General features: G+C 70.0%; 49 protein-coding genes and 1 pseudogene. 22 read left to right on the top strand and 28 right to left on the bottom strand.

Annotated features, from left to right (window positions below):
- The 5 genes and pseudogenes from HF577_RS18090 to HF577_RS18110 all read right to left on the bottom strand — a co-directional run.
- Positions 1-657 (bottom strand): annotated as a pseudogene (locus HF577_RS18090) (FtsK/SpoIIIE domain-containing protein); the annotation flags it as partial.
- Positions 658-824: 167 nt separating this feature from the next.
- Complete coding sequence (locus HF577_RS18095) at positions 825-1,010, bottom strand: hypothetical protein (RefSeq protein WP_169397062.1); 186 nt, start codon at positions 1,008-1,010, stop codon at positions 825-827.
- A 1-nt stretch (position 1,011) separates the two neighbouring features.
- Positions 1,012-1,329: a hypothetical protein gene (locus HF577_RS18100; protein ID WP_169397063.1), complete on the bottom strand. Its 318-nt coding sequence runs from the start codon at positions 1,327-1,329 to the stop codon at positions 1,012-1,014.
- A 10-nt stretch (positions 1,330-1,339) separates the two neighbouring features.
- A complete protein-coding gene (locus HF577_RS18105) occupies positions 1,340-1,522 on the bottom strand; it encodes a hypothetical protein (RefSeq protein WP_169397105.1) in 183 nt (60 codons plus the stop codon).
- Between the two features lie 284 nt (positions 1,523-1,806).
- Positions 1,807-2,199, bottom strand: coding sequence for a hypothetical protein (locus HF577_RS18110; RefSeq protein ID WP_169397064.1), 393 nt, complete (start codon positions 2,197-2,199; stop codon positions 1,807-1,809).
- Between the two features lie 171 nt (positions 2,200-2,370).
- On the opposite strand from HF577_RS18110, the gene HF577_RS18115 reads away from it, so the two are divergent.
- The gene (locus HF577_RS18115) at positions 2,371-2,979 is read left to right on the top strand and encodes a helix-turn-helix transcriptional regulator (RefSeq protein WP_169397106.1); all 609 of its coding nucleotides are present in this window, start codon (positions 2,371-2,373) and stop codon (positions 2,977-2,979) included.
- Positions 2,976-3,326, top strand: a complete 351-nt coding sequence (gene cutA / locus HF577_RS18120; protein WP_169397065.1) for a divalent-cation tolerance protein CutA — start codon at positions 2,976-2,978, stop codon at positions 3,324-3,326. Before HF577_RS18115 ends, cutA begins: the two co-directional genes overlap by 4 nt.
- A 138-nt stretch (positions 3,327-3,464) precedes the next feature.
- Here cutA and HF577_RS18125 read toward each other — a convergent pair whose 3' ends face one another.
- The gene (locus tag HF577_RS18125) at positions 3,465-4,295 is read right to left on the bottom strand and encodes a hypothetical protein (protein WP_169397066.1); all 831 of its coding nucleotides are present in this window, start codon (positions 4,293-4,295) and stop codon (positions 3,465-3,467) included.
- 583 nt (positions 4,296-4,878) lie between these two features.
- Here HF577_RS18125 and HF577_RS18130 point away from each other — a divergent pair.
- Positions 4,879-5,649, top strand: coding sequence for a DUF3800 domain-containing protein (locus HF577_RS18130; RefSeq protein ID WP_169397067.1), 771 nt, complete (start codon positions 4,879-4,881; stop codon positions 5,647-5,649).
- A 919-nt stretch (positions 5,650-6,568) separates the two neighbouring features.
- Here the strand turns inward: HF577_RS18130 and clpX are convergent.
- Positions 6,569-7,801, bottom strand: coding sequence for an ATP-dependent Clp protease ATP-binding subunit ClpX (gene clpX, locus HF577_RS18135; RefSeq protein ID WP_169397068.1), 1,233 nt, complete (start codon positions 7,799-7,801; stop codon positions 6,569-6,571).
- Positions 7,802-8,556: 755 nt separating this feature from the next.
- Here clpX and HF577_RS18145 point away from each other — a divergent pair.
- Together HF577_RS18145 and HF577_RS18150 are read left to right on the top strand one after the other, a co-directional pair.
- Positions 8,557-9,186, top strand: coding sequence for a class I SAM-dependent methyltransferase (locus HF577_RS18145; RefSeq protein WP_312859212.1), 630 nt, complete (start codon positions 8,557-8,559; stop codon positions 9,184-9,186).
- Positions 9,187-9,920: 734 nt separating this feature from the next.
- Positions 9,921-10,508 carry a biotin transporter BioY gene (locus HF577_RS18150; protein ID WP_169397069.1) on the top strand — a complete coding sequence of 196 codons (588 nt, stop codon included), beginning with the start codon at positions 9,921-9,923 and terminating at the stop codon, positions 10,506-10,508.
- 160 nt (positions 10,509-10,668) lie between these two features.
- Here HF577_RS18150 and HF577_RS18155 read toward each other — a convergent pair whose 3' ends face one another.
- Together HF577_RS18155 and HF577_RS18160 are read right to left on the bottom strand one after the other, a co-directional pair.
- A complete protein-coding gene (locus HF577_RS18155; RefSeq protein WP_169397070.1) occupies positions 10,669-11,427 on the bottom strand; it encodes an SDR family NAD(P)-dependent oxidoreductase in 759 nt (252 codons plus the stop codon).
- Positions 11,424-11,849 carry a nitroreductase/quinone reductase family protein gene (locus tag HF577_RS18160; protein WP_169397071.1) on the bottom strand — a complete coding sequence of 142 codons (426 nt, stop codon included), beginning with the start codon at positions 11,847-11,849 and terminating at the stop codon, positions 11,424-11,426. Before HF577_RS18160 ends, HF577_RS18155 begins: the two co-directional genes overlap by 4 nt.
- 84 nt (positions 11,850-11,933) lie before the next feature.
- On the opposite strand from HF577_RS18160, the gene HF577_RS18165 reads away from it, so the two are divergent.
- Positions 11,934-12,509 (top strand): TetR family transcriptional regulator, encoded by a 576-nt coding sequence (locus tag HF577_RS18165; protein WP_169397072.1) that lies wholly within the window; start codon positions 11,934-11,936, stop codon positions 12,507-12,509.
- A 95-nt stretch (positions 12,510-12,604) separates the two neighbouring features.
- Here the strand turns inward: HF577_RS18165 and HF577_RS18170 are convergent, their stop codons facing one another.
- The gene (locus tag HF577_RS18170; protein ID WP_312859213.1) at positions 12,605-13,489 is read right to left on the bottom strand and encodes an aldo/keto reductase; all 885 of its coding nucleotides are present in this window, start codon (positions 13,487-13,489) and stop codon (positions 12,605-12,607) included.
- A gap of 530 nt (positions 13,490-14,019) precedes the next feature.
- On the opposite strand from HF577_RS18170, the gene HF577_RS18175 reads away from it, so the two are divergent.
- Positions 14,020-14,859 (top strand): CPBP family intramembrane glutamic endopeptidase, encoded by an 840-nt coding sequence (locus tag HF577_RS18175; RefSeq protein ID WP_169397073.1) that lies wholly within the window; start codon positions 14,020-14,022, stop codon positions 14,857-14,859.
- Positions 14,856-15,206 (top strand): winged helix-turn-helix transcriptional regulator, encoded by a 351-nt coding sequence (locus tag HF577_RS18180; protein WP_169397074.1) that lies wholly within the window; start codon positions 14,856-14,858, stop codon positions 15,204-15,206. The genes HF577_RS18175 and HF577_RS18180 overlap by 4 nt, the downstream gene beginning before the upstream one ends.
- Before the next feature lie 15 nt (positions 15,207-15,221).
- Here HF577_RS18180 and HF577_RS18185 read toward each other — a convergent pair whose 3' ends face one another.
- The gene (locus tag HF577_RS18185) at positions 15,222-15,980 is read right to left on the bottom strand and encodes an SDR family oxidoreductase (RefSeq protein ID WP_169397075.1); all 759 of its coding nucleotides are present in this window, start codon (positions 15,978-15,980) and stop codon (positions 15,222-15,224) included.
- Positions 15,981-16,126: 146 nt separating this feature from the next.
- Positions 16,127-18,385, bottom strand: coding sequence for a UvrD-helicase domain-containing protein (locus HF577_RS18190; protein WP_312859214.1), 2,259 nt, complete (start codon positions 18,383-18,385; stop codon positions 16,127-16,129).
- A gap of 352 nt (positions 18,386-18,737) precedes the next feature.
- Here HF577_RS18190 and HF577_RS18195 point away from each other — a divergent pair, with 352 nt between their 5' ends.
- On the top strand, positions 18,738-19,967 hold the full coding sequence (locus HF577_RS18195) for a glycosyltransferase (RefSeq protein WP_169397077.1): 1,230 nt from the start codon (positions 18,738-18,740) through the stop codon (positions 19,965-19,967).
- Between the two features lie 24 nt (positions 19,968-19,991).
- Here HF577_RS18195 and HF577_RS39760 read toward each other — a convergent pair whose 3' ends face one another.
- From HF577_RS39760 to HF577_RS18215, 4 genes are read right to left on the bottom strand one after another with little or no spacing between them, the layout of a single operon-like run.
- Positions 19,992-20,966, bottom strand: coding sequence for a DMT family transporter (locus tag HF577_RS39760; protein WP_169397078.1), 975 nt, complete (start codon positions 20,964-20,966; stop codon positions 19,992-19,994).
- 60 nt (positions 20,967-21,026) lie between these two features.
- Positions 21,027-21,233 carry a hypothetical protein gene (locus HF577_RS18205; RefSeq protein ID WP_169397079.1) on the bottom strand — a complete coding sequence of 69 codons (207 nt, stop codon included), beginning with the start codon at positions 21,231-21,233 and terminating at the stop codon, positions 21,027-21,029.
- On the bottom strand, positions 21,230-21,436 hold the full coding sequence (locus tag HF577_RS18210) for a helix-turn-helix domain-containing protein (protein WP_169397080.1): 207 nt from the start codon (positions 21,434-21,436) through the stop codon (positions 21,230-21,232). Before HF577_RS18210 ends, HF577_RS18205 begins: the two co-directional genes overlap by 4 nt.
- Positions 21,436-21,915, bottom strand: a complete 480-nt coding sequence (locus HF577_RS18215; protein ID WP_169397081.1) for a DUF2975 domain-containing protein — start codon at positions 21,913-21,915, stop codon at positions 21,436-21,438. The genes HF577_RS18210 and HF577_RS18215 overlap by 1 nt, the downstream gene beginning before the upstream one ends.
- A 145-nt stretch (positions 21,916-22,060) precedes the next feature.
- On the opposite strand from HF577_RS18215, the gene HF577_RS18220 reads away from it, so the two are divergent.
- Positions 22,061-22,438 (top strand): VOC family protein, encoded by a 378-nt coding sequence (locus HF577_RS18220; RefSeq protein WP_169397082.1) that lies wholly within the window; start codon positions 22,061-22,063, stop codon positions 22,436-22,438.
- A 30-nt stretch (positions 22,439-22,468) separates the two neighbouring features.
- On the opposite strand, the gene HF577_RS18225 is transcribed toward HF577_RS18220, so the two are convergent.
- Positions 22,469-22,897, bottom strand: coding sequence for a Fur family transcriptional regulator (locus tag HF577_RS18225; RefSeq protein ID WP_169397083.1), 429 nt, complete (start codon positions 22,895-22,897; stop codon positions 22,469-22,471).
- A 57-nt stretch (positions 22,898-22,954) separates the two neighbouring features.
- Positions 22,955-23,593 (bottom strand): TetR/AcrR family transcriptional regulator, encoded by a 639-nt coding sequence (locus HF577_RS18230; RefSeq protein ID WP_169397084.1) that lies wholly within the window; start codon positions 23,591-23,593, stop codon positions 22,955-22,957.
- Between the two features lie 100 nt (positions 23,594-23,693).
- Between HF577_RS18230 and HF577_RS18235 the strand changes: the two genes are divergently transcribed.
- Positions 23,694-25,283: an FAD-dependent monooxygenase gene (locus tag HF577_RS18235; protein WP_169397085.1), complete on the top strand. Its 1,590-nt coding sequence runs from the start codon at positions 23,694-23,696 to the stop codon at positions 25,281-25,283.
- On the opposite strand, the gene HF577_RS18240 is transcribed toward HF577_RS18235, so the two are convergent.
- Positions 25,204-26,451, bottom strand: a complete 1,248-nt coding sequence (locus tag HF577_RS18240; protein WP_169397086.1) for an MFS transporter — start codon at positions 26,449-26,451, stop codon at positions 25,204-25,206. The genes HF577_RS18235 and HF577_RS18240 overlap by 80 nt on opposite strands.
- A gap of 122 nt (positions 26,452-26,573) precedes the next feature.
- Between HF577_RS18240 and HF577_RS18245 the strand changes: the two genes are divergently transcribed.
- A complete protein-coding gene (locus HF577_RS18245; protein ID WP_169397087.1) occupies positions 26,574-27,536 on the top strand; it encodes a LysR family transcriptional regulator in 963 nt (320 codons plus the stop codon).
- 60 nt (positions 27,537-27,596) lie between these two features.
- Here HF577_RS18245 and HF577_RS18250 read toward each other — a convergent pair whose 3' ends face one another.
- The gene (locus HF577_RS18250; protein WP_169397088.1) at positions 27,597-28,778 is read right to left on the bottom strand and encodes an alpha/beta hydrolase; all 1,182 of its coding nucleotides are present in this window, start codon (positions 28,776-28,778) and stop codon (positions 27,597-27,599) included.
- Complete coding sequence (locus tag HF577_RS18255; protein WP_169397089.1) at positions 28,775-29,146, bottom strand: hypothetical protein; 372 nt, start codon at positions 29,144-29,146, stop codon at positions 28,775-28,777. The genes HF577_RS18250 and HF577_RS18255 overlap by 4 nt, the downstream gene beginning before the upstream one ends.
- Positions 29,147-29,216: 70 nt before the next feature.
- Between HF577_RS18255 and HF577_RS18260 the strand changes: the two genes are divergently transcribed.
- On the top strand, positions 29,217-29,741 hold the full coding sequence (locus HF577_RS18260; RefSeq protein WP_169397090.1) for a helix-turn-helix domain-containing protein: 525 nt from the start codon (positions 29,217-29,219) through the stop codon (positions 29,739-29,741).
- Positions 29,742-29,831: 90 nt separating this feature from the next.
- Positions 29,832-30,227: a VOC family protein gene (locus HF577_RS18265; protein ID WP_169397091.1), complete on the top strand. Its 396-nt coding sequence runs from the start codon at positions 29,832-29,834 to the stop codon at positions 30,225-30,227.
- Positions 30,228-30,256: 29 nt separating this feature from the next.
- Here the strand turns inward: HF577_RS18265 and HF577_RS18270 are convergent, their stop codons facing one another.
- Complete coding sequence (locus tag HF577_RS18270; protein ID WP_169397092.1) at positions 30,257-31,039, bottom strand: E3 ubiquitin ligase family protein; 783 nt, start codon at positions 31,037-31,039, stop codon at positions 30,257-30,259.
- 326 nt (positions 31,040-31,365) lie between these two features.
- Here HF577_RS18270 and HF577_RS18275 point away from each other — a divergent pair, with 326 nt between their 5' ends.
- From HF577_RS18275 to HF577_RS18290, 4 genes are all read left to right on the top strand, one after another.
- A complete protein-coding gene (locus tag HF577_RS18275; protein ID WP_169397093.1) occupies positions 31,366-32,070 on the top strand; it encodes a GntR family transcriptional regulator in 705 nt (234 codons plus the stop codon).
- A 40-nt stretch (positions 32,071-32,110) separates the two neighbouring features.
- Positions 32,111-33,118 carry a 1-aminocyclopropane-1-carboxylate deaminase gene (locus HF577_RS18280; protein ID WP_169397094.1) on the top strand — a complete coding sequence of 336 codons (1,008 nt, stop codon included), beginning with the start codon at positions 32,111-32,113 and terminating at the stop codon, positions 33,116-33,118.
- A 143-nt stretch (positions 33,119-33,261) separates the two neighbouring features.
- Positions 33,262-34,218 carry an anti-sigma factor RsbA family regulatory protein gene (locus HF577_RS18285; protein WP_312859215.1) on the top strand — a complete coding sequence of 319 codons (957 nt, stop codon included), beginning with the start codon at positions 33,262-33,264 and terminating at the stop codon, positions 34,216-34,218.
- Between the two features lie 87 nt (positions 34,219-34,305).
- Entirely contained in the window at positions 34,306-34,536 is a 231-nt protein-coding gene (locus HF577_RS18290) for an RNA-binding S4 domain-containing protein (protein WP_312859216.1), read from the top strand.
- Between the two features lie 59 nt (positions 34,537-34,595).
- Here HF577_RS18290 and HF577_RS39765 read toward each other — a convergent pair whose 3' ends face one another.
- The 3 genes from HF577_RS39765 to HF577_RS18305 all read right to left on the bottom strand — a co-directional run bounded on the left by HF577_RS39765 (position 34,596) and on the right by HF577_RS18305 (position 37,437).
- The gene (locus HF577_RS39765) at positions 34,596-35,231 is read right to left on the bottom strand and encodes a transglycosylase SLT domain-containing protein (RefSeq protein ID WP_211174460.1); all 636 of its coding nucleotides are present in this window, start codon (positions 35,229-35,231) and stop codon (positions 34,596-34,598) included.
- 383 nt (positions 35,232-35,614) lie between these two features.
- Complete coding sequence (locus HF577_RS18300) at positions 35,615-36,709, bottom strand: S-adenosylmethionine:tRNA ribosyltransferase-isomerase (protein WP_169397096.1); 1,095 nt, start codon at positions 36,707-36,709, stop codon at positions 35,615-35,617.
- Entirely contained in the window at positions 36,706-37,437 is a 732-nt protein-coding gene (locus HF577_RS18305; RefSeq protein WP_169397097.1) for an SDR family NAD(P)-dependent oxidoreductase, read from the bottom strand. The genes HF577_RS18300 and HF577_RS18305 overlap by 4 nt, the downstream gene beginning before the upstream one ends.
- 48 nt (positions 37,438-37,485) lie before the next feature.
- Between HF577_RS18305 and soxR the strand changes: the two genes are divergently transcribed.
- On the top strand, positions 37,486-37,956 hold the full coding sequence (soxR, locus tag HF577_RS18310) for a redox-sensitive transcriptional activator SoxR (RefSeq protein ID WP_169397098.1): 471 nt from the start codon (positions 37,486-37,488) through the stop codon (positions 37,954-37,956).
- Between the two features lie 23 nt (positions 37,957-37,979).
- Here the strand turns inward: soxR and HF577_RS18315 are convergent, their stop codons facing one another.
- The gene (locus HF577_RS18315) at positions 37,980-39,104 is read right to left on the bottom strand and encodes a polysaccharide pyruvyl transferase family protein (protein ID WP_169397099.1); all 1,125 of its coding nucleotides are present in this window, start codon (positions 39,102-39,104) and stop codon (positions 37,980-37,982) included.
- Positions 39,105-39,296: 192 nt separating this feature from the next.
- Here HF577_RS18315 and HF577_RS18320 point away from each other — a divergent pair, with 192 nt between their 5' ends.
- A complete protein-coding gene (locus HF577_RS18320; RefSeq protein ID WP_169397100.1) occupies positions 39,297-39,629 on the top strand; it encodes an NIPSNAP family protein in 333 nt (110 codons plus the stop codon).
- Positions 39,630-39,693: 64 nt separating this feature from the next.
- Complete coding sequence (locus tag HF577_RS18325; RefSeq protein WP_169397101.1) at positions 39,694-40,449, top strand: tyrosine-protein phosphatase; 756 nt, start codon at positions 39,694-39,696, stop codon at positions 40,447-40,449.
- Between the two features lie 114 nt (positions 40,450-40,563).
- Here the strand turns inward: HF577_RS18325 and HF577_RS18330 are convergent, their stop codons facing one another.
- Complete coding sequence (locus HF577_RS18330) at positions 40,564-40,956, bottom strand: hypothetical protein (RefSeq protein WP_169397102.1); 393 nt, start codon at positions 40,954-40,956, stop codon at positions 40,564-40,566.
- 129 nt (positions 40,957-41,085) lie between these two features.
- Positions 41,086-41,328, bottom strand: a complete 243-nt coding sequence (locus HF577_RS18335) for a ribbon-helix-helix domain-containing protein (RefSeq protein WP_169397103.1) — start codon at positions 41,326-41,328, stop codon at positions 41,086-41,088.
- Between the two features lie 145 nt (positions 41,329-41,473).
- Here HF577_RS18335 and HF577_RS18340 point away from each other — a divergent pair, with 145 nt between their 5' ends.
- Positions 41,474-41,620: a hypothetical protein gene (locus tag HF577_RS18340; RefSeq protein WP_169397104.1), complete on the top strand. Its 147-nt coding sequence runs from the start codon at positions 41,474-41,476 to the stop codon at positions 41,618-41,620.
- Positions 41,621-41,715: the final 95 nt, after the last annotated feature.

Raw genomic sequence — 41,715 nt, forward strand, 5'->3', positions numbered from 1 at the left:
GCCGACCACCAGCACCTGCTTGCCCTGGATCCGGATCAGGAACGGCTGCCCGTACTCGGTGTCGCCCACGTCCAGCGCGCGCAGGTCCACATCCGCGGACGTGCTTGGGATGGCAGGGGCATCGAGCGCGCGGGCGAAGGGCATCTGCCGCTCGACGATCACCGTCACCACCCCGGGCCGGGTGCGGGACACCGCGACCTGATGCGCGCCGAGCGCGTCGGCCAGCGCTGGGAGGCGTTCGGTGAACGCGGCCGGGTCCTGCCCGCGCACCACCCGCACCGTGAGCGTGTCGATCGACGGGGTCGCTGAGCGGACCCGCAGCACACGGGGGTAGAGCAGTTCGCCGGTGCGGCGGTTGTCGCGGGTGAGCTCGCAGTCCTCCACCACCCCACGCCACCGCCGACCCCGGTACACCGTCCACCGCCGCCACACCGAGCGAACCCGAGGTGCGGCCCACCGGTCGAACGAAGCCGGATGCGCCCGCCACCACACCACCACCGCACCCACGAGGCCGCCGAGGCCGGACAGGACCGCGGTGGCACCCCACACCACGACCGCCCACAGCCCGAACACCGGGACCAGCGCCCACGCGGGGTGGCGCAGCAGCCACACCACGACCCGGATTTCCTGGCCGGTCGGGCGGGTCGACCCGCGCACCGCCGTCCCTCGCGGCCCACCGAAACTCAGTGCATTTCGTGTCTTCACCGATACCATCCCCGAATCGGTCGGTTGTTGAGCAGTTTTGGGCGCAGAAGGGCCAGGGACGCACTCGCTTATTTCGTGAGCGCGTCCCCGACGCCGTTCTACGGGCTTACCGAGTGGTGCTAGTTCTTGCGGAGTACCGGACGAGCGGCATCCAGCATCGTCACGACCTGCGCCACATCCCGGGCCAGGTTGTCGTGAGTTTTCTTGAAGCTCCCGCGCCGGATCGGGATGTCGCGCATGGCCTCGCGAAGGCGCTTCATGGACTGGTCGAGGTCTTCGATGATGCGGTCCACCTGTTCGGCCATGTCAGCGCCTCCAGTCCTTCTCGATCAACTGTGGTTCGAACCGCTTCGCCTGCGACGAGACGACCCGCAGGGAGGACTTGCACCGGCGCAGCGAGGACCGGACCTCATCCACGCTGGCGATATTCCAGTGCCGCTGGTTACGCCGCTTCCACGCCACGTCCTCGGCGCTCTTGGCCGCCCGCTGGGCTTCGGCCAGGGCGTCCCCCACGAGCTGGAGGGCCTGCCAGAACTCGCCGAACCGGGCCACTGCCCGCCGGTCTGAGCGTCCCTTTGCCCAGCCGCGGGTGGCCTTGACCGCGCTGCCGACCGTGGAACCCACCGTGGCCACCTCAGACGCCCTTCCGGATCGCGACCTGCGCCAGGCGCAGCCCTTCGGCGACCCCGGCCCGCCACGCCTGCTCGGTGGCCACCGGCGAATCACCCCGCGACCACCGGCGGCGCTCCCGCTCCAGACGGCGCACCAACCGGCCCACACCCGCCGCCGGCCGCCGCCCGTTCATCACTGCGTCCATCACTCACCCACCCCATTCGAAACTGCATCAGTCATTGCGTTCTCGCCGGTGCCCGCGCACTCGACGCACACCCCGTCCCCGCAGCACACCTCACACTCCGGGCCGTCACCGGCGTTCGGGAACGAATCCGGGAAACACCCGTACCCGTCACACGGGTCACACGACCCCGACCCCGAACACCCACCACATCGCATAGCGCTCACCGCCCTGTTTTCGGCATGGGGCTACCCACGCCGGTATTCACCGGGACAACAGTTGATCGCGCTGGTATTGCGGGCGGCTGGTTACGCCGACTTCTCGCGCGGCATCGGCGCGGGCATCGGGGCCGGGTCGGCCGGCTTGAGCCCCGCGGCTTTGAACGACAGCCCAGACGACACCCGGCCCCGGTTCTCCACCTGGTAGGGCGAGACTTGCGGGTCGATCAACTCCACCCGCTGGCCCTCGTGGAAGCCCTCACCCGGATCCGCGGTCAGCGTCACCTTGATCTCCTCGCCCTTCGGCGCCCGCTGCCCCGGGCCCACGGCGAGCTTCGCGAACAGAGACACCACGAACTGCGCCGTCCCGTCCCGGTCGGTCACCGGTACCAGGTTGCCCCGCTCGTCCTCGCGAATCTTGCGCTCCGGCGGGTCCACCAGGGTTAACTTCCAGCCGCTCAAGATCACAGGCAGGTTCTGCACTGCACCCTCCTCCACTTGGACTTGCCCCAGAGGTCTAGTTCGCCCTAGAGATGAGGGCGTCCTAGTCCTATAGTGCGCCCAGGTAGTCCGGCTGTCAAGGACTAGTTGGTCCGCTCCGGCTGAGCTGGTCCGGTCGGAAGGACTAGGAAGTCCTAAGATGGAGCGGTGGAGATGTCCGAAGTCATCCGGCAGCGACGCGCCGACCTGGGGATGTCGCAAGGCGCCCTTGCACGTGTCGCCGGTGTCGACACCCGCCAGATCCGGCGGTACGAGGCAGGCGAGCAACAGCCGCTGCTGTCTGTGGCGATCGCCATCGCTGACGCCCTCGGCATCTCGGTCACCGAGCTGGCGGGCCGTGCACCCAGCGGGGTCAGCCTTACCGGCGACTGGTGGGCGTCCTGGCAGACGTCACGCGATGGGGTGGAGAAGATCGCGACTCAGCCCGTGCGCATGCGGCAGGAGGGCAGCTTGGTTCACATCGCTGCCACAGCGCACGGGCTCAGCGCGGACGATGGCGGCTACCTGTGGACGGGGGAGCTCCGCCTCTGGGACAACCAGGTCCTCACCGGGTGGTACGCCGCGAACGAGGGGACGATCCGGTCCAAGGGCACGATGTACCTGTTCATCAAGCACGCCCACGGCATCAACATGATCGGCCGCTGGGTGGGCCTCGGCTACGACGATCAGGTCATGACTGGTTGGGCGACCGTCGGCAAGACGCGTGAGAACTCCGAGCAGACGATGACCGAGCTAATCGCCGAGGGAGGTACGGCCCTATGACCGACGTGTGCGAGGTGGTGATCACCGCACCGGACCCCGCATGGCTCCGCAGCTTCACGCGCGAGCTAGTCGAGCAACGCCTCTGTTCGAGCGCACACAACTTCGCGCCCGTCCACTCGATCTACCGGTGGCAGGGCGAGGTTCACGAGCGCACGGAGGGTCGCGCCTCCCTGCACACGCGACGCGCGCTCGTTCCCGCGATCGTCGAGTACGCCAGGGAGCGGCACCCCTACCAGGTGCCCGGTATCAGCGCTCGCCCCATCTACGACGGGAACCCCGAGTACCTCAGCTGGATCACTGCCGAGACCGACCAGTCGTCCACCGCGAGCGACACCGCCGACGTGTGACCTCGCAACAAAGCCGCCGGGCCTGTCTGGTCCCACCTGATGCTTGACGTTTGAGTTCTCAGGTGGTGGTTGACATTCGGGCTAGGAAACTGAGGGTGTGCGTGATTTCTCGGACTTCCATCTGTGGACGGGGGAGGGTCAGGCCGGGAGGCCGTCGCGGATGTGCTCGGCGAGATGTGGGGGGAGCTCACCGGGTCCGTCGGTGATCGCGGTAAGGGTGCTGCTCGACTTGATGACGGTGCCGGGTTCGATCGGCCATCGCGGGTCGTCACTGGTCGTGTCGCGCTCGCCGGCGTACTGCCCAGTGGTCGGATCGATCAGTAGTTCATGGGTTCGTGCAGCGATGTCGCAGGCCAATGCGACGCAGTGGCGACCGTCGAGGTCAACGGTGTGCTCGTTGATGCTGATTTCGGGAAGCTGCAGCAGGCCGCGGTAGAGCGCGGTGCGGAGGTCGGCGGGAAACAGGCAGGTGCGCAGCGCGTCGGCCGCGTGTGTCAGCGGATGTGAGAAGCGGGTGCGCGGGTGATCGATCTCGAGTCGGGCAAGGAGTTGGTTGGGATCGCGGGGTAGCGCGGCAAGGAAGTCTGGGCTGGGTGCCCGCCAGTTGCCGGGTCGTGGGCCAGGTCGGCGGTTCTCGCGTTCAGCAAGGAAGTCGCCGTAGGGTGCGTGGACGCGGCTGGCGTTGTCCTGGTGGTCGAGGTCGATCCCGTCGGCGCGGGCTTCCTCTTCGGACCCGAGGAGCCACCATCGCCGCCCGGTGCGGCGCTGCTCGTTGACCCAGTCTCGGCTCGGCTCGGCGGGCACCCATCGGTTAGTGCGCAGCTCCTCCAGCAGCGTGTATCGGGCAGTCGGGGTGCCGGATCGACCCTGCAGGAAACTGTGCGTTTGCATCGTCCACGCGTGCGTGGATACGACCAGGTACTGGTCAGGGTTCAGTGGCTCGTCGAGGGAAGGGAACGCGTCGATCACCCGGCCCATCCTGCCGGGTCGACAGCGCATCTGGTCGCTCGATACTCGTTCGAGCACTAGGTGCGGATCCTCACCGGGCAGACCGGCGGGACGGCGCTGCCGGAGCATGGTCAGTGGTAGTAGCGAAGCTGCGCGACCTTGATGAAACTCGATGGAACTCGCGCAGCTCGGCCGGACGTCAGGGTTGACAGGTCAGCGGAAGAACGCGTCGCAGCCAGCCCACATCCTCGACCACGGTCCGATACCAGCCCCTGTACCCGTCCAACCAGAACGGATGAGGATTGCCGATCACGACCACTGTCAAGCATCAGGTGGGACCGGAGTGTCAAGCATGTCCCGGGACTACACACGCAGCCGCCTGGCCGCTGTGTTCAGACTTTCTCTACTTGTTCAAGGCGGCGCCTCCGGCGCCGCGCCGCGCTGTGTCCGATGCAGCCGCAAGCGCTCGCACGGGGCGTGCGGCCTCCGGCCGGTCCCCGCGCGGCGCGCGGCTGCTTGCGTCAGATGCCGCAGCGGAATCAGATGCGGTCCCCTCCGGCGTGCCGAACACGATCGTGTCAGGGAGTCATGCCACGATCTCGTTGTGTGGCTGGCGTATGTGGACGAGTCGGGCGATGCCGGCTACAAGGGGTCGCGGACTTACACCCTTGGGTGCGTATTAGTCAATGCTAAGGACTGGCCAGACGTGTTCGACACACTTGTTGACTTTCGCCGGTTCCTGCGAAATAAGTTTGGCGTTCTGGTGCGAGCGGAGATTAAGGCGAACTATCTCCAGCGTGGCGGTGGGCCTTTGAAGGGTCTCAACCTCGGGGACGGCCAAAGGCATGTTATATATCGGCAGCACATGCGCTTATTGTCAAAGCTTGGTCTTCAGGCCTTCGCTGTAGTTATTGAGAAGGAGAAGATTCGCCGACAGGAAAAGTATAGTCCTCGTGACGTGGCCTGGGAGTTCCTGCTGCAAAGGCTGGAGCGGTTATCTACTACGACAGACACCCCTCTGATGGTCATTCACGATGAGGGCGATTCGCTGCAAATAAGGAAGCTCTTGCGCAAAGCTCGGCGCGTGAATCGGGCTGGAAGCGCGTTTGGAACTGGTTCTTTTAATTTGCCAGCTCGCCTGATCATTGAAGATCCGGTTCCTCGACAAAGTGATCAGTCGTACCTTCTGCAGCTTGCTGATATGGTTGCATTCGCGGCCTATCGGCGACTGCATCCGCCGCCAAGCCACCGTACACCAGTCTGTCACTCGGCGATGTGGGGCGAGATCGGAACTGCTATCTATGCAAATGCGAATAGACTTGCGCACTCGCAGGGTGCTATAGCGTATCCAGGAATCGTCGTCTGGCCAAAGTAGAAACCCCCCGCCGAAGCGGGGGGTGAGCGCGGGCCTACACGGGACGCGGAGGTCTCGTTCAGTCCGCACCCACATCTTGTCCCCATCTCTGTCCACATGCAAGCCAGACTCGCCCACGAGCGAGTAGTAGCTGGTAACACTGCGTGCGCTCGCCGCGCGGCAGGTCTCCGAGATGGCGGGCAAGGCGGGCCGGTGCGGCCAGAATTGGGGGAGCGGTGGGCGCGTCATCTCGTCGACCTCCCGGAGGGCTATCACGCCACGAGCAGGGGGCAAGACTGGCAAGGTGGTCGGGGGCAGCGCCGACTTCGTCGTCCACTGAGGCGGTCGGGTTGGGTGGGCCGTTGCCCCCTGCCCGTGGCGTGATCGGGCTACGCCAGGTCGACGAGATGGCGCGAGACACCGGCCGTGGCGGGGCACACCTGGGGCACATCCTCAGCGTCACTCGCTGATACTGGGTGGCACAGCCCGATCCGCAACTGCCTGGTCATCGGCGCTCTGAGCGGCGCCGCAACGGTCAGAGGGTCGCTCGGAACGCGTTTGCAAGGCGGGGCTCCCGACGGTGACACCGCGGCTCGACCGCGGAGCCTGCGGGCGCTAGAAGGGCAGCGCGGCAACGTCGCCCGGTTGTGACCAGATCTGTGACCAGGACACGTCGAGACCACCCGGTACGGCCCGCTATCAGTGAGACGGCCAACGATGGCAGTCCGAGGTCAGGACGCTGCCGGGCGGCACTGATGAGACGCTTGGAGACGACCGGCGCCTGACTCGGTCCTCGGCGGTGTCCGAAGGCGATCACTGATTGCCCGCATTGGTGTTAGAACGCCCAGCTTCGCAGTGCACGATTCGCCCGCAACGTGCACCGGTGCTCTCCCTGCGGACTACCGACGAGCATCCGCTCACCCGGCCGGGATCTCGAGGATCATGCGCTCTTTCGACGAGTTACGAAAACGGCCTGCCGCTCACCGCGAATGACGTCACCATCGATCACAACACGTGCAACATCTTCCATGTCGGGCACGGTATACATTGGGTTCAGCAGGCATGACTCCACAATGCTGCGGAGGCCACGTGCTCCGGTCGATCGCTGCATCGCGAGATCGGCAATCGCAGCCAATGCGTTTGGCGTGAACTCAAGCTCAACATGATCTATGGCGAAGAGTTGCTGGTACTGCTTGATAATTGCATTCCGGGGTTCTGTTAAGATTCGAACAAAGTCCTCCCGGGTCATCTCATGCAGTGTTGCGATTACGGGAAGGCGACCAACGAGTTCGGGAATCAGCCCGAACTTCACCAGATCCTCGGGCAATATCTCGACTGCTGGTTCGGTCTGGCGCGTAGGGAGTTGAGCGCCGAAGCCCAAGCCTCGGGATCCCTGTCGACGATTCGCAGTCTCCTCAATTCCCGAAAATGCGCCACCGGCGATGAAAAGAATGTTGGTGGTGTCAATCTGAATGAACTCCTGATGGGGGTGCTTTCGTCCACCTTGGGGCGGCACTGATGCTACGGAACCCTCAACGATCTTCAGAAGTGCTTGTTGAACGCCCTCGCCGGATACGTCACGGGTGATCGACGGATTCTCGCTTCTTCGGGCAACCTTATCGATCTCATCGATGTAGATGATCCCCTTCTGGGCTCTTGAGACGTCGTAGTCGGCGGCTTGAATCAGTTTCAGAAGGATGTTCTCTACATCTTCGCCGACGTAACCCGCCTCAGTCAATGCCGTTGCGTCCGCGATAGCGAAAGGAACATCGAGGAGCCGAGCCAAGGACTGGGCCAGGAGTGTCTTTCCTGATCCCGTCGGTCCTAATAGTAGGACATTGGATTTGGCAATCTCGACCTCCTCTTCCTTGCGGTTGGCGGAATGTTGGATACGCTTGTAGTGGTTGTAGACCTGCACGGCCAGTGTAATTTTTGCGTGTTCTTGCCCGATGACAAATCCGTCAAGGAACTGACAAATTTCCGATGGTTTCGGTAGGTCGCACTCGCCATTCTCGGTGATGCCTGATTGGAACTCCTCTTCGATGATCTCATTGCAGAGGTCGATGCATTCATCGCAGATATACACCCCTGGCCCGGCGATCAGTTTCTTGACCTGCTTCTGGCCCTTCCCGCAGAATGAGCATCGGAGAAGGGTATCGCCTGTCTTTGTCATTACATCTCACCCCGCCGGAAGGTACTTTCGTGGCGCTGGAGATGCCCACGGATCTGTGTCAGCTTAATGGATGTTCTATGCCGCGCAAGGGCTCCGTGTACGCGCGGAGCGAACAGTCGAACTACCTGCGGGAGTAGCCTCTACGAGCGGCGCGTAGGAGTGGATGTATGGCCGCACGGGCGGCACCCAACCCGTTGTGGTCTGCCGCTCGGTCGGGAAGCTGTGACCACGGCCCGGTGAGAATCCAAGATACGCTGTCCTCCCAGAGGAACCACGTCGGGCGGACAGTAGGCCCTGCGGTTGCGACCCGCGCCGTCAGTGGATCCTGCAGGAACTCATCAACATCGAAGTCCATGCCGCACATGCTCGGGGCTGAACCCGAGTCAAGGTCAACAGGGGGAGATCGGTCGCCGTCCCAGGCCACGCCAGGGGTCCTGTGGCAGTGCCGCGCCCAGGATCAAGCACCAGAACCTGGCAGTCAAAACGCACGTCACGTGCCACACCCGTGCCACAGGGTCCGGTCAATTACGGTCACTACGGGCACACGCAGACGCTCGCGGAGCTGCGCGAACGCCCTCGTCGTTGCCGCTGATCCACATTTGCAAGGTGGGGGTTTAGGGGTTCGATTACCCTCGTCTCCACCAGCAATAACAGTGTGCCTCAGGACTCCGACTCCTCTATCTGGGGCAGGATCGCAGCTGCAGGGGCTTCACGGTGCAGCTTGCGGTAGCGCAATCCTGCGGTAACGTCGTCCGGTGACACGCGCGATGCAGGAGGACTGGAACGCGGAGGCGGCCCGGTTCGACGAGCAGCCGGATCACGGCCTGCACGACGGATTAGTCCGGGAAGCCTGGACGCTGGTGCTGCAGGAAGCTCTTCCGGCCCCGCCGGCTAGGGTCCTGGACGTAGGCTGCGGCACCGGTTCAGTCTCCGTCCTACTCGCCGAACTGGGTCACAGGGTGCAGGGCATCGACATCGCTCCACGGATGCTCGAGCAGGCCGCTGCCAAGGCCAAGCGCCGCGGCGTCGAAGTCGCTTTCCTCGAAGGCGACGCCAGCCGGCCGGCGGTGAAAGGCCCGTTCGACGTCGTGCTGTGCCGGCACGTCCTCTGGGCTTTGCCCGACGTGTCCGCTGTTCTGGACCGCTGGACGACTCTGCTCGTGCCGGGCGGTCTGCTGGTGCTCATTGAGGGGCGCTGGCACACGGGCGCTGGTTGGCGCTCCGACGATCTGCTGCCGCTGGTCCGAGCCGCGACGAGCACCGCCGTCCTGCGCCCCCTCGTGGATCCAGATCTGTGGGGAGGGCCGATCGAGGACGAGCGGTACCTGATCATCGCGACCGCTGGGAAGGAACCGCCGTTCCGCACCGGTACCGGGGACAGGTAGCTCCTCGACCCACACGAGCCACCGGCCGTGGCGGGGAACATCTGGGGCACATCCTCAGCGTCACTCGCGATACTGGGTGGCACAGCTCGATCCGCAACCGCCTGGTCATCGGCACTCTGAGTGGCGCCGCAATGGTCAGAGGGCCACCGGAAACGCGTTTGCAAGGCGGGTCTCCGATGGTTACACCGTGCTCGACCGCGGGAGCCTGTGGGCGCGGGGAGCGGAGTGCGGCAGCGGTCGGGCGGTAGTGACCAGATCTGTGACCAGGACGCGTCGAGACCGCCCGACATGGCGCGCGACCAGTGAGACGGTCGACGACGGCAGTCCGAGGTCAGGGTGCTGGCAGTGACACTGGCGAGACACCTAGAGACGCTCTACGCCTGACTCATAACCCAGAGGTCGTAGGTTCGAATCCTACCCCCGCTACCAGCGAGAACGGCCCCCGGACATCAGTCCGGGGGCCGTTTTCATGCCCGCGGTAGCAAGGATCGTAGTAGGCCTCGGTCGGCAGGCCTCCGGAGCGGGGTCCTCGGGGCCGGTGACGGCCCGCTCGATCAACTGGCTGATGAGCTCGGCGGCGGCAGGCTATCCCGACCGGCCGACTGGCTACCGCTGATCTGCTCGTGGCCCCTCCGACTGCAGGCTGAGCAGCGGTACGCAACGTCCGGCCTCTGGATCCACGCCCTCGAAGCGTTTAGCGTCATGATCGACATTCGTCGTCGACGGGGGACCGCATGACCAGCATCGGAACCGCAGGCCCGAGAAGAGTACTAGCCGACGTGCTGCCCGGCGGCGCCGTCCGTGACCTCGCCCTGGTGGTGGGCTCGGCGGTGTTCGTCGGTTTGTCTGCACAGGTGGCGATCCCCCTCGGGTTCACCCCGGTGCCCCTGAGCGGGCAGACCTTCGCCGTGCTGCTTGCCGTCGCGGTGATCGGACCTGCCCGCGGCCTGCTCGGGATGGCTGTCTACCTGGCGGCCGGCGTCGCGGGGCTTCCGTGGTTCACCCAGCACACCTCTGGATGGGGCGGCGCCAGCTTCGGCTACATCGTCGGTTTCCTCCTGGCCGCGGTGCTCGTCGGTGGCCTCGCTCGTCGGGGAGGAGACCGCACCCCGACCCGTACGGTGGGCATCATGATCGTCGGAAACCTCGCGATCTACGCGGTCGGCGTGCCGTGGCTGATGGTTACCGTCGGAATCGGGTTCGGGCAGGCGCTCGCGCTCGGTGTCCTCCCCTTCCTGATCGGTGACGCGATCAAGATCGCGGTTGCTGCCGGACTCCTGCCCACCGCATGGCATCTCGTCCATCGGGCCGAGCGGGACTAGCCAGGGAAGGACACCTCTCGGGCTCCGCCCGAACCCGCACCGCTCGGAGGTCAGGGGAGTGCGGCGCGGGTGGTGATCTCCTTGCGGCACGGGATGCCGTCAGTGTCGGGGGCGGTACCAGGCTGACGCCGCAGCCAGCAGGCGGGAGTGCTGCTGGTGGTCAGAGGAGGGCGCCCCCGGAGACTTCGAGGCGTTCTGCGGTGACCCAGCGCATCTGGTCGGAGACGAGGGCGGCGATCGCGTCCCCGATCTCCTCGGGCCGACCGACCCGTCCGAGAGCGGTCTGTGTGGCCAGGTAGCCGCGTAGTTCGGCGTTGTCTCGCATCGCGCCGCCGTTGAAGTCGGTTGCGGTGGGTCCGGGGGCGACGGTGTTGATGCGGATTCCGCGGGGTCCGAGTTCCACGGCGAGGGTGCGAGTGAGGGCTTCGACGGCGGATTTCGCTGCCGTGTAGATCGACGTTCCGGGGCTCACGTGCCGGGTCAGGGACGTCGAGATGTTCACGATCCGGCTGCCGTCGCCCATGAGTGGCACGAGTGCCTGGATCAGGAAGAAGGTGCCGCGGAAGTTGGTGCCGACCAGCAGGTCGAATCGTTCGGGTGTGACCTCTGCCAGCGGGTCGAACAGCCCGATGCCTGCGTTGTTGACCAGCACGTCGAGCCGGCTCGCTCCCCAGCGGGAGGTCAAGCCCTGCTCCAGGTCGGAGACGAACGCGGAGAAGGCGGAGACGTCGCTGATGTCGAGCGGCATGGTCATGACGTCCCCGCCTGCGGCTTCGATGAGCCGAGCCGTGTCCGTGGCCTCACCGCCCGGACGGTGGGTGACCACGATGCGGTATCCGGCAGCGGCGAGGGACCGTGCGGCGCTGCGGCCCAGGCCTCGGTTGCCGCCGGTGATCACGGCGACGCGGTGGTCGGTCATATCAGGGCTTCCTTCGTGAACGTGACGTGGACGAGCGGGCTGCCTGCCATCCACTGCTCCAGCGGCTCGACCGGCTGGGGGATCCCGGCGGGATTCCAGGCCTGGTCGAGGTCGGCGATGATCGCGCGGAAGACCCTCGCCCGATGCGCGGCGTCGCGGATCGGTGTTCCCACCGCATCCAGGTCGGCGCGCACTCCATGCTTCAGATGGAAGGTGAAGCCGGGGTTCTTCACGATGTTCGCGTACCAGTCGCGGCGTGCCGGCTGGGTCGACAGGTAGATCTCGCCATCAGCCCGGTAGAACCACACCTCGATCCGGTGGTGCCTGCCGGTTCGGGCACCGGTCGTCGTGATGTCGATCGTGCGTTCTCGCGCAGGAGACGCTGGGCTGATCGCCAGCGCGTTCTGTATCGACGGGTCCATGACTGCTCCAGTGTAAGTAATTAATTACTTACAAGCTAGGGTCATCGTGAACCCTTGTCAACGTGACTGACCAGGAGGTCCCCCTTGCCCGCCAGAAACCCGGAAGCGACGAAGGCCCGGATCCTCGACGCCGCGGTCGGCGAGTTCGCCGCGCACGGCTTCGCCGGTGCCCGCGTCGAACGCGTCGCCCGACGGGCGGCGACGAACATCCGGATGATCTATGCCTACTTCGGCAGCAAGGACTCGCTGTTCGACGCCGCGCTCGTCGATTCCGTCCGCTCCATGGCCGCGGCCGTGCCGCCGACGACAGAGGACCTGCCGGGCTGGGCAGGCAGGCTGTTCGACTACCACGGGCGTGCGCCGGCGGCGATGCGCATCAGCCTGTGGGCTCAACTCGAACGCCCTCAGGCGGCATCCGAACCCATGGAGAGCTACCTGGCCAAGACGGCGCAGGTCGCAGATGCCGCCAGCTCACCCCTCCCCGCAGTCGACCTGCTCACGATCATCTACGCCGTCGCCCAGGCGTGGTATCTCACACCGGTCGGGCTGCTCTCTGCGGACGGCTCAGACCCCTCCGACGACGTGCGCATCGCCGCGCATCGAGCGGCACTGGTGACAGCCATCCGAAGAATGGTGGAAGGCCAGGCGGAACACGGATAGGGCCGCAGTTGCGAGGGGCGCCGTTTTCAGGTCCTGGGCAGTAAGCCTCGGTCGGCCGGCCGATGAGCTCCCCGGCGTGTCCACTGCTCTCTCGGTCAGGTGGTCATCGCCCACGCGTCGTCGAGCCGGGCCAGCTCGACGGCCGCCAGGTTGATCGATGCCGCCGCGATGTTCGCCCGAGCGTGACCGACCCGGGTTGTGCCGGGGAGGGGCACCACGTCAGCGCCGTATGAGGGGCCGCGGCTGTGAACCCAGGCGAGCGCGATCTGCCCGACGGATGCCTCGTGAGCGGCGGCGATCTCACGCAGGGTCGCCTGCTTCGCGTCGTCCGTCCGGACGTGGCCCCTCGGCTCGTGCAGCGCGCCGTGGCTGGTCGGTGAGTGCGCGACGATGGTGATGCCGAGGGCTGCCGCGGTCTGGGCGAGTGTGCTCTCGATGCTGCGTGCGGACAGCGACCACTGTTCCTGGAGCGCGGTGACCGGGTGGACGGCATGGGCACGCTTCAGGTCCTCGGCCGTCACGTTCGAGAGGCCGATGGCACCGATCTTGCCCGCGTCGAGCAGGCCGGTCATGGCGACGATCGTCTCCTCGATGGGGACCGTGTCGCTGCGATGGTGCAGGTAGTAGAGGTCGATGTGATCGGTCCGGAGGCGCCGGAGGCTGGCTTCGCATGCCTGGCGTACGTACTCGGCGTCGGCCCGGACGTCGAAGCCCTCCGCGACGTCGTCGTGCCACACCAGACCGAACTTGCTCGCGAGGACCACATCATCCCTGCGCCGGGCGATCGCGCGGCCGACGAGGTCCTCGTTCTGGTAGGCGTCGGCGGTGTCGATCATCCGGACGCCTGCGTCGAGGGCGGCATCGATGACACGGACAGGGTCCCGGTCGGGATCCGCTGAGTCGGTCACGCGTAGGCGCATCGCGCCGAACCCTTGCCGGCCCATGTCGATGGCGCCGGGAGCCGTTCTGCTGCTGGTCACGGGCGAACGGTAGGGCCTGAACCGGACTTCAGGTCCAGTCGTCGAGTGGATCCGCCCGTCACCGTCTGATCTATCCCGTCGCGAGGCTGGGGACGGTGCTCATCTCAGCTCTCAGCCGATCGAGCCGGGGAGTACGAGTCGGAGGCGCCTCCGTCCAGCGCTGTGCGCCACAGTGACAGACCTGCCGCCAGTTCTGCGGCGCCTCCAGGCAGCACGTGAAGCCGTCGTAGATCCAGTCGTGCTGGCCCCGGTCGAGGCACGCCCAGTAACGGGCGTCGTCGTCCGGCACATCCGGCGGGAGCCGGGGGCAGCGGCACGGCCCGGGTGCCGCGTCGTCATCCGTCTTCATGGAGACCTCAGGCTCTCAGTGCACGTGCGTCGATACCCTCGTCGGACGGTGGCCGTCAGGATGGCACCCCGGCACGCGACTCCGGCAAAAGGCCTCTCACCCGGGCCGGTGGGGTTCTCCCCACCTCGGACCGGAGGTGCACAGGCGTGTCTCTCCGGGCGGCCCGCGATTGACTTTCCGCATGATCACACGCCCGACCCGCAGGGTCGAGGTCTCCCGGTCCCTGGTCCGCGACGTCGCCCCGTTCGTTGCGCTGACGTTCACCATCAGCTGGGGGCTCTGGGCGGTCGCCCTCGTCCTGGGCGGGAACATCGCCGACCCGGCCGTCTTCGCCTGTTACGTGCTCGGCGCCCTCGGTCCGAGCCTCTCCGCCGGGATCCTGCGGCTGTCCGGACGGCCCGGCGGGCGGCAGGCGCAGTGGGCAGCGGCGGCCGGGTGGCTGCCGGCGGCCGTGCTGCTGGGTGCCGGGCCCGCGGTTGTCGCGGTCACCGCGGCGCCGCTGTTCGGGGCCGCGGCGGCCGACCCGGGGGTGCTCCTCGTGGCGGTGGCCGGTGCCGGCGGGCTGCTGCCGTACCTGGCCCTGCATCTCGTCGCGGGCCCGCTGGCCGAGGAGTTCGGCTGGCGCGGGTACCTGCAGCCGCGGCTGCGCAGCCGGCTCACCCCGGCCCGGACCGCGGCCGTGCTCGGCACGCTGTGGGCGCTGTGGCACGTGCCGCTGTTCGTGCTGGTCGGGACCGTGCAGTCGCAGATGGGCCTGTTCACCCCCGTTGCGCTGGGGTTCTTCGCTGCGATGCTCCCGCTGTCGGTCGGGTACTGGTTCGTGTCCGAACGGCTGCGCGGCGGCGTGCCGGCCGCCGTGCTCATGCACATGAGCGGCAACATCGCGCTGACCCTGATCTTCGCCGCCCCGTCGGTCGCCGTCGGTGCCTGCTACCTCGGGGCCGTCCTGGTGATCGCCGCACTTCTGCTGCGGTTCGGGCCGGCCCCGGCCTCCGCTCGCCGCGCTACCATGGCCGGGTGAGTCTGGATAGCGAACCGACGAATCTCGGGGCGCCGCGGGTCTGCTCCATCGCCGACGCGCTCGAGTTCGTGGGCGAGCGCTGGAGCCTGCTCGTACTGCGTGAGCTGGGCTTCGGGGTCCATCGGTTCAACGACATCCAGACCAACACCGGCGCTCCCCGCGAGACCCTCGCGCTGCGGCTGCGCAAGCTCGAAGACGCCGGGCTCATCGAGCGCCGCCAGTACTCGAAGCACCCGCCCCGCGACGAGTACCTGCTCACCGCCGCGGGCCGGGACCTCGCACCCGTCCTGCGCTCCCTGCGGGAATGGGGCGAACGCCACGCCACCCCACTGCGCCGCACCTCCTGAGCGGGACGGCCGCGCTCAGGAACCAGGGACGAACGCGACGTTCTCGGGCGCGGCCTTGCGGGCGGCGAGGAGCGCGGTGGCGGCGGCGCCGATCGGCAGGCGCAGCGGCGGCGCGTCGAGTTCCGCGGCGTCGGCGACGGCGCGCGCGACCTCCTCGGGGGTGAGGGAGTAGCTGAGGTCCATGTGGTCGGTGGTCAGCGCCCCGGCGTAGGGATCGTCGGGCAGCCGGTAGGCCAACGGGTCGTCGAGCGCACCTGAGCTCACCGAACCGGGCTCCAGCAGGGTGGTGTGGATCCCGAACGGGGCGGTCTCGATGGCGAGGGCTTCGCCGAGCGCCTCGAGTGCCCACTTGCTGGCCGCGTAGGCGGCGTCGCCCGACAGGACGATGCGGCCCACCACGCTGGAGAGGAACAGCAGCCGCCCGTTCTTGCGCTCCCGCATCTGCGGCAGCACGGCTTGCGCGACGCGGATCGCGCCGGAGGTGTTCTGCGCGAACAGCCGCTCGATCTCGGCCACCGGGCTCGCCTCGACCGCACCCACGAAGATCACGCCCGCGTTGGACACCAGCACGTCGACCTCCCCGGCGGCCACGACCGCTTCGTCGACACTGGCCTGGTCGGTGACGTCGAGGCGCAGCCGTTGCGCGACGTCGAGGTCCTCGAGCGTGCGCGGGTCGCGGGCGGTGGCGATGACGCGGTAGCCGCGGGCGGCGAACTCGGCGGCGGTGGCCCGGCCGATGCCCTTGGAGGCCCCGGTGATCAGGACGGATGGCATGGACTGCTCCTGTGAGTACGGAAATCGAACTTACTTGACGCTGTCACTGTAGACGTCGTGAGTCGGAAAAGCGAACCCACTAGCAGGCGCCAGGGGCCGGACACCGCTCACCGCGGCGGTGTCCGGCCCCTGGCGGCGTGGTCGCCTCAGTGCTCGACGTGCAGGAGCCCGAGCCGCTGGGTGGCGCGGGTCATCGAGACGTAGAGGTCGGCGGGGTTGTGGGCCCGGATCCGCTCCGGGTCGACGATCACGACGGCGTCGAACTCGAGGCCTTTCGCCGACACCGGGGTGTGCACCTGCGCGGGCAGACCGGTGAGGCCGGCCAGGCCGTCTCCGTCGGCGGCGATCACCGCCAGCGTCCCGCGGCCCAGCTGGGCCACCTCCGCCTCGACGGCCGTGCGCACCTCCGCTGCGAGGTCGGTGGCCGCCACGGTGCGCCGCCACGGCTCCTCTCCCGTCGTCCGCACCGATTCTGGCGGCTGCCGGTCGGGCGCGAACTCGGCCAGCACGCCGGCGGCCACCGCCATGATCTCGGCGGGCGTCCGGTAGTTCACCGTGAGCGTCCGGTAGGTCCACCGGGAACCGAGGTGCGGCCCGAGCACGTCCGCCCACGCATCCGCTCCTGCGGGCGCGCTGCGCTGCGCGAGGTCGCCCACCGCGGTGATCGAACGGGCCGGGCAGCGCCGCAGCAGGACGTGCCAGTCCATGGCGGAGAGCTCCTGCGCCTCGTCGACGACGAGATGCCCGTACCGCCAGTCCCGGTCGCCGGCGGCCCGCTCGGCGACGCTCGCGAGGTGGTCGGGCACCTGCCGGGCAGCGAGCACGTCGGCGGTGACGAAGTCGGTCGGGCGCAGCTCGTCGGGATCCTCCCCGGCGAGACTGCGGTCGGCCGACTCCAGGATGCTCAGCACCTCGTTGGCGTAGACGCTGTCGGGCTCGCGCTCGGACGGGCTCGGCCGGACCGGCGGGGGACCGAGCAGCTCGGCCAGCTCGTCGAGCAGGGGCGCGTCCGACACCGTCCACGGGGAGCCCTCGGCGCGGTACAGCCCGGAGAGGTCGATCCCGCCGCCTGCCGAGGCCAGCCGCTCCGGGGACGCGAAGAGGTCGGCGAGGAGCTGCTCCGGGGTCAGCACCGGCCAGAGCTGCTCGACCGCCGCGTGGAAGTCGAGGTTGGAGCGCAGCTCGTCGCGCAGCTCGTGGCGCATCTCCGCCGAGACCTGCGCCGCGCCCGCCTGGGCGAGCTCCGGGAGGTCGCCGAGGTCGCGGAGGAGCTCGGCGAGCTCGGGCGGGTCCTCCAGGTTCTTGTCGAGCTGCTCGATGCCCTGCTGGACGAGCAGGCTGCCGAGCGTGTCGCGGAACGTCGTCCGTGCGGTGTTGTGGAGCAGGCCGGTGGCCCGGGCGCGCCTCCTGGCTTCCCTCGCTGTCGCCCGGTCGATCGTGACGGTGACGTCGTCGAGCTCGATCGCGATCGGCGACCCGGGTAGCTCCTGGCGGTCGGCGACGGCGCGGCGCAGGACGTCCAGCATCGCCAGGCCGCCCTTCGTGCGGGCCACCTCGTCCTCGTCCACGGCGGTCGCGACGACGCCCTGCGCCAGCCGTCCCGGGGTGGTGAACACCACCGCCGACTCGCCCAGCGCGGGGAGCACGCCGCCGACGTACCGGATGAAGCCCGCGCTGGGGCCGACGACCAGCACGCCGCTGCGGGCCAGCCGCTCGCGGTGGCTGTAGAGCAGGTACGCGACGCGGTGCAGCGCGACCGCGGTCTTCCCGGTCCCCGGGCCGCCCTCGATCACGACGACGCCGGAGAGCGGCAGCCGGATGATCGCGTCCTGCTCGGCCTGGATCGTCGTCACGATGTCGCGCATCGTCGCTCCGCGCGGCGCTTTCAGCGCGGCGAGCAGCGCCGGATCGGAGGCGGACTCGGAATCCGCCTCGGTGAGGAGCGCCTGGTCCAGCACGTCGTCGTGGAACGTGGCGACCCGCTCGTCGGGCGCCGTTCCGGCGATCTGGAGATGCCGTCGCCGGGTGATGCCCAGCGGTGTGGCCAGGGTTGCGCAGTAGAACGGCTGACTGGCGGGCGCCCGCCAGTCGATCAGCGCGCTCTCCCCGTCCGACGGATCGGTGAGCCCGATGCGGCCGATGTAGCTCGTCGACCCGTCGGTGCGGTCGAGCCGGCCGAAGCACAGCCCGGAGCGGGCTGCGGTCAGCGCGGCCGCCCGTTCCGACCAGCGGTGCACGGAGACGTCGCGCTCCCAGAGGGCGCTGAGCTCCCCGCCCGTTGGTGCGGCAAGTACGCCCTGTGTCTGGGCCCTGGCGGCCGCGAGTTCGGTGGCGAGCAGCGTATGCAGCCGGCGGATCCGCTCGGTCTCCGCTGTCAACTCCTGCTCGAAAGGGGGTATGTCCACGCTCTTCCCGCCCATGCTATCCTTAGGTTGCGGAGTTACGGATTCCTTCTCTGAACGCACCCTTCAGAATAACTTTCCGCATATCGCTGTGCACAGTCACATCGGGTGAATCGCAAGAGCGCGCACTGTGGTACGCCGCCTACCGGCGCCGCGCGCCCGGTCCCACGTCGACGGCTTGCGAACACGTCATTGCGAACGTCTGGTCGGGCCGACGGCCACGGGGATGGGAAATGGAGAGCACTCTCTCCTGCCCTCTTCAACTTATAGCGCGCCGGGGGGCTTGCGGCAAGACCCGGGTGGTGCCGCAGAATCGCCGGCCGGAGCCCGGACCTGCAGAAATAGGAGTCGCGAAGTGCGTGTGTTGTTGTCGACGTATGGGTCGCGCGGTGACGTCGAACCGCTGGTGGCACTCGCGTTGCGATTGCGGGAGCTCGGCGCGGAGGTGCGGGTGTGCGCGCCGCCGGACTTCGCGGAGCGGCTGGCCGGCGTCGGCGTGCCGATGGTCCCCGTCGGCCCGTCGGCGAGCGCGCTGACGGCTGCGGCGCCACCGCCGTCCGGCCTGCCCCAGCGTGCAGCCGGGTTGATCGCCGGCCAGTTCGACGCGGTCACCGGGGCGGCCGAGGGATGCGATGCGATGGTGGTGACCGGCATGATGCCTGCCGCGGCCGGCGCGCTGTCGGTGGCCGAGAAGCTGGGCATCCGGTCGGTCTCCGTGACCTTCCAGCAGCTCACCCTGCCGTCGCCGCACCGTCCGCCGCTGGCGTATCCGGGCCGGCCGTTCCCGCCTGAGGTGACCGACAACCGGGTGCTGTGGGAACTGGACGCCCGGAGCATCAACGCGCTGTTCGGGGAGGCGCTCAACACCAACCGGGTGTCGAACGGCCTGGCGCCGGTGGCCGACGTCCGCGACTACGTCGTCGGTGACCGGCCGTGGCTGGCGACCGACCCGATCCTGGACCCGTGGCAGGAGACGCCGGACCTCGACGTCGTACAGACCGGCGCGTGGCTCCTGCCCGACCTCCGCCCGCTCCCGGCCGACCTGGAGGCGTTCCTGGACGCCGGCGCACCTCCGGTCTACGTGGGCTTCGGGAGCATGCCCATGCACGGCTCGGCGGACGTCGCCCAGGTGGCCACCGAGGCGATCCGGGCGCAGGGCCGCCGCGCGGTCGTGCTCCGCGGCTGGGCCGACCTGGCCCTGATCGACGACCGGGACGACTGCTTCGTCGTGGGCGAGGTCAACCAGCAGGCACTGTTCGGCCGGGTGGCCGCCGTCGTGCACCACGGCGGCGCGGGCACCACGACCACGGCCACCCGGGCCGGCGCGCCCCAGGTGGTGGTTCCCCAGCTCGCGGACCAGCCCTACTGGGCAGGCAGGGTCGCCGACCTGGGCATCGGCGCGGCTCACGAGGGTCCGGCTCCGACCGTCGAGTCCCTGTCCGCCGCGCTCAGGACGGCGTTGACGCCCGAGACCCGCGCCCGAGCGACCGCCGTGGCCGCCACGATCCGCACCGACGGCGCGACGCTGGCCGCGACGTTGCTGCTCGACGCGGTCAGCCGGGAGAGGCCACCGGTGTCCGCGTGAACCAGGTGGGATCGCGAGTCCGAGCTACGCCCTCGGTTCTCGACGACTGCTCGGGCGAGCCGCCAGCGCCACGGCGCCGAACGTGACAGCGGTCCCGATCCAGGTGGCGACGGAAGGCCTCGGACCGGCGGTCAGGGCGTCCAGGGCGAGCGCGCCGAGTAGCTGCCCCGCAATGCCGGCCAGGCTGAAGACCAGCACGCCGATCCGGCCGACGAAGTGCGCTGCTGTCGCGATCACGACGATGCCGACCAGGCCGGCGGCGTAGAGCCACGGCTCGGCCGGGAGCCGGCCGGCCGGGACACCTCGCACGGCCAGCACGACCAGCAACGCGAGGCCGAGCGCGACCTCGGCGACGACGAAGCTCACCAGGGTGGCGGGCCACGGCGACCGGGCCGCCGCCCCCACCCGGCCGTTGAGAGCGGACTGGACGGCGGCCGCGACGCCGGCCAGTAGTGGAAGCCCGAGCAGCAGCACCGTGCCCCGGCTGCCCAGCCGGTCATGAGCGGCGATCGCAACCGCCGCCACGCAGGCCGCCGCGCCGCCGATGCGGGCAGTGGTGATCGGGTGCCGCCCGCCCGGCCCCAGTCCCGACCGGTCGGCCACGAGGCTGCCCACCGCAGTGCCCCCGACGACGGCCACGGTGAACACGGCGACCCCCAAGGTGCCGACGCTGACCCCCTGGCCGGCGACGAACAGCGCGCCGCCGACCCCGCCGCAGCAGTGCCACCAGCGCAGGCTGCCGGTGCGCAGGGCGGCACCGACGAACCGCAGTCCACGCCGCCCGGTCGCCACGGTGGGCACGAGTGCCAGCAGCACCAGCACGCCGACCGTGGTCGAGGCCAGAGAGGCCGCGACTCCGTCGCCGAGTCGGGCCCCGAGCTCCCCGTTCAACCGTGCCTGTACCGCCAACCCGGCGCCGGCGGCCACCGCCGCCCCTATCGCCACGACACGACTGCGGCCGCGCGACCGCGGCTCGATCTCCTCGTCGAGAGCACTCACTTACGGAGATTCTGACCGCTCCGAACCGGCATCACAATCAGCGGAGCGGCGGCGGTGCTGCTACCTCCTGCGTCGGGCGATACGCACGCCGAGCACAACCGCACCGAGGACGAGCAGGACGCCCAGCAGCTGCAGGCCCGGCGAGTCGTCGGCCTCCCCGTACACGACGCCGGCGACGCCGAGCGCGAAGACCAGGACGGCGACGATGGCGCGGAGGTACGTCGCCGGGGGTGTCCGTTCGGTGGCCCGATCCCCGTCGCCGCTCATTCCTCGACCCATTCGAGCAGGTCACCGGGCTGGCATTCGAGCACCCGGCACATGGCTTCCAGGGTGCTGAAACGAACGGCCTTGGCGCGACCGTTCTTCAGTACCGCCACGTTCGCCGGCGTGAGCCCGACCCGCTCGGAGAACTCCCCGACGGTCATCTTGCGTTTGGCCAGCTCGACATCGATGCGGACGACGATGGGCATCAGATGACCGCTTCCATGTCGGTGCGCAATGTCGTGGCCTGCCGCAGCAGCGCGCGCATCACCACCATGAGGAGTCCCACCACGGCGATGCCGGTCAGCATCAGGAACAGCAGGACCGGTAGTCCGGGGTCGTCCGCCTTGAAGCCGAAGTAGAGGAACACGCCCAGGAGCACCACCCACGCCGCAACGATGGCCCAGACGATCGCATCCACCCACACCAAGGAGGCGTCGCTGAAGATGCGGTCCTTCTTGACCATGGTGAGCAACTTCCAGGTGGCCACGATCACCACCTGGACGCACACCACCCAGAACACCGTCACGGCGGTCAACGGCCACCTCAGGTACGCAAGGTCCGGGGACTCCTCGGCCATGTGCGCGAACTGTCCGGGAAGCGAGAGGGTCTCGAACGGGACCAGGACCACGAACAGCAGCACGAGGAAAACTCGGAGAGGGGCTACGGCCCGATGCTCGGTGAACACCGATCGAGTATCGATCATCTTGTATCGATAGTCAATAGGTGATCGGGTCGACCCGTCGCCGTCCGCTGACCGGCCGATGATTTCCGGCGGTCGCCGACGTCTCTGGATGAGAGCCGTGGGACAACGGCTCGGAGAGGGACTCGCCATGGGGCAACCAGTTGTGCACTTCGAGATCATCGGACGGGATCCGGCGACGCTACGCAGCTACTACGGCGAGCTGTTCGGGTGGGAGTTCGCCGTCGGCGACGCGGCCACCGACGCGGTCTCCCCGCCGGGCAACTACGGGTTCGTGGACGGCAGCACCACCGGCAACGGGATCAACGGTGGCGTGGGCGGCGGCGAGGGCTACGAGGGACGTGTCCTGTTCTACGTGGACGTGCCCGATGTCGAGGCCGCGCTCACCAGGGCTGAGAGCCTCGGCGGGAAGCGCGTGATGGGCCCGGCGGGCACTCCTGGATCCCTCGTGGTCGGGCAGTTCACCGATCCCGAGGGGCATCTGATCGGCGTAGCCGGCGCGAGGTAGCCGACTACCGGCGCGCGGAGCGGGCGGAGGTCAGGCGGCTGCGGTGGAGCAGTCGGGACACACGCCCCAGTAGATGACCTCGGCCTCGTCGATCGCGAAGCCGTGGTCGTCGAACGGGGCCAGGCAGGGCGCGGTGCCGACGGCGCAGTCGACATCGGCGATGGCACCGCACGATCGGCAGACGACGTGGTGATGGTTGTCCCTGACCCGCGCCTCGTAGCGTGCCGGGGAGCCCGGTGGCTGGATGCAGCCCAGCAGGCCTGCGGTGGTCAGCGCGCGCAGCACGTCGTAGACCGCCTGGTGGGACACCTCGCCCAGATCCTCGCGCACGGCGCTGATGATCGTGGCCGTGTCGGCGTGCGGGTGGCGGTGCACCGCGGACAGCACCGCAACCCGGGGGCGCGTCACGCGGAGAGCGGCCCCGCGCACCATGCGCTCGAAGTCCGAGGTCGTCGACACGGCCGAAGTGTGGCCCATATTCTTGAATTGCTCAAGATTTCGGGGCCGGTGTCACTGTCAGAAGCCGAGGCTGCCGACGCCCTGCCGGAGTGCGGTGAACGCCATGTCGGCGTCGGCTGTCGCCTGCGGGTGAACCTCGTCCGCCGTGCGTCCTCCCGCCAGCTTGGCCCAGTTCTCTCGGGCCAGTACGTGCTGGGCGGTGATCACCTGCGCCGCGACGAGCCGCGGGCGGAGGTCGTCCGCGGTTGTGCCGACGCCGTCCCGGAGGGCCGCGGCAAGGGCGTCGACGTCGGCGGCGCTGAACTCGGCCAGGCGGGCGGCGACCGTCGGGGTGGTGAAGACGAGCCCGTGAAAGGCCAGGACCTCGGCGTCGTCGCACAGCCCGGTGATCGGGTCGTGCTGGGCGAGGCGTTCCCGGTAGTGGCGGTGCAGGGCGTCGAGCGGCGCCTCGCCGCTGCGTCGTGCCTGCACCACGCGTGCGGCTTCGCCCTGGTGGTCGGCGAAGCGATGGATCAGGAGGTCCTCCTTCGTGGGGAAGTAGCGGAACAGGGTGGGCTTGGAGACCTCGGCCGCCGCGGCGATCTGGGCGACGGTGACGCTGTCGAAGCCGTGGACGAGGAAGAGTCCGATCGCCGTGTCCGAGATCGTCTCCCGCGTGCGCTCCCGCTTCCGCTGTCGCAGGCCAGGTCCACTCATGCGGGCAGTTTAGAGCAACCGGGATAGATTCGTTACCAGGTTGCATATGTAACCGGGTTGTGTTTTGGTGTCGGTACCGCGCTGACCGAGAGGCCGAGACATGACCACCGTGTTGATCGTGGGTGCCGGCCCCACAGGACTGACCCTCGCCTGTGACCTGGCGCGTCGCGGCGTCGAGGTCCGGATCATCGAGAAGTCGCCCGCGTTCCAGACGGGGTCCCGGGGCAAGACGCTCAACGCCCGCAGCCTGGAGGTGTTGGGCGACCTCGGTGTCGCAGACCAGGTCCGTGCCTCCGGGATCACCCATCTCAGGTTCCGCAAGTACTTCCAGGGCGAGCTGGTCGAGGAGACCGACCCCTTCGAGGACCGCATGCTGTTCGTGCCGCAATGGCGGACCGAGCAGGTGCTCCGCGACCGGCTCGCCACCTGGGGCGTGCAGGTCGAGCTGGCGACAGAGCTGACGGACTTCACGCAGGACGATGCGGGCGTGCACGTCACCCTTGCCGACGGCGGGCGGATCGAAGCGGGCTACCTCGTGGGGTGCGACGGCGGCCGCAGCCCGGTCCGGAAGCTGCTCGGGGTGGCCTTCGAGGGGGAGACCGCGCCGGAGCAGGCGATGGTCTGCGGGGACGTGGTGGTCGACGGCCTGGTCGATGAGGCGTGGCACCAGTGGTTCGCCGAGGACGGGGCGATCCTGCTGTCCCCGTTCCGCGGGACGGACTCCTGGCAGCTCCAGGCCAGCCCGGAGCGGGATGCCGCGGGGGAGGTCCTGCCGCCCTCGCTGGAGAGCTTTCAGCGGCTGTTCGACCGGTACGCCCGCCTCCCCGGTGTGCGGCTGCGCGATCTCACCTGGAAGTCGACCTGGACGGTCAACGTCCGCATGGTCGACCGCTACCGCGTCGGGCGGGTCTTCCTTGCGGGCGATGCCGCCCACGTCCATCCCATCGCCGGCGGACTCGGCATGAACACCGGGATCCAGGACGCGTGGAACCTCGGGTGGAAGCTCGGGCTCGTGGCGACCGGCCACGCCGGTCCCGCGCTGCTCGACACCTACGAGGAGGAGCGGATGCCGATCGCGGCGTGGACGCTCGACCTCACCAGTGAGCGCCTCCGCGTGGTCCTCGACGACATCCGGATCCGCGGCGAAGGTATGGACGCCGTCGCCGTTCCGGAAGGCAGCGGGCTGGGGATCAACTACCGCTGGGGCGTCCTCGCCGAGGATCACGCTCCGGGCGAGAGAACGACGAGGGCCGGTGACCGTGCACCGAACGTCCCGCTGCGCGGCAGCCCTGAGCACACGCCGCGGCGACTGTTCGACCTCCTCCCCGGTGGACGGTTCGCTCTCCTCGGCTTCGCCCCCGAAGCCGGACCTCACCTCCGTGAACTCACCGCGGCACACGCGGAACTCGTGGAGAGCCATCTCCTCAGCGCCGGTCCTGGTGGCCTGGACGACGCCGAGCAGGTGAAGCGGGCCTTCGACGCGGACGACGACACCCTCGTCCTGGTCCGGCCGGACCATCACATCGCACTGACGACCACGACAGCCGGCGTCGCGGAGGTCTCCGGCTACCTCGGCCGCCTCTCTCGACGGCCGGCGATCCCCGGGAGGGTCAGTGGCTCCGGGACGGCTCCCGCTCCTGCTGCTGTGGCCGGTCGTGGCGGGGGAGCAGGAGCGGGGTGGTCAGGATGAGGAGGCCGGCGATCACGATCGCGGCGCGGGGGCCGGTGACTCCGGCGAGCAGGCCCCACAGCGCGGTGAGGGCCGCGATGGCCATCTTGCTGGTCACCGACCACGCGGACAGGGTGCGGGTCACCCGGTCCGTCGGGATCTGGGTGAGCCGGTAGGTGGCGAGCACCGGGTTGAACACGCCCATGCAGGTGATCAGGCCGAGCTCGACGGCCATGACCAGCACCAACCCGGCAGCGCCGGGACCGACGAAGGCCAGCCCGAGCAACCAGCACACGCGCAGTGTCCCGGCGGTGAGCATGATCGTGTGTTGTCCGTACCGGGCGACGAGCCGGCGGGCCAGCCGGGAGCCGATGAGGCCGCCGATGCACGGCGCTGCGAACGCGAGGCCGTACTGCCAGGGTGCGAAGCCGAGGGGGCCGAGCATGAGGACGATGAGCAGCGGTGAGGTCGCCATGATGAGGCCGTTGACCATGAGCGAGTTGACGAACAGCAGGCGCAGTGTCGGGTGGGTCAGGATGAACCGCCACCCGTCGAGCAGCTGGCCTGCTCGAAGCCTCGGCGCATCGGCTCGCGCGGGGTGCGGCTCCCTCCCGCCCGTTCCGATCGCCGCCAGCCCTCCCGCGGAGAGCAGGTAGCTGACGGCGTTGGCCACGACGGTCGCCACCGGGCCGAACAGCCCGATCGCGGCCCCGCCGAGCGGCGGTCCGAGCATGGCGGCGGTCCAGGTCGTGGACTCGAACCGCCCGTTGGCGACGAGCAGGTCCTCCGGGCGCACGAGCGCCTTCAGGAATGCGCCGCCGGCCGCGGTGAAGGTGAGGTCGGCTCCCGCGACGATGATCGCGACGGCCAGGAGCTGGGTGAAGGTGAGCAGGCCGAGCGCGTACGCGACGGGGATGCTCAGCAACGTCGCGAACCGGATCAGGTCCATCGCCACCATCACCGGCCGCTTGCGGCGCAACTCCACCCACGGGGCGAGCGGCACCGCCACCGCCGCGCCGACCGCCAGCCCCGCCGCCGCCAGCACCGACACCTCGGTCGCCCCGGCGTGCAGCACGAGTACCGCGATCAGCGGGATCGCGTCGAACGCGAGCCACGTGCCGAACGTGCTGGTCGCACAGGCCGCCCAGAGCCATCCGAACTGCCGCCCCAACGACCGCGTACCTGCCATCTCCGGCACCACCCCTCGCTCTCGTCGACCACCGCAATCACAGCGATCGGCAGGGCGGCGGATCAAACAACTGCGCTGGTGGCGAGCCACAACGAGACGTTGTGCAACTACGGTCGGGCGCCGTGGATCTCGATGCCGTGCGCACCTTCGTCGCCGTGACGGATGCCGGCCGGTTCCAGCCGGCCGCCGACGAGCTGGCGATCACCCAGCAGGCCGTCTCCAAGCGCATCGCGACGCTCGAGAAGAACCTCGGTGTGCGCCTGCTGCGCCGCACCGCGCGGGGAGCCCGGCTCACCGCTGACGGGGAGGCGTTCCTGCCGCACGCCCGCGATCTCCTCCACGCCGCGGAGAGGGCGGCCGCCTCCGTCCGGCCCGGCGGCCGCGCGCTACGCGTCGACGTGATCACCACCCGGAGCGCGCCCGCACGGCTGCTGCGCGAGTTCCACCGCTCCCATCACAGGGCCGAGCTCGACGTCGTGACGCACCTCCGCGACGCCGACGCGGCGATCGCCGCCGTCCGATCCGGCACGATCGACGCGTCCTTCCGCGCCGTCACCATGCCCACGCGGAAGCTCCCCGCCGGCATCGAGGCCGTCCGCGTCTTCGACGAACCCCTCCAGCTCCTCACCGGACCGGCCCACGAGCTCGCCGCCGCCCGCGCCGTCACACCGGCCCAGCTCGCCGGGCACAGGATCTGGATGCCCGGAATCCTCACCGGGTCGGAGTGGGCCGCCTACTACGACGAGCTCGCCGCCGAGTTCGGGCTCACCATCGACCCTGTCGGCCCCAACTTCGGCACCGACGCCCTCCTGGAGGCGATCGCCGGCTCTTCGGCACTGGCGACCTTCGTCAGCGAGGAGATCCGGCTCGTCTGGCCCGCCGACTACGACCTGCGTCGCATCGCCGTGCACGATCCGGCACCGGTCTACCCGCACTCCCTGATCTGGCGCAGTGACAACCCGCATCCCGCACTTTCCGCACTGCGCACCCACCTGGGCTCCGTCCAGCCCTGCCACAGCCAGGCCGGGAGCTGGACACCGACCTGGGCATCGCGCTCGACATCACGGCGCCGACCGAGCCCATGACGTGAGCTGCCGGCTCTCGTTCGCTCGAGCTTCCAGCGAACGGGACGGGCCGGTCGTTTCTCAGCCGCCGGCGGGCACGAGTTCGAGCTCGGGTAGTTCGCGTGCGTCCTGCCCGGCGTCGCCGCCGAGCAGTTGGCTGACAGTGGAGTGCAGGACGGCGGTCAGGACGGCGTGCATCCGCTGCGGGGCAATGGAGCCGGTGCCGGAGAGCCCGCCGAGGGGTGGGGCGACGAAGTAGTGGACCGGGTCGCCGAAGGCGTTGTGCCCGGCTCCGGTGATGGTCGCGATCGTGCTCGGTGGCGCCGCCGTCCGTCGCCGGCTCAACCAGTCGACGTATCCGGGGGACTGACCCTGTTCGGTGCAGGGTGTGACGGCGGCGCAGCTGTGGTCCGAGGCCAGGAGCAGCGCGGGTCTCGTCGGCGCGCCGGCGGGAAGGGCGGGTTGCGGCCCGTCCATGTTGATCGATCCGGCGCACCGGGGGGCGAGCTCGCAGGCCAGGACGGCCGCGCCGCCGCCGAGGGAATGGCCGCCGAACACCGTTCGGTCCGTGTCGAGGCTCCCGGCAAGGGTCCCGTCGGTTGCCGCGACCAGGGTGTCGTGCAGGGCCACCATGTCCGCGGCCTCCTGCTGGAGCAGCAGGTCGATCTCGGCGGGGGTCGGCGGCGTGGACGAGGCCGCAGTCGTGCGGGGGTGCCCGTCGACGACTCGCGCCGGTGTGGTCGGCGGAACGAGGACCGCCACGACGACGCCGCGGCTGGCGAGCTCCTCGCCCAGGGTGCTGTACATCCACGGCGCGTTCTCGTATCCGGGGGCGAGCACGACGACGGGGTGCCGACCGGATGCGGGAGCGGCATCACGACGTGCCCACGACCGGACCGCGTCGACGTCCTGCAGGAGCCAGCCGAGGCCGACGGCGGGCGGCAACGAGCCCGGGCCGAACCAGCCATCCGGCACGTACTCGGCGGGTGGGGCGGTGTCGGCCGATCGGGAGTCGGCCGGATACCAGACCCAGGTTGCCCGGCGAGCCCCGTCCTCGGTTCCGCCGCCGGCGGCGACGGTGGTGATGGTGCGTCCCACCGGGTGCGGACCGGTCGGTGCGGGCAGCATCAGGGTTCGCGACCGCAGCACTCCGACCACGACCAGATATCCGAGCAGCAGCGCAACGATCACCAGCGCCGTGACGCCAACCCCGCTGCGGAGCCGGCGCCGCCGCACCGTCGCACCGACGGCCGCCCCGGTCACCGCGGCGGCCCGAGAATGGCCGTGATGTGGTCGACGTCATGGGTGCTGATCAGGAGCTCGTCGTAGCCCAGCTGCTCGGCGGTCGCGTCGTCGACCGTCAGTCGCAGGGCCGGGACCCACCTGCGGACGCTGACGAACCGGCTCGTCCGGGTGCCGACGCCCCAGCGACCCAGCTTGAGAACTCCGGTGATGAGGAGGCCGGCGCGCCCACCCGGGGTCGCGGCCCGGCGCGTCGGCTGATCGACCCGCTCACTGGCTTGCACCGCGCTCCGCGGGACCACGATCCGCGTGCGCCCTCCGGCGAACGGCCGCTCCCACCTCGACAGCGTGACGTTCACCGCCTGCTGGTCGACCTGAACCGCCGCCATGCCGCCTCCTGACCTAAGTTGTTACCAACGACAGCATTATTACCAGAAATGGAAATGAAGGTCCAGGCTGATGCCGTCCAAGCCCTCGCTCGTGGATCTGCTGCACCACCCCGTCCGGTGGCGCATCACGCAGGCGCTGATCAACCGCTCGCTGACGACCGCCGAGCTCGCCGAACTGCTACCCGACGTGCCGACGACGACGCTCTACCGCCACGTCGCGGTCCTGGTGAAGGCCGGCGTTCTGGTGGTGGCCGAGACGCGGCAGGTGCGGGGCACGGTCGAGCGCACCTACGAGCTCAACACCGCCGCCGGTGACCCCGGTGACGACACCGTCGACCCCGACCGGCTGCGGACGATGTTCACCGTCTTCGTCGCCGGGCTGGCCGGCGACCTCGACCGCTATCTCGAGCGCGACCACATCGACCCGGCCCGTGACGGTGTCGCGTTCCGGCAGGCCGCGATCTGGCTCTCCGACGAGGAGTTCGAGCAGTTCATGGTGCAGTTCCAGAAGCTGCTCGCAAGCGTCGCCGACCACCGGTCCGCACCGGGCAGAACCCGGCGCATCCTGTCGACGGTCCTGATCCCCGACGGGTGACCGAGCCGGGCTTCCACGATGACTCCGGGCCGGCGTCGTGGTCTTCATGTCGACAGCACGAGCTGGCGCCTCACGGAACAGGACCGATGCATGCCCGAGTCCACCTCCCGCATCAGCGGCATCCGCACCATCGGCGTTCCGGTCACCGACCAGGACAAGGCCGTCGACTTCTACGTCGGCACGCTCGGGTTCGAGAAGCGGATGGACATGCCGCTTCCGCAGCTCGGCTCCCGCTGGATCGAGGTCGCCCCGGCCGGGGCGGCGGTATCCCTCGCGCTCGTCCGGGCAAACGACGGCCTGCCCAGTGGCGGCGAGAGCGGCGTCCGGTTCACCACCGGCGATGCGGCCGCTCTGCACGCGGACCTGACCGCTGCCGGCGTGGAGGTCGGTGAGCTCCTGAACTGGCCCGGCGTCCCACCGATGTTCACCTTCCGTGACCAGGACGGCAACGGCCTCGAGATCGTTCAGGACCCCGCCGACCAGTAGCCGGCTCGCCGTCGTCCTGGCCGACGGGGTCAGCGCACGGCGGCGACCACCAGCAGTGCGATGCCCACGACCGCGGCGGCGAGCCCCACCCACATCAGGATCCGTTGCGTCCGCTGGGCGGAGCTGCGCAGCTCCGCCTCGCTGCGGGTGGAGATGACGAACATGCCGCCGTCGGCGGGCTTGCCGACCGTCAACTCGCCGTTGCGGTCGTTCGCCTCGCCCAGTACGTAGAGCCGGGTGCCGGGGCGGACGACCCACTCCTCGTACTCGTAACCGATGGTGTCGTTCCCGCGGTTGCCGAAAGTGAGACCGCCGATCGAGAGACTGAAGGTGCTGGCGGCCTGGGCCGCCGGCTCGAAACGCTCGACCACTCGCTCGGCGTGGTCGATCGCCAGAGTGCCCGGCTCGATCAGCACACTTCCGGTTTCGTCCGTCAGCCGGAACGGCTGCGAGCTGGACAGTTTCGCCACCGATTCCTTTCGCTCCGAGCGGCTGGTGCGGCCCTCGGAATCGGTGGTGGTGTACCAGTAACGGCGCTGGACCTCGTACCGGAACCAAACGCACGACAGCCCGGCCAGCTCGGACGTCAACTCGCCGACGGGCCCGATCGCCGCTGCGCCGGTCACCTCGGCGATCCGCTTGAACCCCCCGCCCCCGAGCTGGTGCACGGTGGCCCGCTCACCGGCCAGTTCGGCCACGGTGGACGTCTCGGTGCCCAGCATTGCCTGCCAGCGCCGCCTGCCGCGCAATGCGAAGCCGACCGCAACGGCCGCTCCCACCAGAAGAACGACGCCGATGATTGCGAGAGCCACGGGCGGAGGTTACAAGGCGGCTTGCTGAGCAATCGGGGCGAGTTGATAATGCCTATCCGGTACTTTCGCACGCAAAGTTCAATTCATTATGATTTGCGTGGTTTAGGTTGTTCGGTCCGAGGGGCGACGCGACACCGCAAGATCACGCCGAGATCCGGCTGTTCGCCCTCGCCGGGGCGGATCGGGGGATCTCGTGGCGATCATGGTGCTCGACAGCAGGGTCGCAGCGGCGGCCGACGACGTACTCTGCCCACCCCTCGGTGGCAGAGCACGCCGACGTGCAGTCCCGCTTGACAGCGATCAACATGCCGCGTGCAATATATCGCATGCCGGTCCCGCAGAGCCACGGTCTCGTCGCCCGATCCCTCCTCCGGGAGAACGCGTACCGGGCCATCCGCGACGCGATCGTCGACGGCACGCTCGCGCCCGGCGAGCGGCTCAACGACGCCGACCTGGTGGAGTGGCTGGGGGTGAGCCGGACCCCGGTGCGGGAGGCGTTGGCCCGGCTGGAGCAGGCGGGGCTGGTGCAGACCAAGCCCGGCCGGTACACCATCGTCAGCCCACTGGACGTCCGTGCGGCCCGGTCCGCGCAGTCGGTGACCGCCGCCATGCACGAGCTCGCCGTGCGGGAGGCGCTGCCGAACCTGTCCGCCGTCGAGCTCGACGCGATGCGCGCGGCCAACGCCCGGTTCGCGGACGCGCTGCGACGCGGCGATGTCGACGCGGCGGTCGTGGCCGACGACGAGTTCCACGGCGTCCCGGTCGCGGCCAGTGCCAACGGTGCGATTCGCAGCGTCCTCGAGCAGTTCACCCCGCTGCTGCGGCGCGTGGAGCATCTGCGTTTCTCCTCGCTGAGCGGGCGCAGCTCGGTGGCGCAACACGATCGGATCATCGCGCTGTGCGAAGCGGGGGACGCCGACGGCGCCGCCGCGGCCGTCCGCGCCAACTGGGAGACGCTGGCGCCGCTGCTCGACACGCTGACCCCCGACGGCGACCGCCCGGCCGACGCAGCCGACGCGTCCCCGCGCTGACCACGCCGGCGCCACCGCGACCACTCACCCGAGGAGCCACATGCACATCGCCGACTTCGAGCGGTACCCGCTGCTGTTCGGCCCCAGCCCCGTCCATCGTCTGGAGCGGCTCACCGCGCACGTCGGCGGGGCCCGGATCTGGGCCAAGCGGGAGGACTGCAACAGCGGGCTCGCGTACGGGGGCAACAAGACGCGGAAGCTGGAGTACCTGGTCCCCGACGCGCTGGCGAAGGGCGCGGACACCCTCGTGAGCATCGGTGGCGTGCAGTCCAACCACACCCGTCAGGTGGCTGCCGTCGCCGCCCGGCTCGGCCTCAAGGCCGTGCTCGTCCAGGAGAGCTGGGTGGACTGGCCGGACGCGGTCAACGACAAGGTCGGCAACATCCTGCTGTCCCGCATCATGGGCGCCGACGTGCGCCTGGTCCAGGCCGGATTCGGCATCGGGTTCAAGGACAGCTGGAACCAGGCGCTGGAGGACGTCCGCGCGGCCGGAGGCACCCCGTACGCGATCCCCGCCGGAGCGTCCGACCACCCGCTCGGTGGCCTCGGGTTCGCCAACTGGGCCTACGAGGTGCAGGAGCAGGAACGCGAGCTCGGCGTCTTCTTCGACACGATCGTGGTCTGCAGCGTCACCGGCAGCACGCAGGCCGGGATGATCGCCGGCTTCGCAGGTCAGGACCGGCCCCGCCGCGTCCTCGGCATCGACGCCTCAGCCAAGCTCGCCGAGACCAGTGCCCAGGTGGAGAAGATCGCCCGCCACACGGCCGAGCTCCTCGGCCTGGGACGAGACCTGCGCGACGACGAGATGACCGTGCTGGAGGGCTGGGCAGGCGCCGAGTACGGGATCCCTGTGCCGTCCACACTTGACGCGATCCGGCTCACCGGACGGCTCGAAGGCATGATCATCGATCCCGTGTACGAGGGGAAGTCGATGGCCGGGCTCATCGACCTCGTCCGCCGGGGTGACATTCCCGAGGACTCCGACGTCCTCTATGTCCACCTCGGCGGCCAGCCGGCACTGAACGCCTACAGCGGCGCGTTTCACTAGCCGGGAGTCGGATCGGTCCTGGTCTGCCCCGAGGTCGGGATGCTGCAGAATGTCGGGGAGACCTTGATGCCGGGGCTGACGGGTCTTCGGGTGCCTGCGGTTCGGAGACACCCGTATTGCGCGGCACAGCTGGAGGCGGCACCGTGAGTGCGACGATCGCGATCGAACCGGTGTCATCTCGGGAGGATCGGTTCGGTCACCCGGCGCTGTTCTACCGCGGGCTCGACGAGTACCTGGCCGGCACCCTGCCGTTCGTCCACGACGGCTTGGCCGCGGGCGAGCCGGTCGCCGTCGCCGTGCCTGCTGCTCGCCTGGAGCCGCTGCGCGGCGAGCTTGGTTCCGCTGCGGAGCGGGTGCAGTTCCTGGACATGGGCGAGGCCGGACGCAACCCCGGCCGGATCCTGCCGGGCGTGCTGCTGGCCTTCGCGGAGGAGCACGCCGGGGCTGCCCGCGTCCGCATCATCGGCGAGCCGATCTGGGCAGGCCGCAGCGCCGTGGAGTACCCGGCGTGTGTGCAGCACGAGGCCCTGATCAACCTGGCGTTCGCGGGCCGACCCGCCACCATCCTGTGCCCGTACGACGCCGTGGGTCTGTCCGCCGAGGTGCTGGCCGACGCCGAGGCCACGCACCCGGTGGTGGTGGACGCCCGCGGCTCCCGGGTCAGCGCGGCCTACGCGGCCGACCGCGTGCTCGCCGAGTTCAACCGCCCGTTCCCGGAGCCGGAGCAGCATCGGCCGTTGCTGGTCGACGCCACGGTGCTGGCCCGGGCCCGGCGTCTCGCCGAGGCGGCGGCCATCGACGCCGGTCTCGACGAGGACCGCGTCGCCGACGTCGAGATGGTGGCCAACGAACTGGTCACCAACAGCGTCGAGCACGCCGGCGGCACGGGAGCGCTCCGCATCTGGACCGAGGATGCGCTTCTCGTCGTCGAGGTCCGCGACTCGGGGCAGTTGCTCGACCCCCTCGTCGGCAGGCGCCGGCCCGACCCGCTGCAGCGCCGCGGGCGGGGGCTGTTCGTGGTCAACCAGCTCGCTGATCTCGTCCGCCTCCACACCGCGGTCGACGGCACGACCGTCCGGGCCTACTTCCGGCTTCCATGATCACGGTGCACCTGGTCGTTCCCGATCATGAACGGGTGCACGTTCGCGGCTGACGGGACCGGAACGGGCATGCGTCATGATGTGCGGGTGCCGAGATCACCGATTCTCGATGTCCCGATCGCCGAGGACCCCATCCGGCTCGGCCAGTTCCTCAAGCTCGCCGGTCTCGCCGAGGACGGCGGGCACGCCAAGGCGCTGCTGGAGGCCGAGGAGGTGCTGGTGAACGGCCGGGTGGAGACGCGAAGGGGCGCACAGCTGCGGGCCGGGGACGTCGTTGCGGTGGACGACCGGCGAGCCCGGCCGGTCACGCCCGGCTGAGCCGCTCGTCGGCCCGGCGCCGAATCTCGTGAGACCGGCGCCGGCCGTGGTGGGTCTGCTCAGTAGCCGACGTAGTCGCCGGAGCTGTTGCTGCGGCCGCCGGCCTTGAGGGTGGAGACCCCGTACTGCGCGATCATGTACCGCACGCCCGCGGTGATGTTGGCGACCGGGTCGGTGATGGACCGGCCGGCCAGCGAGGGGTGCACGTAGGCGCGGAAGGTGGACGGGATCGTCTGCATGAGGCCCTGCGACGGGGTGCCCCGGCGGGCGTTGCTGTCCCAGGTGTTGATCGCGCGGGGGTTGCCGCCGGACTCGGACATGATGATCTTCTTGAGTCCGGAGGCGTAGGACTGCGGCAGATCCATGATCTGCAGGGCCTCGGCGATCCAGCCGTCCAGACCGCCGCGCTTGATCAGGGCGTCGATCCGGTCGTTCTCGGCCTGTTCACGCGCCTGCTTGGCGTGCAGCTCGGCCAGCTCCGCGGCCAGGGAGGCCGCCTTGTCGAGCCGGGCCAGCTGCTCGTCCTGGCCGTCGGTCGTCTCGGTCGTGTAGCTCACCGGGAGCAGGGTGGCGGCGGCACCGGAGTAGAGCGGCGAGCTGCTCGCCGCGAGCTCGGTATCGAGCTCGTCGGCGGCGGCGGTCGGGGTGCTGCCGCCGGGGTTGGGGACGAGAGCGGTGAACGTGCCGGTGGCCACCGCGCCGACGGCGGCAGCTGTGGCGAGAACGGTCGTGCGGAGTGCCGGTCCGGAGTGCGCCGGCGCCGAAGCCGTCTTGTGTCGCGCGGATGCGGGGTCGAAAGTCCACTGTGCGCGACGACCACGGGGGGAGCGGTGTCCTGCCAACGAGAGCCCTTTCAGCGCGGGGGAGCGAGCCGTTCACGAGCAACCGGTCGGGGGTCCGGCGAGCCGGGTGGGGAGTCCCGGCTCGGTTGCGCTCATGATCGGATCGTGACGCTGGCGTGACTGTATTGGCGGGCGTCGGTGGCGAGCAAGGCGAGGGGTGCCCGGTCACCGCACCCCGCCTGCCGCTCGGCTCCAAAGGGCTTCAGGCATGAATATCTGCCGCATCCGATGAACGTTCACTCCGCGCGGTGAACGGTTCTGATCGGGAGAAGAAGGCACGAGTCGCCGAATTCGTGCCAGAGGTAGCCGCGGTCGACGGCAGCGGCGTACGCCCGCCCGACGAGCGCCGTCCCCGCCACGGCCTCGAGAAGCAACAGGTGGGACGCCGTCGGCTCGTGCCATCCCGTCACGAGCCCGTCGACCACGCGCGCCGGACGGTCCGGGCCGAGCACGAGGTGGGTCCAGCCGGCTCCCGGCCGCACCAGACCCCCCGGATCGGCCACCGTCTCCAGCGCTCGCGTGACCGTGGTGCCGACCGCGACCACCCGCCCGCCGGCGGCTCTGGTGGCGTTCACGAGGTCGGCCGTGGCGGTGGGTACCCGGTAGCGCTCGGGGAGCGGCACCTCGCCGGCCTCGAGCGACGACACCCCCGTGTGCAGCACCAGCTCCGCGACGCCGACGCCGCGCCTGCGCAGACCGGCCAGCACCTCGGGGGTGAACGGGCGGGCGGCACTGGGCATCTCGGCGCTGGCGAACTCCGGGCCCGGGGTGGCGAAGACCGTCCGGTACGCGTCGAGTGGCCAGTCCCCCCGGAGGTAGGAGTACCGGATCGGCCGGCCCACCTCGGCCAGCCATGCCCGCAGCCCGCCTGCCACCGCTATCCGGGCGCGCCACAGCCTGCTCCCGGTGCTCACCCGGGGGTCCGGGTGCCCGGCCATCAGCGTGGCCACCACGCCGCCGGGCAGCCGGATCGATTCGCCGGCGCGGCCGTCGAGGACCCGCCGTCCGTCCGGGGTCCGCAGCTCGACGACGAACAGCTCGTCGGGTGCGGGACCGGAGACGTGCAGGGTGACGGGTGGCGCGTCGGCCGCCGGCGCGTCCGGCCGGTGCCCGTCCACGGCGGCGGGCTCGGTGTCGGAGGTGTTGACGACCACGAGGTCGCCACGGCGCAGCGCCGAGGGCAGGTTGCGGAAGGTCGTGTGCCGCAGCGGCCCGTGGCCCCGGGCCACCAGGAGCCGCACGCCGTCCCTGGGCACCCCCCGGACCTCGGGTGGCTCGGCGGCGGAGAGCTCGGCCGGCACCGTGAACGTCGTGGCCGCGGCAGCCCTCACGTCGTGCTCCCGGCCGGCTGGGCCGTCGCACCGGCACCGGGCGTCGGCGCACCGTCGGAGAGGTCCGCAGCGCGGTACCGGCCGCTCTCCGGCCGCCTGTCGAGCAGGCGCAGGAGCGCCGGGGTGACCGACTCCGGCTCCGGGCGGTCGGAGATGTCCTCGCCCGGGAAGGCCCGCTGGTGCATCGCCGTGCGCATGTCGCCCGGGTCGAAGGCGTACACCCGCAGTGCGGGCTCCTCGACGGCGAGCACCGCGGCCAGCTGGTCGAGCGCAGCCTTCGAGGAGCCGTAACCGCCCCAGCCCGGGTAGGCCTCGACGGCGGCGTCGGAGCTGAGGGTGATCACGGTGCCCGTTGCCGAGGCGCGCAGCAGGGGCAGTGCGAGCTGGGTGAGCGCGAGTGGGGCCAGCACCGTGGTCTCGAGCACTCCGCGCAGGGCGTCGAGCGGGTAGCGCCCGAGTACGGGCAGCGGGGACGGGCCGAGCTCGCCGGCGTTGTGCACGAGCAGGTCCAGCCGTCCGGCTGCGCTGACGAGCTCCTTCCGGAACCGCGGATCGGTGACGTCGCCGGGCAGGGCGACCACGCCGGGCAGGCCCGCGGTGGCGGCCCGCAGCCTCCCGCCGTCGCGAGCGCAGGCGAACACGGTGGTGCCGCGAGCAGCGAGGGCGGCGGTGAGGGCGAGCCCGAACCCCTGCCCGGCACCGGTGACGATGGCGGTCATATCGGTCATGCGACTACCGTGCGACCTGAATTCAGCTTCAGGTCAAGGGGGACGCGGATGGAGACGACCGACCTGCTCACCATCGGAGAGGTGGCGCACCGGAGCGGCTTTCCGCCGTCGGCGCTGCGGTACTACGAGCGGGAGGGGCTCCTGCGCACCACCCGCACCTCCGGTGGTCAGCGGCGGTACGAACGCTCGGTGCTGCGCAGGCTCGCGTTCATCCGGGCGGCGCGCACCATCGGCGTCGGTCTGGACGAGGTGCGCCAAGGCCTCGACCAGCTCCCGGACGGCCGGACCCCGACCAAGTCGGACTGGTCACGGCTGTCGCGGTCGTGGCGAGGGCGTCTCGACGAGCAGATCCAGGCGCTCGTCGCACTGCGGGACGGACTCGACTCGTGCATCGGCTGCGGGTGTCTCTCCCTGCAGCGCTGCCGCCTCTACAACCCCGGCGACCAGGTGTCGGAGTTCGGCCCCGGCGCGAGGCTGCTGCCACCGATGCTGCGGCGCACCCCGGCAGAGGGTGTCTGAGCAGCCCTGCCGGGGCGCGCGGGCTACGAGGAGAGCAGCCGCGGGCGGGCGGACCAGCGCGCGGGCAGGGAGCGGTCGACCCAGGCGTGGAGCTCCTCGGCGGGCGGCCGGGTGCTGATCGCCGACTGCTCGTGCTCGGCCAGGAAGGCGGTGGTGCGCTCCTCCCAGCCGACGCCCAGGCAGGGCACGCCGGTGGACACGGCGAAGATCAGCGCGTGGATGCGCAGGCCGAACAGCGCGTCGGCCTCACTCACCACCGCCTTGGCCAGCGCCGGCGGCAGCTGCGGGCCGAGCACCGGGACCGGCCGTCCGAGCCGCTCGCCGAGCTCCTGGATCAGCACCTCGTCGCGCCGGGCGAGTCCGAGCCCGTAGTCGGCGTGGGTGCTGATGGCCAGCCCTGCGACGGCGCCGCCCCGCTCGATCCAGCGGCGCGCGAGCGTCTCGGCGGCGTCCTGCAGGCAGTCGACGAGGATCGGGTTGGGCAGTGCCTTGGGTGCGACGAGCAGCAGCGGCACCGCCGGGTCGACGCCGGCGGCCGCGAGTGCGCGCCGGGCGTCGGCGTCGGGGGCGGGCGTGAGCCCCATCGCGAGGTCGCCCACGACCGGCGCCACGATCGCCTTGCCCAGCGTGGCTGCGGACACCTCGTCGCGCACGGTGATGCGGCCGGGCTTGCGGACCGAGCGGCGCAGCAGGTCGAGCACCCGCTCCGGGGTGCCCGGGTAGACGCCGATCGCGACGTAGGCGATGTCGCGGCCGCGGGCCGTGGCGGCCCAGACGATCGCCGGGAGCGCCTTGACCAGGGACGACGCGCCGGTGCCGAAGAGGCCGCCGCCCACCACCGCGATGCCGTCGCACCACTTGAGCGCCTTCGTGAAGGGGATGCCCTCCATCGCCACCGCGGGGACCCGGTGCAGGGCCTCGACCATCCGCGGGTTGCGCGACACCACGCGCACCTCGGTGTCGTCGGGGAGCTCCTGCAAGGTGCGGGCGAGCATCGCCTCGTCGCCGGTGTTGCCGTTGCCGAAGTTCCCGATGATCAGGACGCGGGTGGCGCGGGGCGTGGTGGCGCCACGGCTCTCCTCGGCAGCGTGGCGCCTGCCGAGATCGGCAAGCTGCTGGCGGATGAGGCTGGTGCGGGGATCCGTCATCGAGTTCCTCGGGTCGGCGCAACTCTCCGTGACCATCGACCTGAGTTGCGGGGAGCTGCATGGCCGCGGTCACTCGTTCGACGCAGCCTACGACGTCTCCGGGACTGCTCGGTCGGGGTGTTCGCCGAACGGCCCCTGTGACGCGGTCGCCGACCGGCGTCCCACCGACTGCTCTACCCATATGATCGTATGATGATCTACGAGATCCGCGAGTACACCACCGTCCCGGGACGCCTGCCTGCGCTGGTCAAGCGCTTCAACGACCACACGCTCGGCTACTTCGGCAAGCACGGCATGGAGGTGGTCTTCCTGTCCGTCACCGAGCTCGGCGAGAACTCCAACAACGAGCTGGTCTACGTGCTGCAGTTCGACTCCTACGACGACATGGCGTCGAAGTGGGCGGCGTTCCAGGCCGACGCCGGGTGGCGCGAGGCACGCAGCGCGAGCGAGGCCGACGGCCCGATAGTGGCGAAGATCAGCAGGCGCGTGCTCAGCACCGCGCCGTTCGCCCCTGCGGGGTCGTGAACTTCGCCTATCGGTCAGGCGCAGATGGGTGCGGATGTCGATCCGATGAGCGAGGGTTGAGGACGTGTCTGCATCCGTGGAGCGCTGGCTCACCCTCGAGGGACTCGACAACGTCCGGGACGTCGGCGGCTTGCCGCTGCGTTCCGGCGGCAGCACGCGGCCGGGCATCCTGCTCCGCAGCGCCTCGCTGCACTACTGCACCCCGGCCGACGTCGACCATCTGATCGACGTGATCGGGCTGAAGCTGGTGCTGGACCTGCGCACGCCCCGGGAGATCGACCGCGACGGGCCCACCGCCGTCGCCCGCGCGGGGGTCGAGACGGTGGCGCTCGACTTCCTCCCCGACGGTGGCCGGACGCTTCCCGAGACCGACGACGACACCGACCCGATGGTGCGCAACTACCTCGGTTACCTGTCCGACCGTGGGGAGAACGTCGTCGCCGCGGTGCGGCTGCTGGCCGCACCGGACGCCGGGCCGACGCTGGTGCACTGCGCGGCGGGCAAGGACCGCACCGGGACGCTCGTGGCGCTGGTGCTCGACGCGGTCGGCGTCGAGCGTGATGCGGTGGTGGCCGACTACGCGCTCTCCGCCGAGCAGGTGGAGGCGTTGTTCCGCCGCTGGACCACGGCGTCGGGTGAGCCGATGCCCGACGACATCTCCCGGCACCTCCCGCGGGCCGAGGTGATGACCACGGTGCTCGACCACCTCGACGCGGAGTTCGGGGAGAACGGCGCGGGCGGGGCGGCCGGGTGGCTGCTGGCCAACGGCCTGGACGAGGAGTCGTTGGCGCGCTTGCGCGCCCGGTTCACGGCCGAGTAGCGCCCCGCTCGGCAGGCGACTCGCGGGGTGGAACCGGGCGACTCGCGGGCGAGATTCGGGCGACTCGCGGGGTGGGATCGGGCGACTCGCGGGTGGCCGCGGGTGGCTCGTGGGTCAGGGGAGCTCTTCGATCGTCACGGTGGTGTCGAGCTTGCGCAGGGCGGCGGGTTCGCCCGTGACCGCCGGCCAGCCCCGGCGACGGGCGCTGGCGGCCACCTGACCGGCGACGATGTCGTCCTGCCCGGACGCGGCCAGCAGCAGCCCGGACTCCAGCGCGGAGGCCGGGCCGAGCTCGTCGATCACGGTGTTGGGCAGGTCCAGCAGCACCTGCAGGGCCGGGTGGTGCTCGGGTTCGAGCAGGGCCCACGCCCGGCCGAGCGCGGCGCTCGGGACGGCCAGCACGATGTTCTCCTCGACCGCGGCCCAGACCAGGGCACGCACGTAGACCGGCCGGCCGATGGCGAAGGCGGCCAGCGCGGTGGCGTCGAGGACGCGTCCGCCGATCATGCGGCGCCCGCCGGGGCGCCGCCCGGGTGCCGGGTGGTCATCAGGCGGCGCCCGCACGGGCGTTCGTGGCCGGGCGGGGCCGGGCTGCGCGGGCGGCCGTCATCGCGGCGTCCCCAGGCTCGGGACCCATCAGACCGCGGCCGCGGGAGGTACCAGGCGCAGCGTCCGGCGCGCCTCGGCCAGCTCGGCGGGCGGGGGCGGGCCGCCGTAGAGGTCGGCGAGGGTGGCGAGGGACCGGTCACGGAGCTGGCGGGCGGAGACGGCGTCGGCGACGTACGCGGAGATGCTTCTGGCCGCCCCGCGCCGCACGGCGTTCCGAGCCTCGTCGACCAGCTCGGCCGGGAGACTCACCGTGACACGCTCAGTGCGCATGTGCGGAGCGTACCGGCCGTTGGTCTGGCGCTCACCCACCGTCAACCTCTGCCGGCGGCCGCGGGAGGACGCGCTGGTCGCCAGATCCGGCGGTTAACTCGTCGACGCCTCGATCGGCGGCCCCCTCGGGGAAGACCAGCAGGGAGTGCGGTTGACCGGCGAGGCGCTGGCCGACTACTGGGCCAAGGTCGAGGCCCGGCTCGGGCATCCGCCGCAGATCGGCCCGACCCCCGCCCAGAAGCGCCGTTTCGCCGCCGACATCAAGAAGGCGAAGAAGGCCGCCGGCCTCTGACGCGCATGCACTGACGCCTGACCGCGAGTGCCCGGAGCGGCGCAGCGGAACGGCAGCTGGCGGTGCGGGCGCGCCCGGGGCGGTGGCTTCCGGAG

Source organism: Pseudonocardia xinjiangensis, from assembly GCF_012911925.1.
Classification (GTDB): Bacteria; Actinomycetota; Actinomycetes; order Mycobacteriales; family Pseudonocardiaceae; genus Pseudonocardia; species Pseudonocardia xinjiangensis.

What these genes read in the sequence shown, in the direction of transcription:
- HF577_RS18185 (WP_169397075.1), bottom strand. Translation starts at nt 15,980, where the DNA reads ATGCCATCCGTCCTGATCACCGGGGCCTCCAAGGGCATCGGCCGGGCC.
- HF577_RS18155 (WP_169397070.1), bottom strand. Translation starts at nt 11,427, where the DNA reads ATGACCGACCACCGCGTCGCCGTGATCACCGGCGGCAACCGAGGCCTG.
- HF577_RS18105 (WP_169397105.1), bottom strand. Translation starts at nt 1,522, where the DNA reads ATGGACGCAGTGATGAACGGGCGGCGGCCGGCGGCGGGTGTGGGCCGG.
- HF577_RS18315 (WP_169397099.1), bottom strand. Translation starts at nt 39,104, where the DNA reads ATGACGGATCCCCGCACCAGCCTCATCCGCCAGCAGCTTGCCGATCTC.
- HF577_RS18150 (WP_169397069.1), top strand. Translation starts at nt 9,921, where the DNA reads ATGACCAGCATCGGAACCGCAGGCCCGAGAAGAGTACTAGCCGACGTG.
- HF577_RS18175 (WP_169397073.1), top strand. Translation starts at nt 14,020, where the DNA reads ATGATCACACGCCCGACCCGCAGGGTCGAGGTCTCCCGGTCCCTGGTC.
- soxR (WP_169397098.1), top strand. Translation starts at nt 37,486, where the DNA reads ATGGAGACGACCGACCTGCTCACCATCGGAGAGGTGGCGCACCGGAGC.
- HF577_RS18230 (WP_169397084.1), bottom strand. Translation starts at nt 23,593, where the DNA reads ATGAGTGGACCTGGCCTGCGACAGCGGAAGCGGGAGCGCACGCGGGAG.
- HF577_RS18275 (WP_169397093.1), top strand. Translation starts at nt 31,366, where the DNA reads ATGCCGGTCCCGCAGAGCCACGGTCTCGTCGCCCGATCCCTCCTCCGG.
- HF577_RS18095 (WP_169397062.1), bottom strand. Translation starts at nt 1,010, where the DNA reads ATGGCCGAACAGGTGGACCGCATCATCGAAGACCTCGACCAGTCCATG.
- HF577_RS18280 (WP_169397094.1), top strand. Translation starts at nt 32,111, where the DNA reads ATGCACATCGCCGACTTCGAGCGGTACCCGCTGCTGTTCGGCCCCAGC.
- HF577_RS18220 (WP_169397082.1), top strand. Translation starts at nt 22,061, where the DNA reads ATGGGGCAACCAGTTGTGCACTTCGAGATCATCGGACGGGATCCGGCG.
- HF577_RS18265 (WP_169397091.1), top strand. Translation starts at nt 29,832, where the DNA reads ATGCCCGAGTCCACCTCCCGCATCAGCGGCATCCGCACCATCGGCGTT.
- HF577_RS18210 (WP_169397080.1), bottom strand. Translation starts at nt 21,436, where the DNA reads ATGCCCATCGTCGTCCGCATCGATGTCGAGCTGGCCAAACGCAAGATG.
- clpX (WP_169397068.1), bottom strand. Translation starts at nt 7,801, where the DNA reads ATGACAAAGACAGGCGATACCCTTCTCCGATGCTCATTCTGCGGGAAG.
- cutA (WP_169397065.1), top strand. Translation starts at nt 2,976, where the DNA reads ATGACCGACGTGTGCGAGGTGGTGATCACCGCACCGGACCCCGCATGG.
- HF577_RS18305 (WP_169397097.1), bottom strand. Translation starts at nt 37,437, where the DNA reads ATGACCGATATGACCGCCATCGTCACCGGTGCCGGGCAGGGGTTCGGG.
- HF577_RS18160 (WP_169397071.1), bottom strand. Translation starts at nt 11,849, where the DNA reads ATGGACCCGTCGATACAGAACGCGCTGGCGATCAGCCCAGCGTCTCCT.
- HF577_RS18260 (WP_169397090.1), top strand. Translation starts at nt 29,217, where the DNA reads ATGCCGTCCAAGCCCTCGCTCGTGGATCTGCTGCACCACCCCGTCCGG.
- HF577_RS18115 (WP_169397106.1), top strand. Translation starts at nt 2,371, where the DNA reads ATGTCCGAAGTCATCCGGCAGCGACGCGCCGACCTGGGGATGTCGCAA.
- HF577_RS18320 (WP_169397100.1), top strand. Translation starts at nt 39,297, where the DNA reads ATGATCTACGAGATCCGCGAGTACACCACCGTCCCGGGACGCCTGCCT.
- HF577_RS18235 (WP_169397085.1), top strand. Translation starts at nt 23,694, where the DNA reads ATGACCACCGTGTTGATCGTGGGTGCCGGCCCCACAGGACTGACCCTC.
- HF577_RS18240 (WP_169397086.1), bottom strand. Translation starts at nt 26,451, where the DNA reads ATGGCAGGTACGCGGTCGTTGGGGCGGCAGTTCGGATGGCTCTGGGCG.
- HF577_RS18255 (WP_169397089.1), bottom strand. Translation starts at nt 29,146, where the DNA reads ATGGCGGCGGTTCAGGTCGACCAGCAGGCGGTGAACGTCACGCTGTCG.
- HF577_RS18330 (WP_169397102.1), bottom strand. Translation starts at nt 40,956, where the DNA reads ATGATCGGCGGACGCGTCCTCGACGCCACCGCGCTGGCCGCCTTCGCC.
- HF577_RS18205 (WP_169397079.1), bottom strand. Translation starts at nt 21,233, where the DNA reads ATGAGCGGCGACGGGGATCGGGCCACCGAACGGACACCCCCGGCGACG.
- HF577_RS18335 (WP_169397103.1), bottom strand. Translation starts at nt 41,328, where the DNA reads ATGCGCACTGAGCGTGTCACGGTGAGTCTCCCGGCCGAGCTGGTCGAC.